The sequence below is a fragment of the Paraplanobispora siamensis genome, from assembly GCF_016863175.1.
Taxonomy (GTDB): Bacteria; Actinomycetota; Actinomycetes; order Streptosporangiales; family Streptosporangiaceae; genus Planobispora; species Planobispora siamensis.
Genome location: NZ_BOOJ01000033.1, coordinates 1 through 56020, shown reverse-complemented (window position 1 = coordinate 56020; position 56020 = coordinate 1). Strand labels below are relative to the sequence as shown.

The 56020-nt window shown below is 73.2% G+C and carries 51 protein-coding genes (1 of these 51 cut by a window edge); 17 read left to right on the top strand and 34 right to left on the bottom strand.

Translation table 11 applies throughout. The features are described 5' to 3' along the window. From Psi01_RS20610 to Psi01_RS20575, 8 genes are all read right to left on the bottom strand, one after another. Positions 1 to 986, bottom strand: partial view of an ABC transporter permease gene (locus tag Psi01_RS20610; RefSeq protein WP_204065689.1) — the 5' portion only. The gene continues 40 nt to the left of window position 1, outside the view; the window shows 986 of its 1026 coding nt (coding positions 1-986); its start codon is at positions 984 to 986; its stop codon lies off the left edge, out of view. Next, positions 986 to 2428: an ABC transporter substrate-binding protein gene (locus Psi01_RS20605; protein ID WP_204065688.1), complete on the bottom strand. Its 1443-nt coding sequence runs from the start codon at positions 2426 to 2428 to the stop codon at positions 986 to 988. The genes Psi01_RS20610 and Psi01_RS20605 overlap by 1 nt, the downstream gene beginning before the upstream one ends. 14 nt (positions 2429 to 2442) lie before the next feature. Continuing rightward, on the bottom strand, positions 2443 to 2670 hold the full coding sequence (locus Psi01_RS20600) for a 4Fe-4S dicluster domain-containing protein (protein ID WP_204065687.1): 228 nt from the start codon (positions 2668 to 2670) through the stop codon (positions 2443 to 2445). A 28-nt stretch (positions 2671 to 2698) separates the two neighbouring features. After that, positions 2699 to 3493, bottom strand: coding sequence for a GntR family transcriptional regulator (locus Psi01_RS20595; protein WP_204065686.1), 795 nt, complete (start codon positions 3491 to 3493; stop codon positions 2699 to 2701). A 230-nt stretch (positions 3494 to 3723) separates the two neighbouring features. Continuing rightward, entirely contained in the window at positions 3724 to 4131 is a 408-nt protein-coding gene (locus Psi01_RS20590) for an RrF2 family transcriptional regulator (RefSeq protein WP_204065685.1), read from the bottom strand. An 11-nt stretch (positions 4132 to 4142) separates the two neighbouring features. Then, positions 4143 to 5144 carry an ABC transporter permease gene (locus Psi01_RS20585; RefSeq protein ID WP_204065684.1) on the bottom strand — a complete coding sequence of 334 codons (1002 nt, stop codon included), beginning with the start codon at positions 5142 to 5144 and terminating at the stop codon, positions 4143 to 4145. 41 nt (positions 5145 to 5185) lie between these two features. Then, entirely contained in the window at positions 5186 to 6025 is an 840-nt protein-coding gene (locus Psi01_RS20580; protein WP_204065683.1) for an ABC transporter ATP-binding protein, read from the bottom strand. A 7-nt stretch (positions 6026 to 6032) separates the two neighbouring features. Beyond that, a complete protein-coding gene (locus Psi01_RS20575; RefSeq protein WP_204065682.1) occupies positions 6033 to 7097 on the bottom strand; it encodes an ABC transporter substrate-binding protein in 1065 nt (354 codons plus the stop codon). A gap of 308 nt (positions 7098 to 7405) precedes the next feature. Here Psi01_RS20575 and Psi01_RS20570 point away from each other — a divergent pair, with 308 nt between their 5' ends. Beyond that, complete coding sequence (locus tag Psi01_RS20570) at positions 7406 to 8308, top strand: TauD/TfdA dioxygenase family protein (RefSeq protein ID WP_204065681.1); 903 nt, start codon at positions 7406 to 7408, stop codon at positions 8306 to 8308. 117 nt (positions 8309 to 8425) lie between these two features. On the opposite strand, the gene Psi01_RS20565 is transcribed toward Psi01_RS20570, so the two are convergent. Next, positions 8426 to 9778, bottom strand: a complete 1353-nt coding sequence (locus Psi01_RS20565) for a lanthionine synthetase LanC family protein (RefSeq protein ID WP_204065680.1) — start codon at positions 9776 to 9778, stop codon at positions 8426 to 8428. Positions 9779 to 9844: 66 nt separating this feature from the next. On the opposite strand from Psi01_RS20565, the gene Psi01_RS20560 reads away from it, so the two are divergent. Continuing rightward, positions 9845 to 10822, top strand: a complete 978-nt coding sequence (locus Psi01_RS20560; RefSeq protein ID WP_204065679.1) for a sulfotransferase family protein — start codon at positions 9845 to 9847, stop codon at positions 10820 to 10822. A gap of 19 nt (positions 10823 to 10841) precedes the next feature. On the opposite strand, the gene Psi01_RS20555 is transcribed toward Psi01_RS20560, so the two are convergent. After that, positions 10842 to 11762: a glycoside hydrolase family protein gene (locus Psi01_RS20555; RefSeq protein WP_204065678.1), complete on the bottom strand. Its 921-nt coding sequence runs from the start codon at positions 11760 to 11762 to the stop codon at positions 10842 to 10844. A 214-nt stretch (positions 11763 to 11976) separates the two neighbouring features. Between Psi01_RS20555 and Psi01_RS20550 the strand changes: the two genes are divergently transcribed. Both Psi01_RS20550 and Psi01_RS20545 read left to right on the top strand, forming a co-directional pair. Next, positions 11977 to 13209 (top strand): multidrug effflux MFS transporter, encoded by a 1233-nt coding sequence (locus Psi01_RS20550; RefSeq protein ID WP_204065677.1) that lies wholly within the window; start codon positions 11977 to 11979, stop codon positions 13207 to 13209. A gap of 52 nt (positions 13210 to 13261) precedes the next feature. Further along, positions 13262 to 14101, top strand: coding sequence for an alpha/beta fold hydrolase (locus Psi01_RS20545; protein WP_204065676.1), 840 nt, complete (start codon positions 13262 to 13264; stop codon positions 14099 to 14101). A 33-nt stretch (positions 14102 to 14134) separates the two neighbouring features. Here Psi01_RS20545 and Psi01_RS20540 read toward each other — a convergent pair whose 3' ends face one another. The 8 genes from Psi01_RS20540 to Psi01_RS20505 form a co-directional block, all read right to left on the bottom strand. After that, a complete protein-coding gene (locus Psi01_RS20540) occupies positions 14135 to 14671 on the bottom strand; it encodes a GNAT family N-acetyltransferase (RefSeq protein ID WP_204065675.1) in 537 nt (178 codons plus the stop codon). Beyond that, positions 14668 to 15660 carry an ABC transporter substrate-binding protein gene (locus tag Psi01_RS20535; protein ID WP_204065674.1) on the bottom strand — a complete coding sequence of 331 codons (993 nt, stop codon included), beginning with the start codon at positions 15658 to 15660 and terminating at the stop codon, positions 14668 to 14670. Before Psi01_RS20535 ends, Psi01_RS20540 begins: the two co-directional genes overlap by 4 nt. A gap of 16 nt (positions 15661 to 15676) precedes the next feature. After that, on the bottom strand, positions 15677 to 16429 hold the full coding sequence (locus tag Psi01_RS20530) for an amino acid ABC transporter ATP-binding protein (RefSeq protein WP_204065814.1): 753 nt from the start codon (positions 16427 to 16429) through the stop codon (positions 15677 to 15679). Between the two features lie 92 nt (positions 16430 to 16521). Continuing rightward, positions 16522 to 17373 carry an amino acid ABC transporter permease gene (locus Psi01_RS20525; RefSeq protein ID WP_239127871.1) on the bottom strand — a complete coding sequence of 284 codons (852 nt, stop codon included), beginning with the start codon at positions 17371 to 17373 and terminating at the stop codon, positions 16522 to 16524. Between the two features lie 138 nt (positions 17374 to 17511). Further along, positions 17512 to 17883, bottom strand: a complete 372-nt coding sequence (locus Psi01_RS20520; RefSeq protein WP_204065673.1) for a 4Fe-4S dicluster domain-containing protein — start codon at positions 17881 to 17883, stop codon at positions 17512 to 17514. Beyond that, positions 17880 to 19466, bottom strand: coding sequence for an FAD-dependent oxidoreductase (locus tag Psi01_RS20515; protein WP_204065672.1), 1587 nt, complete (start codon positions 19464 to 19466; stop codon positions 17880 to 17882). Before Psi01_RS20515 ends, Psi01_RS20520 begins: the two co-directional genes overlap by 4 nt. Before the next feature lie 371 nt (positions 19467 to 19837). Then, positions 19838 to 21088: an FAD-dependent oxidoreductase gene (locus Psi01_RS20510; protein ID WP_204065671.1), complete on the bottom strand. Its 1251-nt coding sequence runs from the start codon at positions 21086 to 21088 to the stop codon at positions 19838 to 19840. 29 nt (positions 21089 to 21117) lie between these two features. Beyond that, complete coding sequence (locus Psi01_RS20505; protein WP_204065670.1) at positions 21118 to 21648, bottom strand: hypothetical protein; 531 nt, start codon at positions 21646 to 21648, stop codon at positions 21118 to 21120. Positions 21649 to 21740: 92 nt separating this feature from the next. On the opposite strand from Psi01_RS20505, the gene Psi01_RS20500 reads away from it, so the two are divergent. Next, complete coding sequence (locus Psi01_RS20500; protein ID WP_204065669.1) at positions 21741 to 22232, top strand: MarR family winged helix-turn-helix transcriptional regulator; 492 nt, start codon at positions 21741 to 21743, stop codon at positions 22230 to 22232. Positions 22233 to 22333: 101 nt separating this feature from the next. Here the strand turns inward: Psi01_RS20500 and Psi01_RS20495 are convergent, their stop codons facing one another. From Psi01_RS20495 to Psi01_RS20475, 5 genes are all read right to left on the bottom strand, one after another. Next, the gene (locus Psi01_RS20495; protein ID WP_204065668.1) at positions 22334 to 23548 is read right to left on the bottom strand and encodes an LLM class flavin-dependent oxidoreductase; all 1215 of its coding nucleotides are present in this window, start codon (positions 23546 to 23548) and stop codon (positions 22334 to 22336) included. Then, positions 23545 to 24579: an LLM class flavin-dependent oxidoreductase gene (locus tag Psi01_RS20490; protein ID WP_204065667.1), complete on the bottom strand. Its 1035-nt coding sequence runs from the start codon at positions 24577 to 24579 to the stop codon at positions 23545 to 23547. Before Psi01_RS20490 ends, Psi01_RS20495 begins: the two co-directional genes overlap by 4 nt. Next, entirely contained in the window at positions 24576 to 25754 is a 1179-nt protein-coding gene (locus Psi01_RS20485) for an LLM class flavin-dependent oxidoreductase (RefSeq protein WP_204065666.1), read from the bottom strand. Before Psi01_RS20485 ends, Psi01_RS20490 begins: the two co-directional genes overlap by 4 nt. Further along, positions 25754 to 27148, bottom strand: a complete 1395-nt coding sequence (locus Psi01_RS20480; RefSeq protein WP_204065665.1) for an NtaA/DmoA family FMN-dependent monooxygenase — start codon at positions 27146 to 27148, stop codon at positions 25754 to 25756. The genes Psi01_RS20485 and Psi01_RS20480 overlap by 1 nt, the downstream gene beginning before the upstream one ends. A 470-nt stretch (positions 27149 to 27618) precedes the next feature. Then, a complete protein-coding gene (locus tag Psi01_RS20475; RefSeq protein ID WP_239127870.1) occupies positions 27619 to 28605 on the bottom strand; it encodes an aldo/keto reductase in 987 nt (328 codons plus the stop codon). Positions 28606 to 28881: 276 nt separating this feature from the next. Between Psi01_RS20475 and Psi01_RS20470 the strand changes: the two genes are divergently transcribed. Beyond that, positions 28882 to 29217, top strand: coding sequence for an STAS domain-containing protein (locus Psi01_RS20470; protein WP_204065664.1), 336 nt, complete (start codon positions 28882 to 28884; stop codon positions 29215 to 29217). Positions 29218 to 29272: 55 nt separating this feature from the next. Here Psi01_RS20470 and Psi01_RS20465 read toward each other — a convergent pair whose 3' ends face one another. Then, positions 29273 to 29926, bottom strand: a complete 654-nt coding sequence (locus Psi01_RS20465) for an alpha/beta fold hydrolase (RefSeq protein ID WP_204065663.1) — start codon at positions 29924 to 29926, stop codon at positions 29273 to 29275. A gap of 233 nt (positions 29927 to 30159) precedes the next feature. On the opposite strand from Psi01_RS20465, the gene Psi01_RS20460 reads away from it, so the two are divergent. After that, positions 30160 to 33105: an ATP-binding protein gene (locus Psi01_RS20460; RefSeq protein ID WP_204065662.1), complete on the top strand. Its 2946-nt coding sequence runs from the start codon at positions 30160 to 30162 to the stop codon at positions 33103 to 33105. A 52-nt stretch (positions 33106 to 33157) separates the two neighbouring features. On the opposite strand, the gene Psi01_RS20455 is transcribed toward Psi01_RS20460, so the two are convergent. Both Psi01_RS20455 and Psi01_RS44150 read right to left on the bottom strand, forming a co-directional pair. Beyond that, positions 33158 to 33646, bottom strand: a complete 489-nt coding sequence (locus tag Psi01_RS20455; RefSeq protein WP_239127869.1) for a hypothetical protein — start codon at positions 33644 to 33646, stop codon at positions 33158 to 33160. Positions 33647 to 33789: 143 nt separating this feature from the next. Then, on the bottom strand, positions 33790 to 34491 hold the full coding sequence (locus Psi01_RS44150; RefSeq protein WP_204065661.1) for a collagen-like domain-containing protein: 702 nt from the start codon (positions 34489 to 34491) through the stop codon (positions 33790 to 33792). A 428-nt stretch (positions 34492 to 34919) separates the two neighbouring features. Between Psi01_RS44150 and Psi01_RS20445 the strand changes: the two genes are divergently transcribed. Beyond that, positions 34920 to 35282, top strand: a complete 363-nt coding sequence (locus tag Psi01_RS20445; RefSeq protein WP_204065660.1) for a hypothetical protein — start codon at positions 34920 to 34922, stop codon at positions 35280 to 35282. Positions 35283 to 35467: 185 nt separating this feature from the next. Here the strand turns inward: Psi01_RS20445 and Psi01_RS20440 are convergent, their stop codons facing one another. Beyond that, positions 35468 to 37486 carry a serine hydrolase domain-containing protein gene (locus Psi01_RS20440; RefSeq protein WP_204065659.1) on the bottom strand — a complete coding sequence of 673 codons (2019 nt, stop codon included), beginning with the start codon at positions 37484 to 37486 and terminating at the stop codon, positions 35468 to 35470. A gap of 269 nt (positions 37487 to 37755) precedes the next feature. On the opposite strand from Psi01_RS20440, the gene Psi01_RS20435 reads away from it, so the two are divergent. After that, positions 37756 to 39021, top strand: a complete 1266-nt coding sequence (locus Psi01_RS20435) for a sensor histidine kinase (protein WP_204065658.1) — start codon at positions 37756 to 37758, stop codon at positions 39019 to 39021. Further along, positions 39018 to 39671: a response regulator gene (locus Psi01_RS20430; protein ID WP_204065657.1), complete on the top strand. Its 654-nt coding sequence runs from the start codon at positions 39018 to 39020 to the stop codon at positions 39669 to 39671. The genes Psi01_RS20435 and Psi01_RS20430 overlap by 4 nt, the downstream gene beginning before the upstream one ends. A gap of 34 nt (positions 39672 to 39705) precedes the next feature. On the opposite strand, the gene Psi01_RS20425 is transcribed toward Psi01_RS20430, so the two are convergent. Together Psi01_RS20425 and Psi01_RS20420 are read right to left on the bottom strand one after the other, a co-directional pair. Further along, a complete protein-coding gene (locus Psi01_RS20425) occupies positions 39706 to 41832 on the bottom strand; it encodes an alpha/beta fold hydrolase (protein ID WP_204065656.1) in 2127 nt (708 codons plus the stop codon). Positions 41833 to 41843: 11 nt separating this feature from the next. Beyond that, positions 41844 to 42899 (bottom strand): class I SAM-dependent methyltransferase, encoded by a 1056-nt coding sequence (locus Psi01_RS20420; RefSeq protein ID WP_204065655.1) that lies wholly within the window; start codon positions 42897 to 42899, stop codon positions 41844 to 41846. A gap of 136 nt (positions 42900 to 43035) precedes the next feature. On the opposite strand from Psi01_RS20420, the gene Psi01_RS20415 reads away from it, so the two are divergent. From Psi01_RS20415 to Psi01_RS20395, 5 genes are all read left to right on the top strand, one after another. After that, on the top strand, positions 43036 to 46179 hold the full coding sequence (locus tag Psi01_RS20415) for an ATP-binding protein (protein ID WP_204065654.1): 3144 nt from the start codon (positions 43036 to 43038) through the stop codon (positions 46177 to 46179). A gap of 132 nt (positions 46180 to 46311) precedes the next feature. Further along, a complete protein-coding gene (locus Psi01_RS20410) occupies positions 46312 to 48492 on the top strand; it encodes a WD40 repeat domain-containing protein (RefSeq protein ID WP_204065653.1) in 2181 nt (726 codons plus the stop codon). 138 nt (positions 48493 to 48630) lie between these two features. Next, entirely contained in the window at positions 48631 to 49110 is a 480-nt protein-coding gene (locus Psi01_RS20405) for an SRPBCC family protein (RefSeq protein WP_204065652.1), read from the top strand. Next, positions 49107 to 50483, top strand: coding sequence for an MFS transporter (locus Psi01_RS20400; protein WP_204065651.1), 1377 nt, complete (start codon positions 49107 to 49109; stop codon positions 50481 to 50483). Before Psi01_RS20405 ends, Psi01_RS20400 begins: the two co-directional genes overlap by 4 nt. A 13-nt stretch (positions 50484 to 50496) precedes the next feature. Then, on the top strand, positions 50497 to 51003 hold the full coding sequence (locus tag Psi01_RS20395; RefSeq protein ID WP_204065650.1) for a universal stress protein: 507 nt from the start codon (positions 50497 to 50499) through the stop codon (positions 51001 to 51003). Between the two features lie 52 nt (positions 51004 to 51055). Here Psi01_RS20395 and Psi01_RS20390 read toward each other — a convergent pair whose 3' ends face one another. Next, entirely contained in the window at positions 51056 to 51952 is an 897-nt protein-coding gene (locus Psi01_RS20390) for an NAD(P)H-binding protein (protein WP_275424580.1), read from the bottom strand. 66 nt (positions 51953 to 52018) lie between these two features. Here Psi01_RS20390 and Psi01_RS20385 point away from each other — a divergent pair, with 66 nt between their 5' ends. Beyond that, positions 52019 to 52438 carry a winged helix-turn-helix transcriptional regulator gene (locus Psi01_RS20385; protein WP_204065649.1) on the top strand — a complete coding sequence of 140 codons (420 nt, stop codon included), beginning with the start codon at positions 52019 to 52021 and terminating at the stop codon, positions 52436 to 52438. 111 nt (positions 52439 to 52549) lie between these two features. Here Psi01_RS20385 and Psi01_RS20380 read toward each other — a convergent pair whose 3' ends face one another. Beyond that, a complete protein-coding gene (locus tag Psi01_RS20380; RefSeq protein ID WP_204065648.1) occupies positions 52550 to 52930 on the bottom strand; it encodes a VOC family protein in 381 nt (126 codons plus the stop codon). A gap of 317 nt (positions 52931 to 53247) precedes the next feature. On the opposite strand from Psi01_RS20380, the gene Psi01_RS20375 reads away from it, so the two are divergent. After that, a complete protein-coding gene (locus Psi01_RS20375) occupies positions 53248 to 54315 on the top strand; it encodes a hypothetical protein (protein ID WP_204065647.1) in 1068 nt (355 codons plus the stop codon). A gap of 26 nt (positions 54316 to 54341) precedes the next feature. On the opposite strand, the gene Psi01_RS20370 is transcribed toward Psi01_RS20375, so the two are convergent. The 3 genes from Psi01_RS20370 to Psi01_RS20360 all read right to left on the bottom strand — a co-directional run bounded on the left by Psi01_RS20370 (position 54342) and on the right by Psi01_RS20360 (position 55779). Continuing rightward, positions 54342 to 54644, bottom strand: a complete 303-nt coding sequence (locus Psi01_RS20370) for a hypothetical protein (RefSeq protein WP_204065646.1) — start codon at positions 54642 to 54644, stop codon at positions 54342 to 54344. A 95-nt stretch (positions 54645 to 54739) separates the two neighbouring features. Continuing rightward, complete coding sequence (locus Psi01_RS44720; protein ID WP_204065645.1) at positions 54740 to 55111, bottom strand: ClpX C4-type zinc finger protein; 372 nt, start codon at positions 55109 to 55111, stop codon at positions 54740 to 54742. Positions 55112 to 55173: 62 nt separating this feature from the next. Beyond that, complete coding sequence (locus Psi01_RS20360; protein ID WP_204065644.1) at positions 55174 to 55779, bottom strand: TetR/AcrR family transcriptional regulator; 606 nt, start codon at positions 55777 to 55779, stop codon at positions 55174 to 55176. Between the last annotated feature and the right edge of the window lie 241 nt (positions 55780 to 56020).

The window sequence follows — 56020 nt, the reverse complement described above, 5'->3', positions numbered from 1 at the left end:
GCCCGCCGCCCGATCAGTTCGATGGCGGCCGAGGTCAGCCAGCCGAGGACACCGATCGTGATCATGCCGACGATCACCCCCGGGTAGTCGACGACCGTGTAGGCGTGCCAGGTCCGGTAGCCGACCCCGAACTCACCGGAGATCATCTCCGCGGAGATCACGCAGATCCACGCCACGCCCATGCCGACCGACAGCCCGCCGAACACGCCCGGCAGGATGCCGGGCAGCACGACGTTCCACAGCACGTGGCGGCGGGTCCCGCCGAGGGTCCTGACCGCCTCCTCCCAGATCGTCGGCAGGGCGCGTACGGCGTGCCGCGTGCTGACCGTGACGGGGAAGAATGCCGCGGTGAAGGTGATGAAGACGATGCCCTGCTCGTCGGTGGGGAAGAGCAGGATCGCGATCGGCACCAGGGCGATGGCGGGGATCGGCCGGACCGCCTCCAGCAGCGGCAGCAGCACGTCGCCGGCGCGCCGGGAGCGGGCGACCAGGATGCCCGTGGTGATCCCGGCGACCGCGGCGAGGCCGAAGCCGGTGAGGATGCGGATGAGGCTCTGCAGCAGGTCGAGATAGTAGAGCGAGGTCGTCAGCTGCGCGCCGAACCGCTCGGCGATCTCACCGAGCGTGGGCAGCCGGTCGAAGCGCAGCCAGAGCCGGGCGTCGGCGGCGGTGAGCACCTGCCAGAGCCCGGCCGCCGCCAGCAGCGAGGCCGCCCGGATCCCCCACCGCAGCGCGGCCCGGCCGCCGGCCGCCGCGCGGGAGGCGCCCGGGCCGCCGGCCGTACTCCGAGAGGCGTCCGGATCGCCGGAGCCGCCGGAAACGGGGACCGCGGCCGCGTCGGCCGCGGGCCCGGTACTCCCGGCCGCGTTCTCCGAGCCCGCGCCCGTGGTCCCCGGGTTCGCGGCGGGTGCGTTCTCCGAGGGCGTGGCCGGGTCCACGCCGGGGCCGGGCGACGGGGAGTGGGGGGCCGTCCGGGGGCCGGCCATCACGCGTCGCCCTTCGCGGCGGCCTTCAGGGCGTCGTCGTAGGAGACGGCCTTGGCGCCGGAGTGCGCCTCGAGGTAGGCCTCGGCACCGTCCTCGGTGGTGAAGGGCAGCAGGCGGGCGTTCTCCTCCGCCTTCGGGTCCTCCACCCAGAAGGCCCGGTCGGCGAACCAGCGGGTGCCGGTGGCGGCGTCGGGCACGTAGGCGGCACGCACCTGCGCGGTCCCGTCCGCCTCCGCCTTCGCGACCCCGCGCAGCAGGCAGGCGGGGGTCGCCGCGGGGCGGGTGGTCCTCTCACCGGCGAGCCAGAGCTCGGAAGCGGTGGCGGGGTCCTCGACCGGGATCCCGCAGACGGGGTCGTCGCCGGTGATCGCGGCGGGGTTGGCGGTGGAGGCGGTGTCGGCGTCGTAGGCGGCGCCGTACGCCTTGCGCAGGTAGGAGTCGTTGACGAAGCGGGACAGGTCCACCCCGGAGAAGCCGTCGCCGATGCGCTTGAGGTAGGGCACGTCGTGCTCGTGGGCGGCCTTGAGCTGCGGCTTGAGGGTGACGTCGAAGGTGGAGATGCCGCCGGGGCCGTTGTAGAGGTAGACGACCTCGGCCGGGAGGCCGGTCTCCTCGGCGACCGACTCGGCCGCCTCCAGCGGGTGCTCGTGCAGATAGCGGGTGGCGTCGATCTGCGCCTTGAGGAACGCGTCGACGACCTCGGGGTGCTCCTTGGCGTACGCGGCGCGCAGCACGGTGCCGTGGAAGGTCGGCACGTCCAGGGCGGCGCCGTCGTAGAGCAGCCGGGCCTTGTCCTGGAAGACCAGCAGGCCGGGCCAGGCGACGAACTGGGCGTACCCCTGGACGGTGCCGGCCTCCAGCGCGGAGGCGCCGACCGGCGGCTGCTGGTTGACGGTCTCGACGCCGTTCACCGGGTCGATCCCGGCCTTCTCCAGCGCCTGGACCAGGGTGCCGTGCCCGGCGGAGCCGACGCTGGCGGAGATCTTCTTCCCCTTGAGGTCGGCCAGGGTCCTGGCCTCGGACTCCTTGGCGACGACGACCATGTTGAGCGCGCCGCGCAGGTTGTAGCCGGTGACGGCCACCAGCTCGGTGCGCGCCGCCTCGATGCCCTGGGTGCGGGAGGCGTTGATCAGCAGCGGGTAGTCGCCCATCGAGCCGATGTCGATCTTCCCGGCCACCATCTTGGCGGTGATCGGCGCGCCGGTGTCGTGGTCCTGCCACTCGACGGTGTACTTGTCACCGAGCCGCTTCTCCAGGTAGCCGAGCGAGCGCAGCAGCGTCCCGGCGGTCACGGTGTTGATGGTCTTGGACTGGTAGCCGATGACGACCCGGGTCTTCCCGGTGTCGTCGCCGCCGTCGCCACCGCCCGCGGCTCCGGCGACCGAGCAGCCGGCCACGGCCAGCAGCAGAGCGGCCGCGGCCGCCGCACGCAGGGGGTTCATCTTCGCAGGATCCTTCATCGCAGCAGGTAGGGGATGTTGATGGTGACCGCGTCCACGGGGCAGCGGGCGGCGCACGGGCCGCAGTACCAGCACTCGTCGACGTGCATGTAGGCCTTGCCGGTCTCCTCGCTGATGGCCAGGGAGTCCAGTGGGCAGGCCTCGACGCAGAGCGTGCAGCCGTCGATGCACAGGGCCTCGTCGATGGTCACCGGGACCTCGACGCGCTGGGTGATCAGGGGCATGTGTTCTCCTCGGGGTCCTCAGGGGTCCTCAGGGGTCCTCGGGGGCCGCGGGATCCTCGACGTCACGGCGCAGGTGGCCGCGCATGGCCAGGCGATCCCCCCGGAACCGGACGAACTCCAGGTCCACCGGGCGGCCGTCCGACAGGTGGGTGAGCCGCTCGATCATCAGCAGGGCGGCCCCGCGCGGCGCGTCGAGCACGGCGGCGGTGTGGGCGTCGGCGTTGACGGCCTCCATGGTCAGCTCCGCCGTGCCGAGCGGCTGCCCGGCGACCTGTTCCAGCAGCACGAAGATGTCGTTGCGTTCGAGGTCGGCCTCGAACAGGGGCTCACCGACGTCACGGACGAGGTAGGTCAGGTCGAGCGAGAGCGGCAGGCCGTTCAGGCGGCGCAGCCGTTCGAGATAGACGACCGGCTCCCCGGCCGCCACCCCGAGCCGCCGCCCGACCGCGGCCGGCGGCTCGATGAGGCCCATGGTCCGGACCTCGTTGGTCACGCTGCCGTGCTCGTGGAGCGTCTCGGCCAGGCCGAGCAGCCGGTGCAGGCCGTGCGGATACTTCTCCCCCGCGACCGTGGTGCCCACCCCCGGGCAGCGCTCGACGATGCCCTCCTCGCGCAGCAGGTCCAGCGCCTCGCGCACGGTGTTGCGCGAGGCCCCGAACTCGCGGGCGAGCGCCGCCTCCAGCGGCAGCCGCCCGGCGCCGAACCCGCCGTGCAGGATCTCCCTGCGCAGCAGGTCGGCCACCTGCCTGGCCCGGTCGGCCCTGCGCCGCCGCGCCTCGGCGATGGCGGGTACGGCCGCCGCCCTGTCCGTCGCCGCGTCCATTCCCGCCTCCCGGAAGCCGCCGGAACCTTGTGACAGCAAGAACCCTAGTAAACGAGTAGGGAAAATAGAATAACGGGGAGATTGCGCCACCCCGGAGCCCTCGTGACCCTTCCCGACCTGCGATTTCGTCCCGGATCACCGGGGTTCCGCCACCCGTTCCGGCGGACCGGCCGCGGTCACAGCCGAGCAGACGGCGCGGCCGGCACCGTCACGGCCGGGGCTCCGGCGGCTCAGCCCGTCGCGCTCCCCGGCAGGGCGCCGCGCGCGACATGCGCGAGGGTGATCTCGGCGAGCATGGTCTCCTCGTGGTCGCGCAGGGCGCTCCACACATCGGCCAGGGGCCTGGCCACCCCCGGGTACCCGCCGTGGTCGCCGCCCTCGGGAACGCCTTCGACGACCGCGATGATCTCGGCGAGGCTGATCTCCTCGGCGGGACGGGCCAGCCAGTAACCCCCCTCGGGACCTCGCTGGCTGTGCAGCACCCCGGCGCGCCGGAGCTGGAGCAGGATGCTGTCGAGGAATCTGCGCGGGATGCCCTGGGCCACGGCGATCTTCTCGGCGGGCAGGGGACCGGGCTGCGCGGCGGCCAGTTCGGCCGCCGCGCGCAGGGCGTACTGCGTTCTGGCGGAGATCCGCATCGCCGCCCCGATCAGTTCGTGACCTGGTGCAGACCCCACCGGCGGCGCAGCGCGTTGTCGGCCGCCCCGAACAGCAGGTCCACCCCGATGCCGATGACCAGGATCACGATCATCGTGGCGAGCAGGCCCGGGGAGTCCGCCAGTTCCCTGGCGAAGTGCAGCTGCTCGCCCAGGGAGGGCTGGTTGGCGATGATGACCAGCAGCTCACCGGCCATCAGCGACCGCCAGGCGAACGCCCAGCCCTGCTTGAGCCCGGCCAGGAACGACGGCAGGGAGGCGGGCAGGATGACGTGCCGGTACAGGCTCAGCCGCCGCAGGCCGAGCATGTGCCCGGCGCGCAGCAGGATGGGCGGGGTGTAGTCGACGCCCGCGATGAGCCCGTTGGCGATGGAGGGCGCCGCACCCAGGATCACGACGAAGGTGATGGCGCTCTCGGTCAGCCCGAACAGCAGGATGGCCAGCGGGAACCAGGCGATCGACGGCATGGTCTGCAGACCGGTGATCAGCGAGCCGACCGCCCGGCGCAGCGGGCGGATCCTGGACACCAGGGCGCCGACCACCAGCCCGACCGCGATCGCCAGCGCGAAGCCGACCAGCGCGCGCCGCATGGTGACGGCCACCGCCTGGTAGAATTCCGCCTCGCCGAGACGGTCGGCCAGTTCGGTCAGGGTCGTGACCGGCCCGGCGAAGACGTACTCGGGCCACCAGCCGGCCAGCACCACGCCCTGCCAGATCAGCAGGACGAGCACGAGGGCGGAGACGACGGGCCACAGGCCGGACCAGATCCGGGACGCCAGCCCGCTCTTGCGCCGGTCGGCCAGCTCCAGGGCGTCCAGCCCGGCGATCTGCCGGGCGTGGACGTCGGACGACTCGACGGCGACGCCGGACCGGCGGGTGTCCGCACCGGACCGTGGGCCGCTCCCGCCGGACGGGCGGGTGTCCGTGTCGGACCGCGGATCGCCCACGCCGGACGGCTCGGCGCCGGACTGCTGGGTGCTCGCGTCAACGGCCATCGCGGGCCACCTTCCGAATCGGTCTTCCTGCGGGGACGAGGTCAGCGGCCATGGCGCAGGACCTCCTCGCGCAGCCGGTCGGTGATCTCGGCCGCCTGCCGGGCCACCTCGGCCGAGTCGGTACGGCGGGGCCGCTCCAGCTCCACGGGGAAGCTCTCCACCACCCGGCCGGGCCGGCTGGACAGCAGCACCACCCGGTCGCCGAGCCGTACCGCCTCGCGCACGTTGTGCGTCACGAACAGCACCGACAGGTTCCGCTCGCGCCAGATGCGCTCCAACTCGTCGTGGAGCAGGTCGCGGGTCATCGCGTCGAGCGCCCCGAACGGCTCGTCCATCAGCAGCACGTCGGCGTCCTGGGCGAGCGCGCGGGCCAGCGCGACCCGCTGGCGCATGCCGCCCGACAGCTCGTGCGGCCGCTTGCCGCCGAACCCGCCCAGGTGCACGATGTCCAGGAACTCCCCGGCCAGGGCCCTGCGCTCGGCCCGGCTCCTGGGCCCGGCCCCCTCGCCGCCCTTGACGTCCCCGCCGCGCTTGACGCGCAGCGCCATCTCGACGTTGGCCGAGACCGTCAGCCAGGGGAACAGCGCCGGCTCCTGGAACATCATCGCCACCCGGCCGGTCTCGACCTCGATCCGCCCCGCGGTGGGCGCGTCCAGCCCGGCCACCAGCGACAGCAGCGTGCTCTTCCCGCAGCCGGAGGCGCCCAGCAGGCAGACGAACTCGCCGGGGGCCACGGTCAGGGAGACCTCGTCCAGGGCCAGCAGGCCGTCCCTGCCCTGGCCGTACACCTTGGAGACGCCCTCCAGCCGGACGGCGGGCCCGTGCTCCCGCTCCGGCCCGGAGACCGGCCCGGCCTGCGTGGTGGTCAGTGGCGTGGTCATGGCCGCCTCACTTGTCCGCGATCTGCGACTCGCCCTTGGCGGCGAGGATCTCGTTGAGGGTCTTCAGGTCGTAGATGCCGTTGAGGTCCACCGGCTCCAGCAGGCCGACCTTGACGGCGTGGTCGGCGCTGCCGACCAGCGAGGAGGCGATCGGGTCGTTGGTGAAGGTGATGTTCTTGAAGGCGCTGTCGAGGACCTCGGGCTTGAGCGGCTTGCCGGTCAGCTTCTCCAGCGCGGAGTTGACGGTCTGCGCGGCGCCGGCCGGGTCGGAGTTGATCGTGGCGTTGGCCTCGACGTGCGCCTCGAGGAGCTTCTTGACCGTCTCGGGGTGCTCGGCGGCGAACTCCTGGCGGACGATCAGGTGGGTGATCACGAACTGCTTGTTCGGCCACAGGTCGCGCTCGTCGAGGAGGATCTTGCCCTTGCTCTCGGTGACCAGGCGGCTGGCGAACGGCTCGGGCACCCAGGCGCCGTCGATGTCGCCGGTGGCGAAGGTCTGGATGGTCTGCGAGTTCTCCTGCGGCACGATCGAGACCTCGCCGCCGCCCTTGGTGTCGGTCTTGATGCCCTTGGAGTCCAGCCAGTAGCGCAGGGCGACGTCCTGGGTGTTGCCCAGCTGCGGCGTGGCGATCTTCTTGCCCTTCAGGTCCTCGACGTCGTCGATCTCCGGCTTGACGACCAGGTAGACGCCGCCGGAGGCCGCACCGGCGATGATCTTGATCGCCTTCCCCTTGGACTTGGACCAGGCGTTGATGGCCGGGTTCGGGCCGACGTAGGTGGCGTCGATCGCGCCGGAGAAAACCGCCTCGATCGCCGCGGGACCGGCGTTGAACGTGCTGGTCTTGAGCGTCGTGCCGGAACCGAGGTGCTTGGCGAACAGTCCCTTCTCCACCCCGACGAGGGCGGTGGAGTGGGTGATGTTGGGGAAGTAGCCGAGCCGGACCTCGGCGGGACCCGCGCCGCCGGCCTTGGCCGAATCCGCGGGCTCCGAACCCCCGCAGGCCGCCGCCACGGTCGTGAGTCCCACGGCGGCCAGGAGGGCCACAACTCCGCGAAGCCTGCGAGCGTTCATCATTCTCCCTATTTCCCACTTATTCAGTAGACTTAGTGTGTTTATAGACCGGGACGGGCTCCGCGTCAAGTCCCCGTCACCACACCGTCACTCCGAGTTCCCACGGATCGGACGCCCACCCATATACCCTAATTCCCTACCAATTGTGTTGACTTTATTCGGAGGCCGGCCTACCGTGGGGGACGTGACGACCCCGGTTCTGCTGACCATCCGCGGTCACGTGGACTTCTGCCGCGTGGCCAGCGCGCTCTGTCGCCCCTTCCAGCCCTAGGACGACCCCTCTCCCCCTCTGGAAGGACCCCACGACCATGTCATCGCTTCACGTCTCCCCCGTCGCCGGCCGGATCGGCGCCGAGGTGACCGGCGTACGGCTCGGCGGCGACCTGCCCGCCGACGTCGTCGCCGAGATCCGCCTGGCCCTGCTCACCCACAAGGTCATCTTCTTCCGCGGCCAGGAGCACCTCGACGAACACGGCCAGGAGGCGTTCGCCCGGCTGCTCGGCGAGCTGACCACCGCCCACCCGACCGTGCCCTCTCTCGGCGGCAACGGCCACATCCTCGATCTCGACTACAGCGGCGGGCAGAAGGTCGACCGCTGGCACACCGACGTCACGTTCGTCGACCGGCCGCCGGCGGCCTCCGTGCTGCGCGCGGTCACCGTTCCCCCGGCCGGCGGCGACACGCTGTGGGCCAACACCGTCGCCGCCTACGAGTACCTGCCCGCCGACCTGCGTCACCTGGTCGACCGGCTGCGCGCCGTGCACACCAACCGGTTCGACTACGCCCGCGTCGCCGCCTCGGACGACCCCGAGCAGGAGCGTGCGCGCGCCGAGGTCTTCGCCTCCACGGTCTTCGAGACCGAGCATCCCGTCGTGCGGGTGCACCCGGAGACCGGGGAGCGCTCGATCCTGCTGGGCGACTTCGCCAGGCGGGTGGCCGGCCTGTCGACCGTGACCTCGGACTCGATCATCCGGCTGATCCAGGACCAGGTCACCGCGGTGGAGAACACCGTGCGCTGGCGGTGGGCCCCGGGCGACGTGGCCGTGTGGGACAACCGCGCCACCCAGCACCGGGTCGTGCACGACTTCGGCGGCCGGCCGCGCCGCCTGCACCGGATCACCATCGCCGGTGACGTCCCCGTCGGCGTGGACGGCCGCCCCAGCACGGTGCTGACCGGCGACGCCGCCGCCTACTCCCCCGTCGCCGCCTGACCGGACCGTCCGGCCCCGGCCCCGGCCGCTCGCCCAGAGCGGCCGGGGCTTTCCCGTGACCGCCGCGGAAAACGCGAAGGGCGGCCGCGACGGGCCGCCCTCCTCGAAAACCGCGTCTCACCCGGCGTTCTGTCCCCCGATGGGACGGCGCAGCACGGCGGACGGCACGGGGATGGCCGGGAACGGGTTGTCCGGCAGCAGGATCACCCGGCGGGCGGCGTCGGGCTGCAGGGCCGCGTCCAGGTGCAGGAGCGCGGCGCCGACGCCGGCCGCGCCGACCATGTAGCCGGTGTCGGCCGACACCTCTCCCGGCCGCAGCCGCCGGTAGGCCTGGTACCAGCGCAGCCCCCGGCCGTCGTGGTCGGTCCCCCGGCCGATGAGGTCCTCGGCCAGCGTGCGGGCGAACTCCAGATACTTGTCCTTGCCCGTCACGGCCCACATGCCGACGAACAGCTCCAGCAGCCCGGCGGTGCCGCAGCACTGGCAGGAGGTGTTCCACAGCCCCGCCGTACGCCGCTGCGGGACCCCGCTGCGCACGATGCCGTGGGCCAGCCGCTCGGCCCAGTCGAGGTCGCCCGCGTCGCCGGTCACCCGGTACAGCTCGTAGAAGGTCCGCGCCACCCCGGCCGAGCCCGAGCAGAAGCCCAGATAGTGCAGGTCCCGGCCCTGGGGCAGGTGGTGCGGGACCACGGCGCACTCGCCGGCGACGGTGCTGACCGCGCGGACGAAGCCCGCGCCCCGGCGGGCGGCCTCCAGGAACCTCCTCTCTCCGGTGACGCCGTACAGCCGGGCCATCAGGAAGGCGGTGCCGGCCGTACCGGACAGGAACCCCGGGGTGACCGCGTCGGCGGGCAGGTCCGGGCAGTCGCCGAACAGGTGGCCGGGCACCGCCTGTTCGGCGATGCGCCCGCCCGCCTCGACGGCCAGTTCCCCGTAGGCGGGCACACCGAGGATCGCGGAGGCGTGCAGCAGGCTCAGCACGATGCCGCCGTCGCCTCGCTGGGCGGGGTCCCGCGACCAGCCGACGCCGCCGTCGACGACGCGCGCGCCTCGGACGACGCGGTCGGCGGCGGCCCTGGCCGCCTCCTCGAACCGCCCCTCGCCGAGCACCCAGCCCGTCTGCGCCAGGGCGAAGACCGTACCGGCCAGGCCGTGGTGCAGCGAGAGGTCCGTCTGGTCCTTCCAGGTGGAGGCGAGGTAGCGGGCGCCGGCGCGGGCGTCCTCCAGATACGCCTCGTGGCCGGTCGCCTCGGCCAGTTCCAGGAAGAACAGCACGATGCCGGCCGCCCCGGCGTAGAGCGAGGCGGGTTCGGCGGGGTTGAGGGCCGATCTGCCCCGGGGATCGGGGTTGGCCCTCCAGTGCCGTCCGCGCTCATCGTCGACGGCCGCCCGGCGGATCCAGCGTCCGGCCGAGATGGCGGCGGTCAGGGGAGTCTCCGCTCGCGAGGAGCGGGTGAGATCCAAACCCATGTTTACATTATCCCACACATTTGGTAGGAAAATAAGGTATTTGTCACCCGGGATCGGAGGACGACGATGCCCCTGCCGGACTTCCTGGTCGCAGGCGCCCCCAAGTCCGGAACGACGGCCCTGCACGCCGCACTCCAGAGACATCCGGGGCTATACATGTCCCCCGTCAAGGAACCGAAGTTCTTCCTCACCGACGGCCCTCCGCCGGACCGGGGCGGTCCGGGCGACGCCCGGACCTACCGGGAGCACATCTGGCGGCGCGAGGACTACGAGGCCCTGTTCGACGGCGCCCCGCCGGGGACGCCACGCGGCGAGTCCACCCCGTTCTACCTCTACGACCGGCAGGCCCACAGGCGCATCCACGAGACCGTCCCCCGGGCGCGGATCATCGCGATCCTGCGCGACCCGGTCGAGCGGGCCCACTCCAACTGGACGCACCTGTGGTCGGCCGGCCTGGAGCCGATCGGCGACGTGGTGCGCGCGTGCGCCGAGGAGGAGCGGCGCATCGAGGCGGGCTGGGCTCATTTCTGGCACTACGTCCGGCTCGGCCGGTACGGCGAGCAGCTGGCGGACCTGTTCACGCTCTTCCCCCGGGAACAGGTGCTGGTGTTCAGGTACCGCGACCTGCTCGACAGACCCGGGCCCACGCTCGACCGCATCTGCGCCTTCCTCGGCGTGGAGCATGGCCTGCTCACCGAGGTCCCCCGGGAGAACGTGACCGCGCACCCGGAGGCGGACCGGCGGCACCGGCTGCTGTCGGCCGCCCTGCGGGCCGGCCGCCTGCTGCCGGGACGGCTGGGCGCGGCGCTGGCCGAGCCGGTCGAGGCCCTGCTCCAGCGGCGGGGCAAGGCGCGGCGCCCGCTCACCTGGGACCAGCGCCAGCGGCTCATCCCCTACTTCGCCGACGACATCGAGCTGCTGCAGCAGGTCACCGGCGAGGACTTCGGCGACTGGCTGCGGCCCAGGGAGCGCTCCGGGGGGCTGGTCGGCGCCCGTCCGCCCGGCCAGCGCCAGGCCCGCAACGGCCGCCCCTCGCCGGGCTGACCCGCGCGGCCCGGTGTCGTCAGGCCGACCGGCGCAGCTCGGTGCGCAGCTCGTGCGCGCCGTCGGCGCGGGTGTACTCGTAGTACAGCCGCACGTCGCCGTTCGGCAGGTCGACGATGTCGAGATAGCGCAGCCCCCCGCCCCGGTGCGGCGAGACCGCGGCGGGGGCGTCCCCCTGCGGCGTCAGGTCGGCCGGATCGGCTCCCACGGCGATCCCGGTCCGCTCCTCGTAGTTCTCCTGCGCGCTCGCCCGCCCGTCGTAGAACGCCAGCACCCCGTCATCGGTGAAGCGCACCGCGCTGATCCGCACCCCCCGGCCGTCCCACGCTCCGGGGCGGCCGCTCAGCGCCGTGCCGTGCCAGGTCCACTCCAGGCCGTCGGCGCTGGTGGCGTAGTCGGTCACCATCCGGTCGGTGTGGTCCGGATCGGCCAGCGGATGACAGGAGGCCCACAGATGCCACACCCCGTCCCGCCGTACGATCACCGGGTCCTTCACCCCGGTCTTCGGATCGCCGGGCAGGACCGTCGTGCGCGACCGGGAGTCGAAGCGGGCGGGGTCGTCGGCCTCGATCATCTCCACGCGCCAGTGCTTGGTCCCGGTCGTGGCGCAGCTCAGATACAGCCGCCAGCGTCCCTCGGGGGTGCGCACCAGCGCGGGCCGCTCCAGGGACTCGGTGTCCATCTCCTCACGTGTGATCGTCAGCAGGGTCTCGAAGCGCTCGCCGTCCGCGGAGCGCGCCACGACCACCGTGTGGCCCCGCCCCTGCCCGACGGGCCGGCGCAGCCGGTAGGCGAGATAGATCCGGCCGTCGTGCGCCACCGCGCTGGGCGCCCCGGCCCAGTGCCCCTCTCCGGGGGCGGGGGGCGCGACCGCGACGGCCGAGTGGACGGGGGCGGGCGGCAGCGCCGCACTGCGGGAGGCGCTCTGCTCGATCGACATGGGCACGAGGTTAGGTGCCGGCCGGAAGGCGTCCATGGCTCTTCACCCTTTCTTGGCGAAGCGGCGATATTCCATATATTACCTATTGACTTATAGGGGAATGTGACCCAGGGTCAAGAGTGGAAGCAGCCGGCCCCTCCCCTGCGGACCGCCGCCCACGAGCGCAGATCAGAAGATCAGAGAAAGAAAGAACCACCATGAGCACGGTCCCGCGGTGACGGCGGCCCCCGTCCACGCCGACAGCCCCACGTCCCCGATCACCCACGCGCACGGGCGGACCAGGATGTTCATCCTGCTCGGCGCGCTGACCTCGATAGGCCCGCTGGCCATCGACCTCTACCTGCCCGCGCTCCCCCGGCTCGCCGCCGATCTCGGCGCGAGCGCGTCCGCGGCCCAGCTCTCGCTCACCTCCTTCATGGTGGGACTCGGGACCGGCCAGGTCGTCGTCGGCCCGCTCAGCGACGCCTTCGGCCGCAGGCGCCCGCTGCTGATCGGTTTCGCGGCCTTCTGCGCGGTGTCCGCGCTGTGCGCGGCGTCCCCGTCGATCGGAGTGCTCGTCGCGCTGCGCCTGCTGCAGGGTCTGACCGCCGCCACCGGCGTCGCCCTCACCAAAGCCGTGGTGCGCGACCTGTACGGCGGGGTCGAGGCGGCCCGGTTCTTCAGCATGCTGATGCTGGTGACCGGCCTGGTCCCGCTGCTGGCGCCGATGCTGGGAGCGCAGCTGCTGCGGGTCGTGCCGTGGCCCGGGCTGTTCGGCGTCATCACCGCGGCAGGCGGGTTGCTGTGGCTCACCGCCCTGCTGGCCCTGCCGGAGACGCACCCGCCGCACCTGCGGACCGGCACCGCCCCCGGCGCGGTCGCGCGGTCGATGGTCGCGGTGCTCCGGCACCGCAGGTTCATGGCCCTCACCCTCACCGCGGCCTTCGCCAGCGGTGCGATGTTCTGCTACATCTCCGGCGCCTCGTTCGTCCTGCAGGAGGTGTACGGCCTGTCCCCGCAGGGTTTCAGCGTGCTGTTCGGGATGAACTCGGCCGGCATGATCATCACCGGGCAGCTGGCCGGGCGGCTCGCCGGGCGCGTGTCGATGCGCCTGATGCTGGCGGCCGGGCTGGCGCTGTCCGCGGTCGCCGGAGTGCTGCTGCTCGTGGCGGCCCTGGCCGGTCTCGGGCTTCCCGTCGTGACGGCCGCGCTGTTCCTGATGACCTCGGGACAGGGAATGATCTATCCCATGGCGCTGACCATGGCCATGTCCAGCCAGCCCACCTCCAGGGCGGGCAGCGCCTCGGCCCTGTTCGGCCTGGTGCAGTGGGTCACCGGCGGGATCACCGGCCCGATCTCGGGCGCGTTCGGCACCGGGACCGTGGTCCCGCTGGCCGTCACCGTGGCCGTCATGGGCCTGGCGGCGGGCCTGTCCGGGGCCGTGCTGCTGAGGAGAACGCACTCCTGAGAAGGCCGTGCCTCCCGGGAAGGACCGTGTCCCCGGTACATATGATCTTCGTATGACCACCTTCGAGAGCGCCGACGGCACCCGGCTCACCTGCCACCGGACCGGCGAAGGACCCCCGCTGGTCTGCCTGCCCGGCGGCCCCATGCTGGCCTCGGCCTATCTCGGCGACCTGGGCGGGCTGTCCGCGCGCCTGCCGACGGCGCTGCTGGACCTGCGCGGCACCGGGGAGTCCGCCGTCCCGGCGGATCCGGCCACCTACCGGTGCGACCGGCAGATCGAGGACGTCGAGGCGCTGCGCACGCACCTCGGACTGGAGCGGCTGGACCTGATGGGCCACTCGGCCGGGGCGACGCTCGCCCTGCTGTACGCCGCCCGGCACCCCGGCCGCGTCGGCCGTCTCGTCCTGCTCAACCCCAGCCCGCGGGCGGTCGATCTGGAGATCGCCGACCAGGACCGCCGCAAGCTCGCCGAGCTGCGCCGGGAGGAGCCCTGGTTCCCCGAGGCCTTCGCCGCGTTCGAGCGGATCTGGTCCGGCCGGGCCGCGGCCGGTGACTCGAAGGCGATCACGCCCTTCTTCTACGGCCGCTGGGACGACGAGACCCGGGCCCGCCTCAACCGGGAGACGGACCTGAGGAACGCGGAGGCGGCGGCCGGTTACTACGCCGAGGGCGCCTTCGACCCGAAGAGCGTCAGATCCGCCCTCGCGGAGCTGCGGGCGCCGGTCCTGCTCGTCACGGGCGAGTACGACCTCGCGCTGCCGCCCGAGCGCGCCGCCGAGTACGCCGGGCTGTTCCCCTCGGCCGAACTCGCCGTACAGCCGGGCGGCGCGCACTATCCCTGGCTCAGCGATCCCGGGTGGCTCGTGGAGACCCTGACCCGGTTCCTGCGCTGACGACCGGTCCCGCGCCGGCGGGCGGGGCGCGGCTCAGGACGCGTGATCCAGGTCCTTGACGAAGGCGAGCGGCCCCTCGGCAGGGCGGTCGTCGACGTCGAAGCGGGGCGTGTACCCCGCGGCGAGATAGAGCGCCGCGGCCTCCGGCTGGCGCGGTCCCGTCGTCAGGTACACCCGGCGGTATCCCAGCCGGAGGGCATGCCGTTCCAGCTCCCGCACCATCAGGCGGCCCAGGCCGCTCCGGCGACGGTGCGGGTGCGTCCAGACCCGCTTGAGCTCGGCGGTCACGGCGTCGTAGCGGCGGAACGCGCCGCCGGCCACCGTCTCGCCGTCCGCCACGAGGATCAGGAAGGCACCGTGCGGCGGGGCGAACTCCCCGGCCGGATACCTGCCCAGCTCGTCGTTCGGGCCGTACCGGGAGGTGTACTCCAGGTCCAGCCCGGCCAGCAGCGGGGCGACTGCGGGATCCTCCATGCCGACCAGGCGCACCTCGGCGGCGGGCTCGCCCGCACCCCCGATCCGGCCGGCGAGCCCGTTCGCCCGGCCCGTCCCGGCGGCGAGCCCGCTCATGCCCCCTGCCTCGGCAGGCCGGGCGGGTTGACCTGCGACTCGGGGATCGCCTCGTTGCCCAGGCCCCAGCGGTCGAGCACCTCCTTGTACTTGCCGTTCCCGATCACCGTGTTCAGCGCCTCGCTGACCGGTTTGACCAGCCCGTTGTCCTTCTTGGTCATGGCCGCGATGAGTCCCTGCAGATCGGGCCCGGCGCCGGAGAACGTGCCGACGATCCGGGACCCGCCGCTGACGGCGATGTTGTAGGCGATGGACGGGTTGGGGCCGAAGTACGCCTGGACGCGGCCGGACTTCAGAGCCAGCAGGACGTCGCCGTACTTCTGGTAGTACAGGATCTCGGCCGGCTTGAGGCCCGCCTCCTTGTTCTGCCTGTCCCAGTCGAGCAGGATCTTCTCCTGGTTGGTGCCCGAGCCCACCGAGACCCGCAGCCCGGCGATGTCGGCCGGCTTGCCGATCTCCTTGATCGGGCTGTTCTCCGGCACCTGCCAGCCGAGCTGGTCGACCCGGTAGGTCGCGAAGTCGTAGAGGTCCTTGCGCTCCTCGGTCACCGTGACGTTGTTGAAGACGACCTCGTACCTGCCCGACTTGGCGGCCAGGAACAGGTTCTCCCAGGAGCTGGTCTGCGGTTCGATCTCCAGGCCGAGCACGTCGGCCACCAGCTGCGCGATGTCGGTCTCGACGCCGATGATCGTGGTGTCGTCGGTGGCCGGGAACGTCAGCGGGGGCGAGCCCTCCCCGCTGAAGCCCACGGTGAGCTTGCCGTCCTCGGCGACGCCGGCCGGGACCTGGGAGGCGATCGAGTCGACCTTCTCGGCGCGGACGCGCTTCTGGTCCGGGCCGAGGTTGAGCGTCCTGCCGCTCACGGCGGGCGCGGCGGTCCCGTCGCCGGCCGCGGTCGCGGGCACGATCTCGGGCTCGGCGCCGCAGGCGGTCAGGGCCAGCAGGAGGAACGCGGGCAGGGCGAGCGCCCGCGCGGCGGTGGCGTGCATGTGCGATTCCTTCGAGTCAGAGGACCTTGCCGATGAAGGCACGGGTGCGTTCGTGGCGGGGGGCGTCCAGCACCTGGGCGGGCGGGCCGGACTCGACGACGAGCCCGGCGTCCATGAAGACGACGGTGTCGGCGACCTCGCGGGCGAAGCCGATCTCGTAGGTGACCACGATCATGGTGGTGCCGCTGCGGGCCAGGTACTTCATGACCTCCAGCACCTCGCCGACGAGTTCGGGGTCGAGCGCGGAGGTCGGCTCGTCGAACAGCACCAGTGCGGGCTCCAGGGCGAGTGCCCGGGCGATGGCCACCCGCTGCTGCTGGCCGCCGGACAGCGTCCGCGGGTAGGCCTCGGCCTTGTCGGCCAGCCCGACCCGCTCCAGCAGCCGGGTGGCCAGCGCCTCGACCTCCGCGCGCGGCCGACGCTGGGCCGACAGCGGCGCCTCGGTGAGGTTCTGCCGGACCGTCAGGTGGGGGAAGAGGTTGAAGGACTGGAAGACGAACCCGATCTGGGTGCGCTGCCGCAGGATCTCGCGCTCGCTGAGCTCGTGCAGCCGGTCACCCACCTGGCGGTAGCCCAGCAGCCGGCCGCCGACCCGGACCGAGCCGCGGTCCACCTTCTCCAGGTGGTTGATCGTGCGCAGCAGGGTGGACTTGCCCGAGCCGGAGGGGCCGAGGATCACGGTGACCTGTCCCTGCTCCACCGTCAGGTCCACCCCGCGCAGCACGTGCAGCGAGCCGAAGCTCTTGTGGACGCCGCGCAGCTCCACCATGGCGTGCTCCCCGGCGGTTCCGTCCCCGGTGGCGGGGTTCCCGGGGACGGGGTCTCCGGCGACGCGGTTTCGCACGGTACGGCTCCCGCCGCTCATGCGCGTCCCCTGCCGTAGTGGCGCTCGACGTAGTACTGCACGATCGACAGCGCGGTGGTCAGGATCAGGTACCAGACGGCCGCGACCAGCAGCAGGGCCATGACCCTGCCGTTGCGGTTGTAGATCACCTGTACCTGGTAGAACAGCTCGGGCAGCGCCATGATGTAGACCACCGATGTGCCCTTCACCAGCCCGATGATCTCGTTGCCCGCGTTGGGCACGATGGTCCGCATGGCCTGCGGCAGGATGATGCACAGCAGCCGCCGGGTCCGCGGGATGCCCAGGGCCGCCGCGGCCTCGCGCTGGCCGTGGTCCACCGAGAGCAGGCCCCCGCGCACGATCTCGGCGGCGTAGGCCGCCTGGTGCAGTGCCAGCCCCAGCACCGCCGCGGTCAGCGGGCCGATCAGGTCCATGGTCCCGATGTCGAAGAACGCCGGGCCGAACGGCACGCCGAACGACAGCCGGGGGTACAGCAGAGCCAGGTTGTACCAGAACAGCAGTTGCAGGATGAGCGGCACCGACCTGAACAGCCAGACGTAGCCCCAGGCCACCGACGACAGCAGGCGGTTGGGCGACAGCCGCATCAGCGCCAGCAGCGTGCCGAGGGCGAAGCCGAGCACGATGCCCATGACCGTCAGCTCCAGGGTGATGACGACCGAGCGCACCACCGACGGCGCGAACAGGTACTGCCCGACGATCTCCCACTCCCAGGCGGGGTTGGTGATCAGGGCGCTGGCCGCCATCGCCAGCAGGACGAGCACGCCCGCGACGGCCACCCAGCGCAGGGGGTGGCGGGCGGTGACCACCTCGGGCGGCCGCTCCTCCCGCAGGAGCGGCTGCGCGCTCACCTCGGAGAGCGTCACGGCCCGGCCCCCGGAAGGCTTCGCGATCCGTGCCCGGGACCGCCGCTGCGCTTCGACACTGTGGTGCTCCGTTCTCCGGCTCTCACCGGGAGGTCCTCCGGTTCTCACCGGACGCGATCAGGGTCAGGAGATGATGACGTCGGCCGGCGACGCGGCGGGGACGGCTCCGCCGGCGTCCGGCAGCGGCGGGCCGACGGCGAGCAGCGCGCCGGGCGTGCGGCCGTGCCCCCAGCCGATCTGCCTGCGGTAGCTGCCGAGCAGTCCCCGCTCGGCCAGGTCGGCCTCGTCGGGGGGTTCCGGCAGCGGGTGGGCTCGGGGGGCCACGAACAGCGCGTCGGCGGGGCAGTACGCCTCGCACATGAAGCAGGTCTGGCAGTCGCTCTGCCTGGCGATCAGGGGCACGCCGTCGGGGCCGTGGTCGAAGACGCCGGTCGGGCAGACCTCGACGCACTTGTCGCAGGCGATGCACCGCCCGCGCGAGACGATCTCGATCATGAGGCCGCCGCCACCGAGATCAGGCCGGGCTCGGGCGCCGTCCACACCTCGTCCAGCCCGCCCGAGACGATCCGGTAGTGCTGGCCGGGGTCCTGTCGCGGGAAGTCCTCGCGCTTGTGCATGCCCCGGCTCTCCGTCCTGGTCAGTGCGGAGGCGTACATCCAGCGGGCGTGGGCGGCCATCGCCGCCGCCGAGCGGGCGCGCGCCACCTCGGCCCCGTCCGCGTGCAGCGCCCGCCGGGCCTGCGCCCAGATCTGGTCGAGCGCGGCCAGAGCGGGCGCCAGCCGGGCGCCGTGCCGCAGGTAGTTCTTCTCGTACGGCAGGACCTCCCGCTGGACCGCCTCGACGACCTCCCGGTACGGCTGCCGCGCGCCGGCGGACGGCCGCAGCCCGGCTCCCCCGGCCCCGCGCGCGGGGCGCCGCGCCGATCCGGCGCCCAGGGCGCGGGCGTGGCGGGCGGCCGCCTGCCCCGCCCAGGTGCCGGAGGACATGGCCCAGGCCGCGTTGTGACTGCCGCCACCGGTGAACCCGCCGCAGATCGGCTCCCTGGTGGCCGCGTCGCCCGCGGCGTACAGGCCGGGGACGGAGGTCGAGCAGTCGAAGCCGGTCAGGCGGATCCCGCCGGTCCCCCGGACGGTCCCCTCGGCCAGCAGCGTGACCGGGAACAGTTCGGCGAACGGGTCGATGCCCTGACGGTCGAAGGGCAGGAAGAAGTTGGGCTGAGCCAGCCGCATCGCCCGCCGTACCTCCTCGTCGGCCCGGTCGATGCGGCAGAACACGCGTTCCGACAGCAGCGCACGGGCGATCACCGAGCGGCCGCGGGTGCTGCCCGCGCCCTCCAGGACGCTGCCGTCCTCGTGGTAGAAGGTGGCGTAGGAGTAGAAGGCCGTCTTGGTCACCGAGGTGAACTCCGGGGCGATGGCGTAGGCGTTGGAGAACTCCATGCCGGACATCTCGGCCCCGGCCTCGGCGGCGAACAGCGCGCCGTCGCCGGTGTTGACGTCGCAGCCGAGCGCCTTGCTCAGGAAGGCGCAGCCGCCGGTGGCCAGCACCACCGCGCCCGCCCGCACCCGGTAGGCCCGGTCGTGCCGCCTGCGGTGACCGGCGGCTCCGGCCACGGCGCCGTCGGGGTCGACCAGCAGTTCGGTGACCGGGCTGTGGTCGAGGATGCGCACTCCCGCACGCCTGGCCCGCACGCGCATGCGGCGCATGTACTCCGGTCCCTGGAGACCGCGGCGGATCTGCGCGCCGTCCTCCCCTACCGGGAAGGGATAGCGGCTCACCTCCGCCAGCTCGTTCATGTTCGCGTAGGTCTGGTCGAGCACCCGGGCCATCCACTCCCGGTCGGCCAGGTATCCGCCCAGCCCTTCCCGGGAGGCCATCGCCCGCTCGCGGGCCGCGGGCTCGGGCCGGACGTACCAGACGCCGGTGCCGGCCGCGGCCGTCGCGCCGCTGGTGCCCAGGTAGCCCTTGTCCACCAGGATCACATCGGCCCCGGCCTCGGCCGCCTTGATCGCGGCCCAGGCGCCGGCGGGGCCGCCTCCCGCGACGAGGACGTCGGCGGTGAGATCGAGTTCTGTCATGGTCGCTCCTTCAGAAGGTGCGTCGGCAGGCCGGAGTCCCCGCGGGTGCGGGTCCGGTCGGCCGGAGGGATCACGCGAGGAGGGCTGCGATGCGCACCGCACCCTCACGGGGTGTGAGGACGACAGGAGAACGGGAGAACGGAGAAACCGTGATCAGCGACACTGCGCGCTGGTGACGTGGCCGAAGTCCACGTGCGGGCGCCGGGTCAGGTGAAGGCCCTGGCTCATACCAACGAACCTAAGATCCATCCGAGATAAAGTCAATATTACCTACTGGGTTTACATGAAATATCTCCGCGGCGGTCCCGCGACCGGTCAGCGGGACCGGCCGCGGGACCGGCCGGGTCACCGGGAGCGCCCTCGGAGACCCGTCAGCCGAAGACCCGGTCGCGGATCGCGGGGACGGCGTTGAACATCCGCAGGGCGACCTTGGAGACGGTGAAGGCGACCGGGTTGCCGGTGACGGACTGCCGCAGGGCCTGGACGGAGGCTTTCACGGCGGCGAAGCCGTACTCGCGCATCTGCCGCTCGTACCCGCCGATCGCGGCGGTCACGCCCGCCGGGTGCGAGCCGGCCGCGACGAGGCTGCGGCACAGCAGCTCGGCGTCACGCAGAGCGGTGTTGGCGCCGATGCCCCGTGACGGCGGCATGCTGTGGATCGCATCGCCGAGCACGGTGACGGTACTCGGCGGCCACGCGGCCACGGGCACGGCGGTGCGGATGGTGAAGGCCGAGACCGTGGCGGGAGCCGACTCCTGGATGATGCGACGCAGGTGCGGATGCCAGGTGGCCGCGAGATCCTGCGCGAGACAGTGCAGCCGCGCCCGCGGCATCCGGTCGAGGCCGGTGCGCGGCAGCGTCGCCCGCCTGGCGCTCAAGCCCCAGACGAGATAGTCGCCGCGATCGGCCGGCTGCAGGTGCTCGGGCAGGTCGGTGCCGGACCGGTACTGATGGGTGGCCAGGAAGACGTTGCGCCCGCCGGGGGCCAGCACCATGGCCGGCCCCCGGTGCAGGTGCGCCGGCAGGAGGGAGAGGGTCTGCGGAGTGAGCGGCAGGCGGCCGGCGATCCCGTCGACCCCGGTGTCGGCGCGCTCGGCGTGCGGCAGCAGCTGGGCGCGGACCCGGGAATGGGTGCCCTCCGCCCCGACGAGCACGTCGCCGGTGGCGCGGCCGCCGTCGGCGAAGTACGCGGTGACCGTACCGTCGGGTGCGGTCTCGTAGCGGCGTAGCTCCTTGCCGAACCGCACCCGGTCACCGAGGCCGTCGAGCAGGATCTGCCGCAGTGTGAAGCGGTTGATCGAGCGGTGCGCGGCGATCGGGTCCGGCCGGGCTCCGGCCTTCAGCACGTCGACGGAGAGCAGTTCGGTGAGCTGCTCGGTCAGGAAGGCGAACGCCTCCGGCGGCCGGCCGCAGGCGGACTCGAACAGCGCGAACCGCTCGGCCGGCAGGCAGGCGTGCAGCGCACGGCTGCCGTCGGGGTCGATGTGGATGCGGTAGCCCTCCTTGAAGGCGTCGGGAGCGGCGGCGCGCTCGAAGACGGTTACGTCCGCACCGGCTTGGTGCAGCCCTTGGGCCAGGCAGAGACCACCGATGCCGCCACCGGCGATGAGAACACGGAGCATGGTCGTTCCTGTCGAGGTCGGACGGCCGCTCAACGGCCGAGGAGGATGAGGTGCCGGGCCATGCCGAACAGCCAGACCACGGCAAACGGGATGAAGACGGTGTTTCGGATGGCGAACGTCGTCACCGCGGCCACGTCGAATCCGGCGGCGACCGCACCACCGGCTAGCCTTGCCACCGCATCGAGCAGCAGATTGAGCAGGAGGAAGCAGACGGTGAACAGGGCCAGCTGGACGAGCAGCGCCGGCCAGTGCCGGACGGCGCCGCGCAGCAGCCGGTGCGCCGCGGCGCCGGCGCCGCCCTCCAGCAGGTACGGCTCCTCCCGAGCCGCCAGGCGGGCGACGACCACCAGCAGGACAAGCCGTAGCGCCAGGGTCACCAGGTCGAGGGTGACGGCCACCGGCCCCGGCCGTTCCGGCCACACCACTCCGGCCACGCGCTCGACCGCCGGAACCCCGGCCAGTGCGGCGATGACCGCGAGGTGCGCGCGCAGGAACGACAGCGCCCACCAGGGCACGTCGAGAACGGAGGACGTCAGCGAGCCCCGGATGTCAGGCGACATGCCCACACCACTTTCCCTAAAAAATTTAGCTAAATCATTTAGGGATATTTGTACGGGTCGGCGCCGCCGACGTCAAGTCGTTGGAGATCCCAGTGAGCACATCTGACGCCACCGGACGCCGGGCGCTCCAGCACCACCTGGGTCAGCAGCTCGGCAGCCGGTTCAGCACCGCGGTCGTGCTGTTCCACGCGGCGGCCGCCGAACGGATCGGGCTCAACGTGACCGACTTCCGGTGCGCCGAAGTGCTGCTCCGGCTGGGGCCGACCCACCCGGGCCGGCTGGCCGAGGCGACGGGCATGTCGTCCGCGGCGACCGCGCAGGTGCTGAACCGGCTGGAACGGGCGGGGCTGGTCCATCGGGAGCCGGACCCGGCCGACGGGCGGCGCACGATCGTGCGCCCGGCTCAGGACGGTGAGACCGTACGGCTCGTCGGTGAGATCTTCGGCCGGTTCGGCGGCCGGGTCGCCGCCGTCGTCGACGCCTACGACGAGGCACAGCTGCGCACGGTCCTGGATTTCGTCACGCGGACCGCCGAGATCCTCGAGGACGAGACGGCCGCGCTGCGCCGTACCCGCCGGCGGTGACGTACCGGCGGCGGAGCCGGGACTTCACCGCCGCCGAGCCCCGTCCTCCACGCCCGGAGTCCGTGATCAGCTCTTCGGCGTGGAGGGCTTCGAACACCTTCTCAGCGCACCGGGGCGTGCGCCTGCCACACCTCGGCCAGCAGCTCGTAGGAGCGCACGCGGTCGGCGTGCTCGTGGGTGATGGTGGTGACCAGCAGTTCGTCGGCCCCCGTGACCCGCTGCAGCACCCGCAGCCTCTCGGCCACCGTCTCCGGGGAGCCGATGAACTGGGTGTCGGTCCGGTCGGCGACCAGGGCCCGGTCGGCCTCGCTCCACACGTGGGCCTCGGCCTGCTCCGGGCTGGGATACGGGATGGCGCCCTGGCCGCTGCGGATGCTGCGCACCCAGAGCCCGTACGGCGCGGCCAGCTCCGCCGCGGTGGCGTCGTCCTCGGCCACGACCACGTCCGCGGAGACGATGACGTACGGCTCCGCCAGCACCTCCGACGGCTTGAACGCCTCCCGGTAGGCCTCCACGGCCTCCAGCACGGTGGCCGGGCTGACGTGGTAGTTCGCCGCGAACGGCAGCCCACGCTCCCCCGCCGCTTGGGCGCTCTGCCCGCCGCTGCTGCCCAGGATCCACAGCTGCACGTCGGCGCCCTCCCCGGGCACGGCGTGCGCGGTCAGCCCTTCGGGAGTGACGTAGGTGCCGCGCAGGAACGCGATGATGTCGTCGACCTGCTCGGCGAAATCGGGGGTCTGCGCCCCGGGCTGCTGCAGCAGCGAGGCCTGGAAGGACAGCTGCGGGGATTTCGCCAGCGCCGACCAGTCGAACGGGGGCGGGATGAGCAGGCCGCCTACGACCGAGGACTCCGCCGGCCGGGCGGTGGCCCGCGAACCCTTCCCACCGGCCGGGCGGACCGAGGCGTCCCGACCGCCCGGAGCACCCGGAGCGCCCGGATCGCTCCCGCCCGCCAGTTCGGCCCTGCGCTGGCCCGAACGACCCAGTCCCAGGTCGAGCCGGCCGGGATGCAGCGCGTCGATGAGGCCGAACTGCTCCACCACGGCCAGCGGCGTCTGGTGACCGAGCTGCACCGCTCCGGAACCGACTCTGATCCGGCTGGTCGCGGCGGCCACCAGGGTGATCAGCACGGCGGGGGCCGAGCTGGCCACCCCGGCGGCGAAGTGGTGCTCGGCCAGCCAGTAGCGCCGGTAGCCGAATTCCTCCGCGCGCCGGGCGAGGTCGAGCGTGTTGCGCAGCGCGTCGCCCGCGCTGCCCCCTGACGGAATCGGCGCCAGGTCGAGAACGGACAGGGGGGCGGGCAGTGGAACTGTCATGACAGCCCTTCCGGGAACGGCCTGCTGGGGATTTCCTTGCGCAGCACGGGGGCGATCTCGGCCTGGAACAGCTCGAGCGCGGCGCGGTGCTGCCTGTTCGTCAGCCCGTCGGCGTCGGCGTGCAGGTGCATGACCTCGTGGCCGAGCCGCGCGTGATAGCGATGGACCTTGTCGATGATCTGCTGGGGACTGCCGACCAGGATGGAGCCGCGCTCGATGGCGTCCTCCAGTGAGTGGAACACCGGCGGCGCGCCGTACCTCCTGAACGTCTCCTGACGGGCGTCGAAGACGGGCCGGTAGGTCTCGACGGCCTCCTGCGAGGTTCGGGCGGCGTAGTAGCCCGCGCTGCCGGCGCCCACCAGGGCGTCGGCCGGGTCGTGACCGTGGTGCGCCCAGCGTTCCCGGTAGTGGGCGACCAGCTCGGCGTAGGGCTCGACCGGGTGGGTGACGTTGGCTGAGAACAGCGGGTCGCCGTGGCGGGCGGCCAGGTCGACCGAGTCCGTGCTGGTGGCGCTGCCGTGCCAGACGCGGATCGGCCGCTGCAACGGCCGGGGCAGGGCCTCGGCGCCGGTCAGCGGCGGCCGGAACCGCCCCGACCAGGTCACCTTGTCCTCGCGCCAGAGCCTGCGGAACAGCTCGTAGCCCTCACGGTTGCGCTCCCACTGGTCCTCGGCCGTGACGCCGAAGAGCCGGGCCTGCGCGGTCCCGTTGCCCTTGCCGATGATCAGTTCCAGGCGCCCGCCGGACAGGTGGTCGAGCGTGGCGTAGTCCTCGTAGGCCCGCACCGGGTCCAGGAGGCTGAGCGTGGTGACCGCGGTGAACAGCCGGATGCGCGAGGTCCTGGCGGCGACGTGGCCGAGCACCACCGGCGGGGAGGAGGAGATGAACGGCCGCTCGTGCCGCTCCCCCACGCCGAATCCGTCGAACCCCAGTTCCTCGGCCAGGATCGCGTTGTCGACGACCTCGCGGAGGCGTTCGGTGGTGGACGTGCGCCCGTCGTGCGCGATGAGGGTGATGGCGAGGAACTTCACACCGCGGCCGCTCTCCGGTAGCGGCTGTCCGGCCGGGGGAGGCCGAGCAGCCCGCGCAGGGTGGCGGCCTCGTACTCGCTCCTGAAGGCGCCGCGCCTGCGCAGGGCCGGGACCAGCCGGCGGGTGATCGCCTCGAGGTCGTGCGGTACGGCCCCTGGCCGCAGCCGGTATCCCTCGATCCCCGCCCGCTGCCAGTCCAGGAGCAGATCGGCCAGCTCGTCGGCGGTGCCGGTGAACACCGCCGCGTCGGAGGTGAACTCGGCGCCGTCGAACTCGTCGAGCTCCGCCTTGCGGTCGGCGGCGTCCTCGCCCAGGAAGACGACGAGATCGGCGAAGATCTTCAGCGGCTCCCCCTCACGCGGCAGGGCGCGGATCCGCCCGGCGATCGCCTCGGCCTCCGTACGGCTGTGCGGGGTCACGTAGACGATGTCGGCCGAGCTCACCGGCAGTTCGTACGGCACGCGGGAGTGGCCGTGGTCGAGCACCGTGACGATCGGCTGCCCCTGGGGCGGCCGGGGCGTGATCGACGGTCCCCTGACCGAGAAGCGCGCCCCGGTGAAGTCGATGTAGTGCAGCTTGTCACGGTCGATGAACCGGCCGGTGGGCACGTCCCGGATCTCGGTGTCGTCCTCCCAGCTGTCCCACAGGCGGCGGGCCGCCTCCACCGCGTCGGCGGCCTCGCCGAACAGGTCCGCCAGCAGGTCCGTGTCCGGCCACCGCGGGTCGAGGGGCGGGAGCCTCCGGCGCCCGAAGTGCGCGGCCTCCGTCCTGCGCGGGGAGACCTGCACACGCCAGCCTGCGCGCCCGGCGCTGACGTGGTCGAGGGTGGCGATGCCGATCGCCACGTGGAACGGCTCGGTGTGCGTCGTCGTCGCGGTGGGTACCAGGCCGATCCTCGTGGTGAGGGGGGCGAGCCTGGCCGCCAGCAGCACCGCGTCGAGGCGGCCGCGGACCTGGTCGGCGCGCTCGTCCGGCCCGTCGGGGAGCGTGGACTGCAGGCTCAGCGCGTCCTCGATGGTGACGAAGTCCAGCAGGCCGCGCTCGGCCTCGGTGACGAGCTTGGCCCAGTGGCGGGCGGTGAACAGCTCCCGGGGATCGACCGCCGGGTCGCGCCAGGCGGCGGGGTGCCAGCCGGCGCCGTCCAGGGCGACGGCCAGGTGCAGGGGAACGGTCATCACGATGCTCCTTCCCGGGCGGGGCGGGGTACGGCGAGGCCCGGACGGTCGCGCGGGGTGGGGCCGGGTGCGGCGAGGCCCAGATGGTCGCGCAGGGTCGGGCCGGTGTACTCGGTGCGGAACACGCCCCGCTCCTGCAGGATCGGCACGACCTCGTCGACGAAGTCGTCGAGCCCGCCGGGGGTCAGGTGGGGCACCAGGATGAAGCCGTCGGCGGCCTCGCCCTGCACGAACTCCTCGATCCGCCGGGCCACGGTCGCCGCCGACCCGACGAACGACTGGCGGCCGGTCATCTCGATGACCAGCTCACGGATGGTGAGGTTCTTCTCCTCGGCCACCGCTCGCCACTTCGCGGCGACGGCGGTGCGGTCGGCGAGCCGTACCCGGCCCTGGGAGAGTCCTTCCTCAGGTTCGGGATCGACGCCGGGCAGGGGCCCGTCGGGGTCGTAGGCGGACATGTCCCTGCCCCAGACCTGTTTTAGGAAGGCGATCGCGGTCTGCGGCCCGACCTGCTGACGGCGGATCTCGGCCGCCTTCTCGGCCGCCTCGGCGTCGGTGTCGCCCAGCGCGAACGTCGCCGCCGGCATGATCTTCAGCTCGTGCGGCTCGCGGCCGTACCTCGCCAGGCGGCGTTTGACGTCGGCGTAGAAGGCCTTGCCCTCCTCCAGCGTGCCGTGCCTGCTGAAGATGACGTCGGCGGTGGAGGCGGCGAACTCCCGCCCCTCGTCCGAGTCGCCCGCCTGGATGATCACCGGGTGACCCTGCGGGCTGCGCGGCACGGTGGAGCGGCCCTCGACGGTGAAGTGCCGGTCGTCGTGCTGGACCGTTCCGATCGCCCGCGGGCGGACGAACACACCCGCGGCCTGGTCGGCGACGATCGCGTCGGGCCGCCATGAGTCCCACAGCGCGCGCGACAGCCGGACGAACTCCGCAGCCCGCGTGTAGCGGTCGGCCCGGTCGAGGAAGCCGCCGCGCCGGAAGTTCTCCCCGGTGAAGGCGTCGGAGGTGGTCACCACGTTCCACGCGGCCCGGCCCTCGCTGAGGTGGTCGAGGGTGGCCAGGCGCCGGGCGAGCTCGTATGGCTCGTTGAAGGTGGCGTTGACCGTGGCGGCCAGGCCCAGCCGATCGGTGACGGCGGCCAGGGCGGACAGCACGGTCAGCGACTCCGGCCGCCCGACCACGTCCAGGTCGTGGATGCGGCCCTTGAGCTCGCGCAGGCGCAGCCCTTCGGCCAGGAAGAAGAAGTCGAACCTGCCGCGCTCGGCGGTGCGCGCCAGGTGGACGAACGAGGTGAAGTCGATCTGACTGCCCGAACGGGGATCGGCCCAGACCGTGGTGTTGTTGACGCCGGGGAAGTGCGCGGCCAGGTGGACCTGCCTGCGCGGCGCGCTCACGAGACCTGCCGGGAGCCGCGGTTGACACAGGTGGAAGGGTTCACGAGCTCTCCTCGTTTCGCACGGGGCATGCCGGGCGCTATTACCTAGTTAAACAGTAGGAAAACCAGGTTTATCTGTCAACGCATGTCCTGAAGCGGCATCCCGGGAGGAGGGCCCAGGATCCGGAGGGGCCTGCGGAAGGTTCGTCGGCGCGGCGGGCCGAGGGCTACCGGGCGGGTCCTGACGAGAGCGGAGAGCCGTACCGCCACGTGTACCAGGCGGGCGAGCCCACCCGTGAGGCGCGTCCGCGGCAGGCCACCTGTCGCCCACCCGGGCTGTGCCGCACGGCGGATGAGCCTGCCCCGCCACGCCGGGGCACAGGCGACGACGGGTGGCCGGGACCGGCGTGCGACCGACACCGGCCGAACCCCGGACCCACCCGTCCAGGCCGCCGCCCGGCGGGGGTCCACCGGGCGGCGGGGCCGGGGCTACTGGGCGGCGTCCAGGCGGGCCAGCTGGTCCGGCGTCAGCTCCAGATCCACCGCGGCCAGGTTCTCCTCCAGCTGCTCCACCGAGGAGACGCCCGCCAGCGGGATCACCGGCAGGGCGCCGCCGATCTGCCAGGCCAGCACCACCTGGTTCACGCTCACCCCGGTCTCCCGGGCGACCTCGCGCAGCACCTCCAGGCGGGCGGGCGTGCCGGGGTGGTCGTAGTCCGGCGGCAGCGGCTTGTCGGTCCGGGTGTAGGCGCCGCGCAGCAGGGGCGAGTAGGCGACCAGGGTCAGGCCGGGCTCGGCCCGCAGGTAGCTGCGCAGCTCGGCGCCGGCGTGGCCGAGGCTGCCCTCCGGGAACAGCGGCTCGGGCACGTCGCTGCGCGGTCGGAGATAGCTGTGCTGGTACTGCAGGACCTCGTAGCCGGGCAGCCCGGCCGCCGCGGCCAGGGCACGGGCCCGCTCCACCCGCCAGATCGCGTGGTTGCTCACGCCGAGCAGGCCGACCGTGCCCTCGGCCACCAGCTCGGCGAACCCCTCGACGGTCTCGCGCGGGGAGACCGTCCGGTCCTCGATGTGCGCGTACAGCAGGTCGATCCGGTCCACCCCGAGCCGCTCGCGGCTGCGCTCGGCCGACTCCCGGATCACCTTCGCCGACAGCCCTTCGGGGTTGTCGACGTAGCCGGTGCCCGGCGCCAGCGGGCGCGCCCCCAGCTTGGTGGCGATGACGACCTCCCCGCCGACGCCGCGGCTGCGCCGCCACCGCCCCAGCAGTTCCTCGCTCTGCCCGCCCTGCCCGCCGTCGACCCAGAAGGCGTAGTTGTCGGAGGTGTCGATGAACGTGCCACCGGCCTCCACATAGCGGTCCAGGATGGCGAAGGAGGTCTTCTCGTCGGTCACCGAACCGAACAGCATCGCCCCTAGGGCGAGCACGCTCACCTCGCGGCGGGTCTTCGGGTCGGTGCCGATGGTGCGGTACTTCACGATGATGTCTCCGTCCGGTCCGTCGTGCAGATCACGGACAGGAGTCTGGGATGTGGAGCGCGCTCCAGGTCAAGCGCGGAGCGCGGGACGCCTCGCGGGGAAGCCGGGGGCGGGCCCGCCGTACCGTCCCGGCCTCGGACCGGAAAGAGACCGTCCCGGCCTCGGACCGGAAAGAGACCGTCCCGGGGTTAGCCTTCGCCCGACGGCGGTAGGGGGCGGGTCCTGACATCGATCGTGCAGGGAAGCGACGTGATGCTCAATGATCACCGTTCCCCGATGGATTTCACCCTTACCACCCGTTTCTCCGGAGAGCGGATGCTCCTGTGCGTCGGCGGCGCGCTCGACCACCGCTCCGCGCCTCTGCTGCGGCGGCGGCTGGAGGAGATCTGGGCGCTCACCGACCCGCTCCGTCTGACTCTGGATCTGAGCGCGCTGACCGACTGCGACGCCGCCGGTCTGCGCGAGGTCCTCACCGCCGTCACCGACGCCCGCGCCCGGGGCGTGGGCATGGAGGTCGCCGGCCTGGACGGGCCGGTGGCGCGGACCCTGGCCGCCGGCAACCTGCGCACCAGGTTCGACGTGCACCCCACCATGGGCCCCAACGGCGCGTGAGCGGCGTCGCGTCCGTCCGCCGGTCCCCGCCACGCGGGCGGGAACGCCGGTGGGATCACGACCCGGCGCGGCGGGCGTAGTCGTCGAGGCGCGCGGCCAGCTCCTTCGGCCGGGAGAGCATCACGCAGTGGCTGCCGTCGATCTCGTCGGGCGTGAGGCCGAGCCGCTCCTGCGCGATCCTGCGCATGAAATCGGGACGGAAGAACCGGTCGTCGCGGCAGAGCAGGACCTTCGTCGGCACCTCGGGCCAGGCCGGCAGCGGCCACGGCTCGACCAGCGCGCGCTCGGCGTGGTCCCGTCCGCGGCGCATCTCCTCCGCGGCCAGGTCCGGCGGGACGTCGTGCATGAAGCCGGCGACCGGGTCGTCCTCCCCCGGGTCCTCGAACCCGGTGTTGGCCCACCAGTCGGCCGGCGGTTCCCCCGGCGCGGGGATCATGGCCGCCAGCATCACCAGCAGGCCGGCACGCGCCCGCTCGCACACCAGCGGGCCGACGAAGCCTCCCCAGGAGTGGGCCACCACGACCAGGTCGGTGCGCCCGCCCACGGCGTCGAGCACGGCGGTGGCGTAGTCGTCCAGCCCGGCCGTCCCGTCCTCGAGCGGCAGGTCGACGGCCACGACGTCGTGGCCCAGGGCGCGCAGTTCGGGGTCGAGCAGGTGCCACTGCCAGGCGGTGCCGCCGCCCCCGTGGATCAGAACGAACGTGGCCATCCCGGTGGCTCCTCTCGCCGGGCTCCGCGGCGGGCCCAGGGGTTCTGTAACGGACTCGGGGCGATTCTCGTCTCCGTGACCGACAGTTTCCGGCCGGCCCGCCCCACCGGCCCATCCCACCGGCCCATCCCACCGGCCCGCCCCGAACAACCGGGGCCAGGTGGGCCGTTTTGCCACGGGCGTCTACTGTGGGAGGGAACGGGGGGCCGGTGATCTCGGGGGAGTTTGGGCCGGTGGAGGCGATAGATCATGTTCATGACGCGCGGCGGGCGCAGACGCTGCATGCCACAGGTCTGCTGGGCGAGGCCTGGGTGCCGCTGCTGGACCGGGTGACCCGGACGGCGGTCCGCCTGCTGGGGGTGCCCGCGGCGGCGGTGGCGCTGGCCGAGCGCGACCGGCAGGTCGTGGTCAGTACGGCCGGGCCGGACAGTCCGGCGCCGGGCGACCGGCTCACGCCGTCGTACGCGCTGTGCCGGCACGTCGTGGCCACCGGCGAGCCGCTGGCCGTGGCGGACATCGGCGCCGACGAGCGGTGGCGGCGGATATGGACGTCCGCGGAGGGCGAGCCCGCCGCCTACGCCGGGGTTCCGCTGCGCGCCGGCGTCCACGTGCTGGGCACGCTGTACGCGGTCGACTCCCGGCCCCGCCCGTGGAGCGCCGAGCAGCTGGACATGCTGGAGGACCTGGCGGCGATGGCGGAGGCGGAGATCGGACTCCGGCTGGCCAGGACCGAGACGCAGGAGACCGCGGCGTGGACGCAGCGGCTGCTCGACTGCGTACCCGACGCGGTGATCTCCCTCGACGCCGCCGGCGTGGTGCGCGGCTGGAGCACCGGCGCCCAGCAGCTGTTCGGCTGGTCGGCGAGCGAGATCGTCGGACGGCCGATCGTCGGTCTGGTCGCCCCCGAACGGGCGCGCCGCGACTACGAGGAGCGGCTGCTGCGGCTGCGCGAAAGCGACGCCCCGGCGCTGGCCGGCCGCGGGCTGAAGCTGGAGGTGATCGACCGTGCCGGGCGGGAGTTCGAGGTGGAGGGGGTCGCGCAGGCCACCACCGTGCACGGCCAGGTGATCGTGCACGCGTTCCTGCACGAGGCCGGCGGGGACCGCCGGGGCGGCGGGGAGTACGACAACGGGCGCAGGTTCCTGCAGGCGTTGCTGGACAGCCTGGACGTCGGGGTCGCGGCCTGCGATCCCGAGGGCCGCCTGACCGTGGTCAACCAGCCGCTGCGCGCCGGCCGCGAGCAGAAGCCGAACCTGTGCGTCGACGACCTCCCGCAGGTCTACGGCCTGCTGGCGGCCGACGGGCGGACCCCGCTGGCCCCCCACGAGGTGCCGCTGACCCGCGCGCTGGCCGGGGAGTCCGTGGACGGCCAGCAGCTGGCGGCCCACCTGCCCGGCGGGGTGCGCCGGTTCCTGGCCAACAGCCGTCCCATCGACACCTTCGACGGGCGCCGCCTGGGCGCGGTGATGGCCCTGCACGACATCACCGACCAGCACCGGACCGAGATCCTGCGCTCCGCGCAGGACGCCGTGAACCGGGTGCTGGCCGACGCCGCCACCGCCGAGGAGGCCGCCGTCGGCACCGCCGGAGCGATCGCCCGGGCGCTGGGATGGTCCTGCGGGGAGTACTGGCGCGTCGCCGAGGACCAGAGCGGCATCACCCGCATCGGTTCGTGGAGCGATCCCGACCGGGAGCTGTCGGCCTTCGCCGACGGGGACCGTTCGGATTCCGAGACCTTCGAGCGCGGTCAGGGGCTGCCCGGCCGGGTGTGGGACACCGGCCGGCACCACTGGATCAGGGACCTGCTGGACGACCCCGACGGTTTCGTCCGCGAGCACGAGGCGCTGCGGGCGGGCCTGCGCACCGCCGTAGGCCTCCCCGTCCGCAGCGGCGATCGGATCCTGGGCGTGCTGATGCTCTTCGCCGACACCGTCCAGGAGCCCGACGACGACCTGGTCGAGCTGCTGGAGGGCATCTCCGGCCACCTCGGCCGCTACAAGGAGCGCCGCCGCGCCGAGGAGCTCGCCCTGGCCCTGGACGCCAGCCGCCGCCACTTCAACCAGATCATCGCTCAGATCAACGACAACGTGTGGAGCATCGAGATCTTCGAGGACGGCCGGGTCCGCTCGCTGTACCAGAGCCAGAACGCCGCCGGGGTGTTCGGCCGGCGGCTGCCCGACGACGCCGACATCGACGACCTGATGCTCAAGCGCGTCCATCCCGACGACATGGAGGCCTATCTCGCCTTCAACCGCAAGCTGCACGCGGGCGAGCCCGCCGAGATCGAGTGCCGGGTCGTCGGGCTGGACGAGGTCACCCGCTGGATCTGGATCCGGACGACGCCCCGCCGCGAGGGCGACCGGCTGCTGGTCGACGGCATCGCCACCGACGTGACCGAACGCCACCACATAGCCGAGGAGCGCGAACACCTGCTGGCCCAGCAACAGCAGCAGGTGCGCCGGCTGCGGGAGCTCGACCGCATGAAGGACGAGCTGATGGCGCTGGTCACCCACGAGCTGCGCAATCCCATCGGGGCCATCCGCGGCTACGTCGAGCTGCTCACCGACGATCCCGGCCTGAGCGCCGAGCAGCGCATGTTCACCGACGTCATCGACCGCAAGAGCGCCCACCTGCAACGCCTGGTCGACGACCTGCTCGACCTGGCCCGCATGAACGCCGGGGGCATCGGCGTCGACCTCCGTCCCCTGTCGCTGACCGGCCTGCTGAACGAGGCCATCGACGACCACCGGCCCGCGGCCGAGGCCAAGCAGCTGGCCCTCACCACCGAGCTGGAGCCGTCCCTGCGCCTGCACGCCGACCCGGTACGGCTGCGCCAGATGCTCGACAACCTGCTGTCCAACGCGATCAAGTACACGCCGGCGGGAGGGAAGGTCACCGTCTCCGCCGGCCTCGGCGGCGACTGCGGAGACGCGGCGCTCACCCTGACGGTCGCCGACACCGGGATCGGCATCCCGGCCGAGCAGTACGACCGGCTGTTCACCCGGTTCTTCCGCGCCTCCACCGCCCGCGAGGCCGGGATCAAGGGCACCGGTCTGGGGCTGGCCGTCACCAGGGCGATCGTGAACGCGCACGGCGGCACCATCTCCGCCGCCCCCCGCGAGGGCGGGGGCACCGTCTTCACCGTCTGCCTGCCGACCGTCCCGCCGCCCCCGGCCTGAGCCCCGGGCGGGCGGGCCGTACGTGCCCTCGGGCGGTCAGGACGTACGGGCGTCAGGACGTGCGGGTGAACTCGGCGACCCAGTTCGTCTCCCAGGTCGCGCCGCCGTCGGCGGAGAACTCCTGCTCCCACCGGCACGAGTGCGCGGTGATGTCCGACCAGATGTAGTTGACCTTGATCGGGACTCCGTCGTACACGTCGTCGGCGGTGAACACGCCCCGCCCGTCGGCTCCGAAACGGCCGACCACCGGAGGCAGCGATATGCCGGTCCTGCTGCTCGCCCAGTACAGCGACCACAGGTCGGTCGCTCCGTCGTACAGCCGCAGCGTCACGCCGCCGAACCCCTGCGTCGGGAAAGTGACCTCGTCGATGTTGCCGGCGCCGTCCAGAACGCTCCAGCACCTGGTGACGCCGGGGAACTCGTACCAGTCATCGCTGCCGGCGAGCACCCGGCGCAGCCGCCGCTGGCGGGAGGCCCAGGTGCCGACGAGGAAGTCGAAGCTGTTGGCCGCCTTGAAGGCGGCGTCCGTCATGTCGGTCATGGGCGCGACGTTAGCGACGGTTCCCTGACACCCTGCGTCAGGGAATCGCGATGGCACGACCGGTCCCTGTCACGGGACCGCGATGGCACGACCGGCCGGAGCGGTCCCCGGAGGGCGGGACCGTTCCGGCCGGGACGACGGGCCTACGGCTTGGCCGCGGACTCGTTCGGAGAGGCGCCGGGCGAGGGGGCGCCCTGCGAGGAGGCCGCCGGGGCCCCGCCCTTCCTGCAGTTGGCCATCCTGAAGACCTGCGGGCTGGGGTCGCCGTCCTCGCAGGTCATGCTGCCCCTGAGGCCGGGGACGCCGAATGCCGACAGGTCGAACACGAAGTACTTGACCGGGCTGCCGTCCTTGCCGTCCTTGCCCGCGGGACCGGCCGGGCCCGCAGGGCCGGTCTCGCCCTTCGGACCCGCGGGACCGGTCTCGCCCTTCGGACCTGGCGCGCCGTCCTTGCCGTCCTTGCCGTCCTTGCCCGCGGGACCGGCCGGGCCGGTGTCGCCCTTCGGGCCGGGGACACCCTGCTTGCCCTGCGGGCCGCGGAAGCCCTGCGGGCCCTGCTGGCCGGTGTCGCCCTTCGGACCCGCGGGACCGGCCGGGCCGCGCTCCCCCTGCGGGCCCGCGGTCGCGACGCCCTGCTGGGACTGACCTCCCCAGGAGGTCTTGAACTCGGTGGTGCGGCAGCTGGCGGTCGCGTTGACCAGCCGCATGTAGCGGGTCTTCTTGTGGACGCACGCGGTGATCACGTCACCGGGGGCGGAGACCTGGGCGGACGCGGTGGCCGTACCGGCGATGCCGACGAGCAGCACTGCCGCCGCAGCCAGGTACACAGGCTTACCGATTCTCATGGATGTGACTCCGGATCGAGATGGGACGGGAGTGTGCGGCGTGGATCATCGTGGCAGGAAGGAACGATCCAAACGCACAAAAACGGCGCATGAGATCAAAACGAGATCTTCCACATCCTCGGCGCAGGCGGCGGCGCCGTACGGCATCCGCATCGCGAGCCGGCCCCGGACCCGGGCGTACGACCGCCGTCGCGAATCGCTCTCACCGGGACCGGCCCCGACAGCAAAAAACGGAAATTTCCGCTTTAAGGATTCGGCGGGAAATTCAATTCCCATTGACGCCGAGAATTAGATTCGGGTTCACGATATTTCCGTGAATTTACTTTCCAAAGGCTTTACGTCCCGCCGATGAATACTGCAGACTCTCCCGTAGCGGCGCAATCACTTGCGGTGACAGTCTGAGCGCCGACCGTTCAAGGAGGCTTTTCATGCCGAAAATCAGGACCAGGCGGGGCGTCGCCCTGCTCACCGGTCTCGCTTCTATGACCGCGGTCCTCGCCGTGGGAGCGGGCGCGCAGCCCTCCTACGCCCAGGCGCCGTGCACCACGTCCGGGCCGACGGTCACCCGCACCGGCACCGGGGCCGAGATCGCCCTGACGGTGTCGTGCTCCACCTCGCAGTCCGTGGACATCGGGCTGACCGTCCTCGGCGTCGGCGGCACCACGCTCGCGGGGGTGAGGACCACGACGACCGTCGCGGCGGACGCCACCACGACACAGCGGGTCACCGTCCCCCTCCCCGTCCAGCGGGCGTGCGTGACGGTCAACGGCACCACCCGCTGCCTGCCCTGAGCATCCCCGCGCGGGCATCGGACAAGGGCGGCTCCGCCATTTTCGAACGATTTTGAAAATCATTCGGAAATGAGGGGGGCCGCCCTCTCGAGTCGGCGGGTCAGCCAGTCCCGGCGTGACCGGATAAATGATAACCCGGCCGGACCGGAAAACGCGCGGCATCCGTTCCGGAAATCACCGGCCGGTCAGAACCACCAGCCGATGAGGTTCCACTGCCACAGGAACCACGTCAGCGCCGCCAGGCCCGCGAGCACGATCACCTGGTGGACGCGGGCGACCGCGCCCGCCCCCGAGCCCCGCCAGCCCCTGACGGTGGACACCGCCGCCCCGGCCGCCATCGCGAGCGTGACCACGGGCACGGTGAGCAGGAGGCGCAGGCCCGTCGGCACGCCGTACAGCGTCTCCCCAGTGTCGCCGAGGAGCTGACCCGTCAGCAGCGCCAGGAAGACCAGGCCGGTCAGCGCGGCCCCGGCGGCCAGGGCGCGGGCCCCGCGCCAGGCGGCCGTGGTGGTCGCGGGCCGGCGGCGCGCCCGGCGCCACGCCCCCGCCAGGGGTACGGCCGACGCGCTGAGGGCCGCGACGACGAAGACGAGGACGACCGCCAGGTTCACGATCGGGGTCTGCCCGGCGGGCATCAGCTGGTAGGCGGGGCCGTCGGTGGCCACATACCGCCGTCCGTCGCCGCGGTCGAGGAACACCAGGCGGTCGGCGCCGTCCGCCCGGACGTACAGGCCGTCGCCCCGGGTCCTCCAGTCGTGGCCCTTGAAGTGGACCGTGCCGTCGCCGTTCACCGTCAGCCGGGCCGGTCCGAGCAGCAGCAGGAGCTTCTCGATCGTCGTCTCGTTGTGCCGCGCCGGCGCGTAGAAGCCCTCCCGCGGGGCGGCCGCCTGGGACGCGGGCCGCGACGCCGTAGCGGAACCGGAGGTCCCCCCGCCGGAGGTTCCCCCCTCCGAAGAGGGTCCGTCCCCCGAAGAGGATCCGTCGCCCGAAGAGGATCCGTCGCCCGAAGAGGATCCGTCGCCGGAGCTCCCCTCGCCCGGGGCGAACCGGTCGAGGAAGGCGGGGATCAGCTCGCTCGCCGTCTCGATGCCGCCGGTGCCGTTGACCGACACGAACACGCCCAGATCGCACTCCGGCACCATGACCAGCGCGCTCCGGAAGCCCTCCCAGCTGCCGTCGTGCATCAGCACCCGGCGGCCGTTGACGGTGCGGTCCATGAATCCGTGCGCCCAGCCCCCCAGTCGGGGATCGGCGGCGTAGGAGCGCCGGTGCATCCGCTCGGTGACCGCCGGGTCGAGGACGGCCGCGCCGCCCAGCCGCCCGCCGTTCAACTGCGCGATCATGAACTTGGCCATGTCGTCGGCGGTGGCGCTGATCGATCCGTCGGGGGGCATCTGGTCGAAGATGAAGGGGATGGCCCGCGGGGGCTCGGAGTCGGAGTCGTAGCTGCGGGCGAGGTCGGCCGCCAGGGGCGCGGGCACCGGTTCGGCCGCGGTGCTGCGCGTCATGCCGAGCGGGGTGAGCAGGTGACGCCCGACGTAGGCGTCGTACGGCTCGCCGGTGACCTGGCTGACGAGGTGACCGGCCAGCGCGGCGCCGTAGTTGGAGTAGGCGGAGATCTCCCCGGGCGGCCGGATCCTGCCCGGCATGCGGTCGGCCAGATACTCGGCCAGCGGCGGCACGTCGGCGGCGGTGCGCGCCCCGATGCCGATCACGCGCTCCTCGAAGCCCGCGGTGTGGTCCATCAGGTTCTGCAGGGTCACCGGCTCCGGGTAGGTCTGCGGGATCTCGAAGGTCTTCAGATAGCGGTTCACGTCGGCGTCCAGGTCGAGGCGGCCGGCCTGGACCTGCTGCATCACGGCCGTCCAGGTGAACAGCTTGGTGATCGAGCCGATCCTGACCAGCGAGCGTCCGGGGTCGAAGGCGACGCCCCGCCCGGCGTCGGCCAGGCCGTACCCCCCGGCGAACACCTTCCTGCCGCCGGCGACCACCGACACCACGGCGCCGGGCACCCGGTCGCGGGTGAGGCGCTCCGGCACCGCCCGGTCGAAGAAGGCGGCCGTTGCCGCCGGGGTGACGGCGGGACAGGCCGCGACGGCGGCCCGGGCCTCGGGGGCCGCCGGGTCGAGGACGGGCAGGGCGACGCAGAGCGCGAGCAGGCCCGCGATCACTCTGCCGGTCGGCCGGGACGGTCGGGTACGCATGGGAGCCGCTCCTCGCGGTGACGGTCGGGTCGGTGACGCCGTCCAGCGTCGTGGCGCGGGCACCGGCTCCGCATCGCCCCGCGGGCCACGACGCCCTCCGACGAAAGTCGCAGGAGCGGCGGCGGAGCCGGGCGACGAAAGGCGGAGGAGGAGGCCGCGGCGCAGCCTGCGAGGCGTTCCCGCCGGGGCGGGGCGACAGCGCGGCTGGGCGCCGTCCGGGCGGCCGCGGCGGGCGAGGAGATCCATGGGGCACGCTTTAGGCTGCGGGCATGGAAGTGAGGAGTCGCCCGCGTGCCCGGCCCGCCGTGGAGGTGACGGGCCGCCCGTGGGCCCGGCTCGCCGGTCCGCGGGCCGTGGACGCGGCCGCGGTGCTGGGGTGCCTCGTCCTCACCGGCTTCGCGGCGAAGGCGCACTGGTCGCCGGTGCCGGTGGCGGTGATCGTGGCGGCGGGTACGGCGGGCGGCCTGGCGCAGTGGTGGCGCAGGCGGTGGCCGTGGGCGGCGGCCGTGGCGGGCGCGGCGGCGTACCCGCTGTCGGGCAACCCCGGTCCCCTGCTCGTCGGCCTGTACTCCGGCGCCTCCTACGCCCCGCGCCGGCAGGTGTGGGCGCTCGCGGTCGCCGGGTGGGCGGGCCAGACCGGGCTGTCGTGGATCGAGGCGGGCCGTCTGACGGCGGACGACGCGATCTGGGCGGCCGCCGGATCGTTGCTGGTGACGGCCCTGGGCCGGTACGCCGCCACCCGGCGCGAGCTGACCGCATCCCTGCTCGCCAGGGCCGAGAGCGCCGAGGCCGAGCGGCGGCTGCGCGACGAGCAGGCCCGTTCCGCCGAGCGCGCCCGGATCGCCCGGGAGATGCACGACGTGCTGGCCCACAAGGTCTCGCTCATCGCCCTGCACGCCGGTGCGCTGGAGCTCACCGCGGGCGGGAGCTCCCCCCGGGTCGAACAGGGCGCGGCGCTCATCCGCGTCACCGCCCGCGAGGCGCTGCGGGAGCTGCGCTACGTGCTCGGCGTGCTCCGCGAGGAGCCGGGCTCCCCGGACGGGGGCGGGCCGTTCGGCGACCTGGCCTCGCTGGTGCGGGCCTCGGAGCAGGCCGGGCAGCGGGTCGTCCTGCACGACCGCGCCGGTCCGCTGCCGCCTGCCATGACCCGGGTCGTCCACCGCGTGGTCCAGGAGGGGCTGACCAACGCCCACCGGCACGCGCCGGACGCGCCGGCCACCGTCACGGTGGAACGGGGCGCCGACGGCGCCGTGACCGTCACCGTGGACAACGGGCCGGCCGGCGGCGCTCCGGCGGACCTGCCCGGGACCGGTTCCGGGCTGGTCGGGCTGGCCGAACGGGTCCGGCTGGTGGGCGGCACCCTGGACAGCGGCCCGCTCGGCCATGGGGAGGGCGGCGGCTGGCGGCTGCGCGCCGTACTGCCCTGGCTCGACCACGGCGCCGGCGAGGGCCCGGACCACGAGGACACCGCCCGCGAGAACGCCGCCCACGAGGCGGCCCCGGGCGACGGGACGACGGCGGAGTACGCGTCGTGATCTCCGTTCTGCTCGTGGACGACGAGGCCCTCGTACGCGTCGGCCTGCGCATGATCCTGGAGACGGCCGGCGACATGGCCGTGGTCGGCGACGCCGCCGACGGGCGGGCCGCGCTGGAGGCGGTGGACCGCGACCGGCCGGACGTGGTCCTCATGGACGTGCGCATGCCCGGTCTCGACGGGCTGGCCGCCACCGCGGCGATCCGCGCCCGGCCGCGCCCGCCCGAGGTGATCGTCCTGACCACCTTCGACGCCGACGACACCGTCTTCCGGGCCCTGGAGGCGGGGGCGACGGGGTTCCTGCTCAAGGACACCCCTCCGCACGACCTGCTGCGGGCCGTACGGCTCGCCGCGGCGGGCGACTCGATGCTCTCCCCCGGGGTCACCCGCCGGCTCATCGACCGCCTCACCGCCGAGGACCGCACGCGCCGCCGCCGCGAGGCCCTCGACCGGCTCCGGGATCTGACCGAGCGGGAACGGGAGGTGCTGACCGAGGTCGGCCTCGGTCACACCAACGCCGACATCGCCGCCCGTCTGCACATGAGCGAGGCGACGGTGAAGAGCCACATCACTCGCCTGTTCGACAAGCTCTCCGTCACCAACCGCGTGCAGCTGGCCATCGCCGCCTTCCGCGCCGGCATCGTCGAATGACCGGGCGTCGAGCAGCCGGTCGCCGGGCAGCCGGTCACAGCAGCGGGGCCAGGAGCGCGGCGGCGCGCGCGGCCCCGTCGCCCGCGACGGGCCGGTAGTCGACCGGCCGGCCGATCTCGGTGGCGACGGTCTCGGCGATGAGCCCGGGGTCGAGGCCGGCGTAGTCCAGCCGGAGCCCGGCGCCGTGGCGGCGCAGCCGGTGGGCGACGTGGAACTGCTGCTCGAAGTGGCCGCGGAGCGGGACGTAGACGAACGGCCGCCCGGCCGCGGTCAGCTCCATGCAGGTCGTCAGCCCTCCCTGGACCACGGCCAGGTCGCAGGCGGCCAGGTGGCGGTGCAGGTCGGGGACCCACGAGCGCACCTCCAGGCCGGGGTGCGACGGCAGCCGGGACGGGTCGGTCCGCGGCCCGGCGACCACGATCATGCGCAGGCCGGGCACCCGCCGGGCGGCCTCGGGGAACGCGGCCGCGACCCGCCCCAGGAGGTCGCCGCCGACGCCGGAGCCCCCGGCGCTCACCAGGCACACGGGTTCACCCGGCCGGTAGCCGAGCTCGGCGCGCAGCGCCTCCCGGTCGGTGTGCGCGGCCGGGTCGAAGCCGGTGACGTACCCGGCGAAGTCGTAGTGGGCCTCGGTCCACTCGCGGATCGACGGCAGTCCCGGGCCGAAGCCGCCCCCGACCACGTCCTCGGGGTCGCCGACGAACACGGCGCGGTCGCGCAGGCGGGGGAAGCGCTCGACCCGCCTGATCATCTCGGCGTTGTAGTCCGCGGCGACCAGTTCCTCCCGCTCGCCGCCGGACGGCATGGGCAGGATGCCCACGAAGTCGGTGAGCCAGGCGTAGGCGAACCGCTTCAGCTCGGGGTTCTCGTACAGGAAGTGGTCGACCTCCCAGGCCTCGTCCCCGATCACCAGGTCGTACGGCTCGTCCCGCACGACGTCGTGGAAGACCATGAAGTTGGCCAGCAGGATCTCGTCCATCCGCCGCAGCGCCTGGAAGCAGTGCAGGTCGTGCTCGCCCGCCTCGTTCTCGATGTGCGCGGACTCGCAGGCCAGCAGGCGGCTCGCGGGGTGCACCCGCTCCCCCGCCGCCTCCAGCGCCCGGGTGACCGGGTCCTGCGCGAGCCAGTCGATCCGCACGTCCGGATGGAGGGCGCGCAGCTCACGGGCTATCGCCACGTCCCGCCGGGCGTGCCCGAGCCCGATCGGGGAGCACAGGTACAGCACCCGGCGCGGCCTGCGGTTCCACCGGCTCCAGGTCCGCCGCGGCCGCGGCGGGGCGAACCGCGCGGCGAAGTCGCGGATGAGCAGGTTCACCCGGACCGGATCGCGGGCCTGGGGCACGTGGCCGCCGCCGTCGAGGATCTCCAGCCGTCCGCCGGCCAGTTCCGCGAGCGCCTCGCCGCACTGCAGCGGGACGACCCGGTCGCGGTCGCCGTGGATCACCAGCAGGGGGCCGGTGAGGCGGGCGCACCAGTCCAGGACCGTGTCCCGGTCCGGGCGCTCCGCCAGGCTCTCGGCGACCAGCACCTCGCCGGTGGTCTCCAGGCCCCACGCCACGCCGTCCTCGATCGCCTTGGTGGAGTGGGGCTCGGGGAAGCACTGGCCGAAGAAGAACCAGAGGAAGTCCTCGTGGTTGTCCATCCAGTAGCGCCGGTTGTACTTGCCCCAGTGCGTCACCGGATCGCGGCGGCCCTGCCGTACCCCCGAGGGCTCCAGCTCGGGCGGCGGCCCGTCCAGATTCGGCGGGCCGTACGGCACGAGCGGCACGGCGGGGCCGATCGCGATGATCCCGAGCACCCGCCCGGGATGCTCGGCCGCCAGTTCGAGCGCCCAGTTCGCGGCCCTGGACAGCCCCGCGACCACCGCCCGATCGGTGCCCGTGGCGTCCAGGACCGCCAGCGCGTAGCCGGCCTGCGCCCGGTGCCCGTAGGCCTCGGGCGCGAGCGGCCGGTCCGAGCGTCCGTTGCCCGGACCGTCGTAGAGCACCACCCGGTGATGCCGGGCCAGGAAGGCGATCTGCATCTTCCATATCTGCTTGTGCACGATCGTCCAGGTCGGCAGGAGCAGGATCGTGGGCCCGCCGGCGCCGTGCACCTCGTAATGGATCTTCACTCCGCCGTGCTCGACGAAGCCTTCGGAGTCCGCCTGTCTCGCCTTCATGGCCGGGCCTTTCAGGGACGCGCCTCGTACACCATGTTGAACGGATTCTCCGCCACCTTCCGGAAACGGGTGAATCCCGCGTCGGAGGCGAGTCTGCGGATCGGGGCCTCGCCCGCCTGCGCGCCCAGGGCGTACCCGCCGGTCTGCGACATCGCGTTGGGCACGCACAGGAAGGTCGAGAAGGAGTAGTAGACCCGCCCGACCGGGTTGAGGTTGGCGGCGACGCTGTCGCCCGCCGCGGGCTCGACCACCATCCAGGTGCCGTCGGGGGCCAGCGACTCCCGGATGTGCCGGGCCGCGCCGAGCGGGTCGCCCATGTCGTGCAGGCAGTCGAAGGAGGTGACCAGGTCGTACGGCCCGCCGCCGAACGTCTGCGCGGAGGCGGTCTCGAAGCTGACCCGGCCGTTCAGTCCCGCGTCGGCCGCCCGGATCTCGGCCTGCTTGACCGAGCCGGCGTGGTAGTCGGAGCCGACGAAGACGGAGGCGGGGTAGGCCTGCGCCATCAGCACCGTGGACGCGCCGTGCCCGCAGCCGACGTCGGCCACCCGGGCCCCGGCGCGGAGCCTGTCCTCCACGCCGTCCAGGGCGGGGATCCAGGTCGTGGTCAGATTGGCGGCGTACCCCGGGCGGAAGAACCGCTCGCAGCCGGTGAACACGTCGGGGTCGTGCTCGTGCCAGCCGACGCCGCCACCGGTGCGGAACGCCTCGATGATCTGCTCCTGGGCCCGCAGCGCGCCGGCGGCGAGCTGGAAGGCCCCGGGGGCGAACACCGCGCCGTCCGGGTCGGTCAGCGCGAACGCCTGCTCCTCGGTGAGCCCGTAGGTCCCGCTCTCGACGTCGTACTCCACGTAGCCGCCGGCGGCCTGGCCGCGCAGCCACTCCTCCACGTACCGGGGGTGGGTGCCAGTCCGCTCGGCGAGCGCCTCCGGCCGGAGCGGCCCGCCCGTCAGGGCGCGGTACAGACCCAGCCGATCGCCGACGAGCACGTTGCCCGCGGCCATCGTGGCGCCCACGTCGCCGACGAACTTGAGCAGGAACTCCATGAGCTTGTCCTGATCGACCGCCATGATCGATCTCCTCTCTGTCCGGTTTCACCGCGGATCGCCGTGAATCACAGCGGATCGCCGCGGGTCGCTGTGGATCACCCCAGATTCCTCGGAACCGTTGCAGGAACGTTGCAGAGCCAAGGCAAAACTTGTGGGCGTGGACGACGAGATCGAACTGCGGCTGGTGGGGACCCTGGCCGTCAGCCGCGCCGGCGCGGTCCTGCCGTCCGCCGCGGTGGGCAGCCGCCAGGCGCGCACGCTGCTGGCCCTGCTCGCGGTACGGCGCGGCCGGCTGGTCCCCGCCGACGGCATCGCCGAGGTGCTGTGGGACGGCGCCCCGCCCTCGCGGCCGGCGCAGAACCTGGCCACGTTGGTCAGCCGGTTGCGCATGACGTTCGGCCCCGATGTGATCGTCGGGGGGCGCGGCGGTTACCGGCTCGGCCCCCGCGTCGCCGTCGACCTGGACCGGGCGGCGGCCCTGGCCGGCGAGGCCGAGACGCGGCTCACCGGCGGGGAGCCCGCGCTCGCGCTGGCCGCCGCGCGTGGCGCGGCGGACATGCTGGCGGCGGCGGGGGTGCTGGCGGACCAGCCCGACGCGCTGTGGGCCGAGCCCGCCCGCACCTCCCAGGCGGAGCTGCTGCGCCGGGCCAGGCACGCGGCGGCCGAGGCCGCGCTGCAGACCAGGAACCCGGCCGAGGCCGTCGCGGCGGCCGAGGCCGCGATCCGCGCCGATCCGCTCGACGAGGCCGCCCACCGGCTGCTGATGCGCGCGCACGAGGCCGCCGGGGAGGCGGGCCGGGCGCTGGCGGCGTACGAGAGACTGCGGAGCACGCTCGCCGAGGAGCTCGGCGCCGATCCCGCCCGCGCCACGCGCGACCTGCACGAGGCCATCCTGCGGGAACGACCGGCTCCTGGGCCGGTCTACGGCGAGGCCGCTCCCGCCGGCCCCGAAGCCGGGTTCACCGGCCGCGAGGCCGAGCTGGCGCGGTTGGCCGCCGCCTGGGAGGAGGCGGTGCGCGGCCGTCCGCGGCTGGTGCTGCTCACCGGCGAGGCGGGCATCGGCAAGACGAGCCTGGCCGGGCAGGCGACCAGGATCGCACTCGCCGCCGGCGGCCGGGTGGTCTCGACGCGCTGTTTCGAGGTGGAACGCTCCCTGTTCCTCCAGCCGTTCACCGAGTTGCTGACGCAGCTCGCCGGTGGGCTGTCGGCCGCCGAGCTGCGGGAGGCGGCGGGCGACCGGGCCGCCGCGCTGGCCCGGCTGGTGCCCGACGTCGCCGCCGCGCTCCCCGGCGCGGCGGCCGAGCACGCCAGCCCGGAGACGGAGCGCCGCCGGACCTACGAGGCGATCGCCCTGTTCCTGCGGCGCATGTGCGCCCGCCAGCCGGTGCTGCTGGTCCTGGACGACCTGCACCACGCCAGCATGGCCACGGTCGAGCTGCTGCACTATCTGGCGGCCCGCTCGGGGCCCGGCCGGCTGCTCGCGCTGGCGACCGTACGGGCCGAGGAGGGCCGGACCGTCCTGGACCTGCTGGGAGAGGTCGCCGAGCAGGTCGAGATCGGGCCGCTGGACCCGGCCGCCGTCGCCCGGCTGGCCGCCGCGGCGGGACACGCGGAGCTGGCCGGTCAGATCGGGGAGCGCACCCGGGGCCACCCGTTGTTCGTGGCCGAGACGTTGCGGGCGCTGGCGACGGGCGAGCCGGGCATCCCCGCGTCGCTGCGGACCAGCGTGCTGGCCCGGGTACGGCGCGCGGGCGGACCGGCCGAGGAGCTGCTGCGCGCCGCGGCGGTCCTCGGGCCGTCGTTCTCCCCGGAGACGGTGGCGGGCCTGCTCGGCATCGGGGTCCGGGAGGCGGCCCGCCGCTGCGAGCGGCTCCTCGCCGCCCGGCTGAGCGTCGTCACCGGCCGGGTCTACGAGTTCGCCAACGACCTGGTCCAGGAGATCCTGTACGACGACGTCCCCGCACCGACCCGGACCGCCTACCACCGTGCCGCGGCCGATCTGCTGGCCGGCAACCCGGAGGCCGTCGCCCGGCACAGCGCCGCCGCGGAGGACTGGCCGAGGGCCGCCCGCGGCTGGCTCACCGCGGGGCAGCGCGCCATGGCCGGGTACGCGGTCGACGACGCCAAGGACCTGCTGGACCTCGCGCTCGACGCGGCGACCCGGGCGGCCGACCCCGAGCTGCGGGGCCAGGCGCACCTGCACCGGGGCCGGGTCAACGAGATGGCCTTCCGGTACGAGGAGGCGCTCGTCGACCACGAGGCCGCGGTGGAACTGGCCCGGGTCACCGGTGACCGCCGGCTGGAGATGAACGCGCTGCGCCAGCTCGGCGGCGCGGCCTGGGCCGGGGTCGGGCGGTCCGTCGACGAGGGGGCCGCGCACCTGCTGGCCGCGCTCCGGCACGCGACGCTGCTGGGCGACCACGGCGCCGAGGCCCACCTGCTCGGCTGGCTGGCCGTGGTCAGCAGCAACCGGCTGCTGCTCGCCGACGCGCTCGCCTACGGCGAACGGGCGCTGCTCACGGCGCGGCAGTCCGGCGACGACCACGCCCGCGCCGCCGCCCTGGACGGGCTGAAGACGGCCCACGCCCACCTGGGCGAGATGCCCGCGCTCGGCCGCCTGATCGGCGAGCTGGAGCCGTTGCTGCGGCGGCTCGGCGACCTGTGGCTGCTGCAGTGGTGCGTCTTCGAGTCCGCGCTGCCCGCGGCCGCGACCGGAGCGTGGGACGAGGCGACGGCCCGGATATCGGAGGCGCTGGCCGTCAACCGGCGCAGCGGCTACACCGGTTACGAGAAGTGGTACGTCGCCCACCTGGGCTGGGTCGCCCGGCTGCGGGGCCGTCACGACGACGCGGTCCGTTACGGCCGTCAGTCGCTCGACCTGGACTCGCACGCCTGGTGGAGCGCCGCGGCCCTGGGCATGCACGCGACCACCCTGATCGAGATCGGTGAGACCCGCGAGGCCGCCGCGATCCTGGAGCGCGGCCTGGAGGACTGCGCGCCGCCCGACACGCAGGCGTACCGGTTGCGCTGCCTGGCGCCGATGGCGGAGGCGACCGGCTCCCGCGCGCTTCTGGAGGAGGCCCACGCGATGCTCCGCGCGATCCAGGCGCCGCCCGGCGCGGCCTGGCTGCAGGGCACGGACGCCTACGTGTCCGTGGCGCGGGCCTGGCTCGCCCGCGGTGCGCCGCGCGAGGCGCTGCGCGTGCTGGATCCCGTGCTCGCCGCCGCGCCCGCGGCCGGATGGCTGGCCCCGACCGCCACGGCCAGGGACCTGGCCGCCCGCTGCCAGGCGGCGCTCTGAACAGCGGCCCGGCGCTCTGGACGGCTGCGCGGCGCTCTGGACGGCTGCGCGGCCTTGGAAGCCGATCCTCGGGGGTACGGCTACCCTTCCGGCATGCCAGAAATAGCGGGGGAACGGCTCGAAAACCCAGACATGTCATCACCTGATCTGGCGTTCGTGGTGTCCGCGGACCCGGACCGGGTGCTGGCGGCGCTGGAGGCGGCGCCGGGGCCACGGGCGCGGCTCGTCGCCGCGGTGTACCGGGCCTCGGCCGGGACGCACCGTGACATGGACCCGGCCCGGCGGCGGCAGGTGCTGGCCGTCGACGCCGCCCGGTTCGGGGACCGGGAGCTGGCCGCCGGGTTCGCGGCCGTGGACCTGCCCGGCAGCCCCGCCCCCGGATGGACGGTCGCCTGGGCGAGCGGTTCGCTGCTCGACCACCGGCTCCTGCGCGTGCTGACCGGCCACGACGGCCCGGTCCGCACGGTCGCCGCCGGGACCGTGGACGGGCGGCCCGTCGCGGTCACCGGCGGCTCCGACAAGACGGTGCGGATCTGGGACCTGGAGACGGGTCTCCAGCTGGGTGAACCGCTGTACGGCCGGACCGATCCGATATCGTCCGTGACCTCCGAGGCGGTGACGATCTCCACCGCGACCGTGAACGGGCGGCCCGTCGCGGTCACCGGAGGCGACGACGGGCGCCTCTCGCTGGTGGACCTGACCTCGGGCGAGGACTTCCGCAAGCCGCTGTCGGCGCACAGGGACGGGGTCTCCGCGGTGGCCACGGCCGTGCTCGCCGATCGCCCGATCGCCGTGACCGCCGGGCGCGACGACATCGTGCGCGTGTGGGACCTGCGCACCCACCGCAAGGTGGGAGAGGTCGGTACGGCCCACCCCGTGCAGACCGGTTCCGTGGGGGCGGTGACCGCGGCGGTGGTGGGCGGCGAGCCGGTCGCCCTCACCGCGGGCACCGACGGGACTGTCGGCGTCTGGCTGCTGGAGCCCGGCGGTTCGTTCGCCCGGGGCCCGGCCCGGAACCCGGACGCGCGTGCCGCGCTGTGGCTGCGGCACCGGCTGTCCGGTCACGAAGGACCGGTCCTGGCGGTGGCCTCCGTCGTCGTGGACGGGCGGCCCCTCGCCGTCACCGCGGGCGCGGATCGCACGGTGCGCATCTGGGACCTGGAGACGGGCTCCCAACTCGGCGAACCGCTGACCGGCCACACCGATCACGTGTGGTCGGTGGCCGCCGCGGTCGTGGACGGGCGGCCCCTCGCCCTCACCGCCGGCGCGGATCGCACGGTGCGCATCTGGGACCTGTCCGAGGCCCACCACGCCGGGCCCGGCCGTACCGGACCTGAGCCCGCCGGACAGGGCATCGCCGAGCCCGGCCGTACCCGATCCGGGCACGCCGGAGCGCGCTCCACCGGCTCAGGACGCGCCGGGCACACCGGCCCGGTCCTGGCGGCCGCCACCGCGGTGCTGGACGGGCGGCCGGTCGCCGTCACCGCGGGCGCCGACCACACCGTGCGCACCTGGGACCTCGGCACCGGCCGGGAGGCCGGCCCGCCGCTGGGCGGCTTCGGGGAGGAGACAGCGGTGCTGGCCACGGCCGTGCTGGGCGGGCGGTCCGTCGTCGTCACCGTCGACGCGGACTCCGCCGTGAACGTGTGGGACCTCCTCGACGGCCGCCGGGCGGGCGATCCGCTGACCGGGCACACCGGCCGGGTGCTGGCGATCGCCACCGCGGTTGTGAACGGACGTCCCGTCGTCGTGACCGCGGGCGCCGACCGCACGGTGCGGGTGTGGGACCTGGAGGCGGGCCGTCAGGCGGGTGACCCGCTGACCGGTCACACCGGCCGGGTGACGGCGGTCGCCGCCGCGATCGTGGACGGGCGCCCGGTGGCCGTCACCGGAGGCTGGGACAAGACGGTGCGGATCTGGGACCTGGAGGCGGGCCGCCAGACGGGTGACCCGCTGACCGGTCACGGCGACTGGGTGACCGCGATCGCCACCGCGGTCGTGGACGGGCGCCCGGTGGCCGTCACCGGGAGCCGCGACGCCGTACTCCGCCTGTGGGACCTCGCGGACGCGCGGCCGCTGGGCGAGCCTCTGACCGGCGTCCCGGCGCGAACCCTGGCCACCGCGGTGGTGGACGGGCGGCCCGTCGCCGTCACCGGCCAGGGGGAGACCGTGCGGATCCTGGAGCTGCCGGACGGCCGCCCGGCCGGGGCCGAGCTGACGTTCCCCCTGCCGGTGGGTCCGCTCGTCCCGGCCCCGGACGGCGGGCTGCTCGCCGGTTTCGGCCGCGAGGTCGCGCTGTTCCTCCCCCGCTGACGCTGCTCGCCGATAACCAGCAGTGGATATGTCCGCAAAATTGCGTGCTAGACAGATTTAGCAAGCGGGTGGATCGTGTGGGGAGGGCAGCGGGGCCAGACAGGACGCGCGGCCGGCCGTTGCCGGGCTGGAGGACCCATGACCGCCAACGTGATGGTTGTGGTCGAGCGGCAGTACGACTATCCCCGGCCGGAGGTGTTCCGGGCCTGGACGGTCCCGGAGGAGCTGGCCCAGTGGCGTGGCAGCCCCGGCTGGCACGTGGAGACCGAGACCGTCACCTCCGAGCTGAAGCTCGGGGGACGCCACCACCACGTCAAGGTCCGCGACAACGACCCCACCACCCGGGTGACGACCGACGCGGTCTTCACCGAGTACTTCGAGCCCGACGTCTTCGTCGCGCGGCAGCGCATCACCGGCGACCCGGGCATCGACCCCGACGCCCCGCTGGAGCTGCGGGTCGAGTTCACCAAGATGGGACGTGACGGCACTCTGGTGCGCATCGTCCAGGGTCCCTACGATCCGACCGTCGCCGGTTACCACAGCAAGGGCTGGGAGCTCGAACTCGACCGCCTGGAGACCTATCTGGCCAGGCGCCGGGTACGGGAGGTGCCCCGGTGACGACGACGCAGCCCGCCACCGCGCACATCACCATCGTGCGGCAGAAGCCGCTGATGACCATGCGGCAGATCCTGCTGATGAACTTCGGGTTCTTCGGCATCCAGTACAGCTTCGGCATGCAGCAGACCGCGGTGAACCCCATCTACAGCTTCCTCGGGGCCTCCCCCGAGGACCTGCCGCTGCTGAACCTGGCCGGTCCCGTCACAGGACTGCTCATCCAGCCGATCATCGGCGCGCTGTCGGACCGGACCTGGAGCCCGCGCTGGGGCCGTCGCAAGCCGTACTTCCTCATCGGCGCGATCGGCTGCAGCATCTGCCTGTTCCTGTTCCCGTTCGTGGCCGCCATCTGGACGGCCGTGCTGCTGCTGTGGATCCTCGACGCCAGCAACAACACGGCCATGGAGCCCTACCGCGCCTTCATCGCCGACAAGCTGCCCCCGTCGCAGCTGGCCAAGGGCTTCCTGGCGCAGAGCTTCTTCACCGGGTTCGGCATCACCCTCGCCAACATCTCGCTGTTCGTCTTCCAGAACCTCATCACCGGGGCGACCTCGGCCGGCATCCCCTACTGGGTCGTCGGCTCCTTCATGCTGGGCGCCGTGTGCTCCATCGGCACCGTCCTGGTGTCGATCCTCACCACTCCGGAGATCCCCCCGAGCGAGGAGGAACTGGCGGCTCTGCGGGCCAGGAAGGGCGGTTTCATCGCCGCGCTGCGGGAGATCTGGGACGCGATCGCCGAGATGCCCGGGGAACTGCGCAAGCTCGCGCTGGTGTACCTCTTCCAGTGGTACGCGATGGTCTGCTACTGGCAGTACGTCTCGCTCTCCATCGCCGAGTCCGTCTACGGCGTGGGCCCCGACGACCCCCGGTACGCCGACGCCGTCTCCTGGACCGGGCTCGTCAACGGCTGGTACAACATCGTCACCTTCTGCGTCGCCTTCCCGCTGGTGGCCCTGGCCCGCAGGCGCGGGGCCAAGTGGGTGCACATCTTCTGCCTGCTGTGCGCCGCGGTCGGGCTGGTGGTCTTCGCCAACCTGACCAACCAGTACCTGCTCTTCATCCCGATCATCGGCCTCGGCATCGCCTGGGCCTCGATCATGGGCGTGCCGTACATCATGGCCGTGCGGATGATCCCGTCCACGCGCTACGGCGTGTACATGGGGATCATCAACATGATGATCGTCATTCCGATGCTCATCCAGACGCTGACCTTCGGCTGGATCTACGAGAACGTCCTCGGCGCCGACCCGACCAACGCGATCATGTTCGCCGGGATCCTGCTCGCCGTGGCCGCCCTCACCATGACATGGATCAAGGAGCCGCCCATCGTCCGCGACGTCGACGACGTCATGCAGATGCCCGCGGGCGCGCACTGAGGGAGGTGGACCGATGGGCAAGGCACCCGACTACCGCACGATCGTCGTGGGCACCGACGGCTCTCCGCTGGCCGCCCCGACCGTCACCCGGGCCGCGTGGCTGGCCGCCCGGGCCGACGCCGACCTGGTCATCGTCTGCGCCTACGCCGAGCTCTCCCGCCGGCAGGAGGCGCGCAACGTCGCCACCCTGGGCGACTCGCGCGTCGGCCGGGTCCCGGGGCGCGACACCGCCAGCGCGGCCGTCGCCTCGGCCGTGGCCCTGGCCCGGGAACAGGGCGCGACCATCGCGGCGGCGCTGATGGCCGACGGCGATCCGGCGAGCACGCTGCTGTCCACCGTCAGGGACAGGGCCGCCGACCTCCTCGTCGTCGGGGCGTTGCGCGACCCCGGCATCGCCGACCGGCTGCTGGGCACCGTCGCCGCCGAGGTGGTGCGCCGGGCGGACTGCGAGGTGCTGATCGTGCGCCTCCCGCACGGGGCGCCGGGGCACCACGCGCCGCGGGAGACTCCTCCGGCCTGAACCGGGGATGGGTCAGGCCGGAGAGTCTCCTGCGGCCTGAGCCGGGGATGGGTCAGGCCGGGGAGCCGGCCTGAACCGTCTCGGCGATGACCTCCAGGGCGGAGCGCGGGGCCCGGCCGAGGAGGGTGCGCAGGTCACCGCCGGTCCGCCCGAGGAATCCGCCCGCGATGGCGGAGTACGTGCTCACCAGCATCGGGACCTGGAAGGGAGCCAGGCCCAGGGCGGTGAAGGCCTCGCGGGTCCGGGCCAGGGTGCCGGGCCCGTAGGAGACGGCGGCCCCGGTGATCCGGGAGTACAGCACCGCGAGGTCCGCCCCGCCGACGGCCTCCTCACCGACCAGCTCGTAGGTCCGGCCCTCGTGCGCCGCGGCGTCGGCGACCACTCGCGCGGCGGCCTCGGCGAGGTCCCTCCTGGCGACCGCGGCCAGCCGCCCCTGTCCCAGGGGCGCGGTGATCCGGCCGTCCTCGACGGGGGTCAGCGTGGCGAGCAGTTCGGCGTAGAGGCCGTTGCGCAGGATCGTCCAGCGCGCCGTACCGGACCGGAGCCTGCGTTCGGTCCAGCGGTGGGCCGGCGCGTAGGTCAGGTGGTCGCCGTCGGCGCTGAGGCTCGTGTAGACGATGTGCCCCACCCCGGCCTTCTCCGCCGCGTCGATCGCGGCGCCGTGCCGGGCGATGACCTCGTCGTCCTCGCCGTATCCCGCCGAGATGAGCAGGAGCCTGTCCACCCCCGCGAAGGCGTCCGCCAGCGAGGCCGGATCGTCGAAGTCGACGCGGCGCACCGGCACCCCCGCCGGGACGCTCTCCGGGTTCCTGGTCCCGGCGACGACGAGCCGGTCACCCGGCGCCTCCGCGAGCCGGGCGGCCGGGCTCCCGGCCAGGTGGTCGATGACGAGCCGCCCCAGGGCGCCCGACGCGCCGGTGACGAGGATCATGAGGATTCCCCCGATCATGTGGTTCTCTCAGGTAACTGAGATCATCATCAAGAACCGGGACGGATCCCGTAAGGAGGCACTTCGATGTCGGTGGGGCACACGCAGGTAACCGCGTCCGCGGAACCGGTCGTCTCCTGCGGCGGTGAGCACGAGGACTGCGGCATCCGCGAGGTGCTGGACAGGATCGGGGACAAGTGGTCGGTCCTGGTGATCGTCGAGCTGGCCCAGGGAGTGCGCCGGTTCCGGCAGCTCCAGCGGTCGGTGCCCGGCATCTCCCAGCGCATGCTCACCCTGACCGTCCGCCGCCTGGAACGCGACGGCCTGGTGAACAGGACGGTGTACCCCACGGTTCCCCCGCAGGTGGAGTACGAGCTGACGCCCACCGGCCACAGCCTCACCCACCTGGTCAAGGCCCTGGCCGACTGGTCGGCCGCCCACCGCGAGGGCATCGCCGCCTCCCGGCGCGCGTGGGACGCCGCCCACCCGGACTCCGGCATCCGCTGAGTACGGCGCGCGCCCCGGGCCGAGGGCGGAGTCCGGGTGGGTGAGGCTCACGGCCAGCCCCTGTCCGGGCGGGTGAGGCTTACGGCCAGCCCCTGTCCGGGCGGGTGAGGCTTACGGCCAGACCCTGGCCTCGGCCGCGAAGAGCTCCGGATCGCTCTCCACGGGAAGGACGCAGACCAGATGCCCGCCGGGCACGCGCAGCACGTGGCATCCCAGCCACCGCGCTATCTGCTTGGCGCCGAGGGCGATCAGCCGCGCGGTCTCGGCCTCGACGTCGTCGGTCTCGATGTCGAGGTGGAACCGGGGCGCGTCGTCGACCGACTGGACGGCGGTGACGATTCCGGGCAGGGCCCCGTGCAGCGAGGTGAACTGCGGATGCGAGGAATCGGGCTCGGCGGGGACTCCGAGTGCGGCGGACCAGAAGGCCACCGCGTCGGCGGCGTCGGCTTCGGGGGTGTCGATCAGCAGGGCGTAAACGCGGCTTCGATGCATGCGCCGCTTCCTACCCGTCCGGCACAGGGCCACCGCCTCTGCCCGCCCGGCGAAACCCCGCCGCTCGCCCGCCCGGTGGGGGCCGCCGGAATCGACGGGTACGGCGGGCCGCCGGCTCAACTCGTGAGCGCGCTGACCCCGCTGAGCGCCATAGGCCGCCTTCCACCCTCCGGGGAAGATCCGCGGACCGGCGGTCGTGTATCTTCCAGGAGGTCCCGGATGGGATGCACCGGACTCTGTGGCGCCGCGCGCCCGATGGCACCGCTGCGGTACCGCGCGCCCGCTCTCCGGATCCCGGCGGACCGAGGGGTGAGGCGTTGAGCGGCACGGCCGGTCGGAAGGCCGCGCGCACGGGGCTCCGGAAGATCGCCGATCTCGGTCCCGGCGTCCGCGACGTGGTCTTCACCGACGACGGGCACCTCCTCGTCCTGGACGCCGAGGCGCGCCTGTGGCGGGCGGGGCTGACGAGCGGTTCCTCCGAGCCCTCCGGTGATTTCCCGGAGCCCTCCGGCGGTTTCCCGAAATCCCCGGGCGAGCCCTCCGGCCGGTTCTCGGAGCTTCCCGGCGGAGGCGACGCGATCGGCATCGCGGTACGGCGGGCGTTCCCGTGGGCCGGCCCCCACCTCGACGTCGTCCCCCGGCAGGTGTCATGGCACCGCGGTCCGGCGGCGACGGTGGTGCGGGCCGACTGCGGCGGCCACTGGTGCCTGGCCGGGCGGACGGGCGCCGGGTCCTGGCTGCCGCTGCTGACCGGCTCCGCGACCGTGTCCGATCCCGATCCCTCCTGGTCCCCGGACGGGACCCGGCTGGCGGTCGGCGTCGACGGCGTGCGCGTCGTGGACCTCCCCTGGACCGGGCGCCGGACGGGCCCGTGGGCGGACTATGAGGCCGAGGTCTGGGGGTGGACGCCGTCGGGGCGGCTTCTGCTGTATCACTTCGACGGCGACCGGTGGAGTCTCTCCGTCGTGTCCCCGGCACGGGGAACGCGTCCCCGGGCGCTCGGGGCACCGTACGCCGACTTCGAGGAATGGGGCTGGCCGGTCGGGCTCGCCGTGGCGGGCGGCGGCGGGACGTGCGTGGTCGCGTTCCGCCGGGCCCTCGTCCGGTACGCGCTTCCCTCGCTGGAGGTCGTCGGCGTCGTCCCCGCGGACGGCTTCGTGGGACAGCTGACGCCGAGCACCGGCCGCCGGCACGCGGCCACCGAGTCCGAGGACGGCGTGCAGGTGTGGGACCTCGCCACCGGCGTGCCGCTCACCGAACCTCTGACGGGCTTCCAGAGCGCGAGGCTGTCGCCCTCCGGACGCTTCCTCGCCTGCCGGGCCGTCGCACCGGCGGACCCGAGCTCCTCCGCCGAGCCCGGCTGGTCGATCTGGCGCCCGGGCTGACGGCGGGTCCTTCCGCGGGCGGATCGCTAAGCGGGCTCCCCGACCGGCCGCCCGCGCCCGAAGGCGCCCCATCGCGCGTGGAAGAGACCCATGAGGAGAACACCGAGTGCCCCGGCCACCAGCGCCCAGCCCGACGCGCGTTCGACGTGCGCCCACCGGACGCACAAGACGGTGAGCACCAGACCGGCCCATCCGGCGAGGAGGTTGACCACAGGAGAGTCACCGAAGACGGTGGGGTGCCTCTCCCTGGTGCTCCCCTTCACAAAGTGCGGGACGCTGTTCGCGCCGAGGAGCCCGGAGAGGAAGGCGAGGAGTGCGGTCTGACCCATGGCCCGAACCATAACCCGCCCGCGGAGCCCGCTCACGGATCTGCACAGTCCTCTGACGATCTCTCCCCGTTCCGGCCGGCGGTCCTGTCATCCCGTCACTCTTCGCCGGAGAACCTCTCCCAGGCCGACTGGCGCGCCATGCCCAGGGCGGCGCCGATCCTGGCCCAGGTGACCCCCCGGTCGCGCAGCCGGTCCACCCAGACCTGCAGGCTGGCGTCGACCTGCGCGCTCACGGCGGCCACGCGCGGCAGCAGGTCGAGGATCTGCTCGTCGGTCATGATGTCGGGCCAGGGGATCTCGGCCTCCTTCGGGGACTCGGCCTCCCCCTCGATGATGGTGTTGCACAACTGCACGCACTCGTTGCAGATGTAGACCCCGGGACCGGCGACCACCTTCTTCACCTCGGTCTTCGACTTCGCACAGAACGAGCAGCGGATCCGCTCATCGGCCAGCGACGGTGCGGGCATGCGATCCTCCCGAATCGGCGATTGTCAGGCTCATCCTGACGGAGTGATCGCACCGTAACCCGTCAGGCTTCACCTGACAACCCCTCGGGGAAGACGCAGGACAGGGCGCGGCGCAGGACGGCGGCGAAGGAGTCGGCGGTGCCGGGTTCGAGCCAGCGGCGTCCCGCCACGCGGACGGCGCCGGCGACCGCGGCGGCCGTGACGGCGGGGAACAGATCGCGCGCGGGGTCGGTGCCGGTGCGCGCCGCGATCGCCTCCGCGAGCGGACCCTCGGCCATGGTGAACGCCTTCAGCGCCTCACCCTCCAGCTCGGGCGTCGACATGATCATGCTCAGGCCGGCCCTGTCGGGTTCGGGGTCGGCGTAGAGCTCGATCATGGCCGCGATGACGGCCTGGCCGAGCGGCTCGCCGGCGGGCCTGGAGCGCAGCGCCCGGCCCGCACGCCTGGACTGGTCGGCCTGGAAGGCGCAGATCGCCTCCGCCCTGCTGGAGAAGTAGTTGTTGTAGGTGCGCGACGAGACCCCCGCGGCCTCGGCGATGTCGTTGACGCGCACCAGGGCCAGCCCGTGCGGGCCCCGCTCGATGGCCAGGCGCAACGCGGCGTGACCGATCGCCTCCCGGGTGGCCTGCCTGTTGCGCGATCGCAGATCCATAGCGTCCTCGTCCATGGGCCGACTCTACCGAATATTGCGAACCACGCACTATATGCGTGACACGCAAGTTATGGGTAGAGTGCGACGAGACGCCTGGCACTCACACCTGGAGAGTGCCAACCGTACGGCGTGCGCCGGGGCGGCGAGGTCCGCCGGCGACCCACCCGTCCGCCGGCGGGCCGTCCGTCGCGGGCGCCGCCCCGCAACGCCCATCACGAGCAGGAGCAGCAATGACACCGAAGATGATTGCGTTCGA

Bases quoted from the DNA above. Each gene is read 5' to 3' on its own strand.
- Psi01_RS20605 (WP_204065688.1), bottom strand. From the start codon at position 2,428: ATGAACCCCCTGCGTGCGGCGGCCGCGGCCGCTCTGCTGCTGGCCGTG.
- Psi01_RS20600 (WP_204065687.1), bottom strand. From the start codon at position 2,670: ATGCCCCTGATCACCCAGCGCGTCGAGGTCCCGGTGACCATCGACGAG.
- Psi01_RS20595 (WP_204065686.1), bottom strand. From the start codon at position 3,493: ATGGACGCGGCGACGGACAGGGCGGCGGCCGTACCCGCCATCGCCGAG.
- Psi01_RS20590 (WP_204065685.1), bottom strand. From the start codon at position 4,131: ATGCGGATCTCCGCCAGAACGCAGTACGCCCTGCGCGCGGCGGCCGAA.
- Psi01_RS20585 (WP_204065684.1), bottom strand. From the start codon at position 5,144: ATGGCCGTTGACGCGAGCACCCAGCAGTCCGGCGCCGAGCCGTCCGGC.
- Psi01_RS20580 (WP_204065683.1), bottom strand. From the start codon at position 6,025: ATGACCACGCCACTGACCACCACGCAGGCCGGGCCGGTCTCCGGGCCG.
- Psi01_RS20575 (WP_204065682.1), bottom strand. From the start codon at position 7,097: ATGAACGCTCGCAGGCTTCGCGGAGTTGTGGCCCTCCTGGCCGCCGTG.
- Psi01_RS20570 (WP_204065681.1), top strand. From the start codon at position 7,406: ATGTCATCGCTTCACGTCTCCCCCGTCGCCGGCCGGATCGGCGCCGAG.
- Psi01_RS20565 (WP_204065680.1), bottom strand. From the start codon at position 9,778: ATGGGTTTGGATCTCACCCGCTCCTCGCGAGCGGAGACTCCCCTGACC.
- Psi01_RS20560 (WP_204065679.1), top strand. From the start codon at position 9,845: ATGCCCCTGCCGGACTTCCTGGTCGCAGGCGCCCCCAAGTCCGGAACG.
- Psi01_RS20555 (WP_204065678.1), bottom strand. From the start codon at position 11,762: ATGTCGATCGAGCAGAGCGCCTCCCGCAGTGCGGCGCTGCCGCCCGCC.
- Psi01_RS20545 (WP_204065676.1), top strand. From the start codon at position 13,262: ATGACCACCTTCGAGAGCGCCGACGGCACCCGGCTCACCTGCCACCGG.
- Psi01_RS20540 (WP_204065675.1), bottom strand. From the start codon at position 14,671: ATGAGCGGGCTCGCCGCCGGGACGGGCCGGGCGAACGGGCTCGCCGGC.
- Psi01_RS20535 (WP_204065674.1), bottom strand. From the start codon at position 15,660: ATGCACGCCACCGCCGCGCGGGCGCTCGCCCTGCCCGCGTTCCTCCTG.
- Psi01_RS20530 (WP_204065814.1), bottom strand. From the start codon at position 16,429: ATGGTGGAGCTGCGCGGCGTCCACAAGAGCTTCGGCTCGCTGCACGTG.
- Psi01_RS20520 (WP_204065673.1), bottom strand. From the start codon at position 17,883: ATGATCGAGATCGTCTCGCGCGGGCGGTGCATCGCCTGCGACAAGTGC.
- Psi01_RS20515 (WP_204065672.1), bottom strand. From the start codon at position 19,466: ATGACAGAACTCGATCTCACCGCCGACGTCCTCGTCGCGGGAGGCGGC.
- Psi01_RS20510 (WP_204065671.1), bottom strand. From the start codon at position 21,088: ATGCTCCGTGTTCTCATCGCCGGTGGCGGCATCGGTGGTCTCTGCCTG.
- Psi01_RS20505 (WP_204065670.1), bottom strand. From the start codon at position 21,648: ATGTCGCCTGACATCCGGGGCTCGCTGACGTCCTCCGTTCTCGACGTG.
- Psi01_RS20495 (WP_204065668.1), bottom strand. From the start codon at position 23,548: ATGACAGTTCCACTGCCCGCCCCCCTGTCCGTTCTCGACCTGGCGCCG.
- Psi01_RS20485 (WP_204065666.1), bottom strand. From the start codon at position 25,754: ATGACCGTTCCCCTGCACCTGGCCGTCGCCCTGGACGGCGCCGGCTGG.
- Psi01_RS20470 (WP_204065664.1), top strand. From the start codon at position 28,882: ATGGATTTCACCCTTACCACCCGTTTCTCCGGAGAGCGGATGCTCCTG.
- Psi01_RS20465 (WP_204065663.1), bottom strand. From the start codon at position 29,926: ATGGCCACGTTCGTTCTGATCCACGGGGGCGGCGGCACCGCCTGGCAG.
- Psi01_RS20455 (WP_239127869.1), bottom strand. From the start codon at position 33,646: ATGACCGACATGACGGACGCCGCCTTCAAGGCGGCCAACAGCTTCGAC.
- Psi01_RS44150 (WP_204065661.1), bottom strand. From the start codon at position 34,491: ATGAGAATCGGTAAGCCTGTGTACCTGGCTGCGGCGGCAGTGCTGCTC.
- Psi01_RS20445 (WP_204065660.1), top strand. From the start codon at position 34,920: ATGCCGAAAATCAGGACCAGGCGGGGCGTCGCCCTGCTCACCGGTCTC.
- Psi01_RS20440 (WP_204065659.1), bottom strand. From the start codon at position 37,486: ATGCGTACCCGACCGTCCCGGCCGACCGGCAGAGTGATCGCGGGCCTG.
- Psi01_RS20435 (WP_204065658.1), top strand. From the start codon at position 37,756: ATGGAAGTGAGGAGTCGCCCGCGTGCCCGGCCCGCCGTGGAGGTGACG.
- Psi01_RS20425 (WP_204065656.1), bottom strand. From the start codon at position 41,832: ATGAAGGCGAGACAGGCGGACTCCGAAGGCTTCGTCGAGCACGGCGGA.
- Psi01_RS20420 (WP_204065655.1), bottom strand. From the start codon at position 42,899: ATGGCGGTCGATCAGGACAAGCTCATGGAGTTCCTGCTCAAGTTCGTC.
- Psi01_RS20410 (WP_204065653.1), top strand. From the start codon at position 46,312: ATGTCATCACCTGATCTGGCGTTCGTGGTGTCCGCGGACCCGGACCGG.
- Psi01_RS20405 (WP_204065652.1), top strand. From the start codon at position 48,631: ATGACCGCCAACGTGATGGTTGTGGTCGAGCGGCAGTACGACTATCCC.
- Psi01_RS20395 (WP_204065650.1), top strand. From the start codon at position 50,497: ATGGGCAAGGCACCCGACTACCGCACGATCGTCGTGGGCACCGACGGC.
- Psi01_RS20390 (WP_275424580.1), bottom strand. From the start codon at position 51,952: ATGATCGGGGGAATCCTCATGATCCTCGTCACCGGCGCGTCGGGCGCC.
- Psi01_RS20385 (WP_204065649.1), top strand. From the start codon at position 52,019: ATGTCGGTGGGGCACACGCAGGTAACCGCGTCCGCGGAACCGGTCGTC.
- Psi01_RS20380 (WP_204065648.1), bottom strand. From the start codon at position 52,930: ATGCATCGAAGCCGCGTTTACGCCCTGCTGATCGACACCCCCGAAGCC.
- Psi01_RS20370 (WP_204065646.1), bottom strand. From the start codon at position 54,644: ATGGGTCAGACCGCACTCCTCGCCTTCCTCTCCGGGCTCCTCGGCGCG.
- Psi01_RS44720 (WP_204065645.1), bottom strand. From the start codon at position 55,111: ATGCCCGCACCGTCGCTGGCCGATGAGCGGATCCGCTGCTCGTTCTGT.
- Psi01_RS20360 (WP_204065644.1), bottom strand. From the start codon at position 55,779: ATGGACGAGGACGCTATGGATCTGCGATCGCGCAACAGGCAGGCCACC.